Here is a 47,329-nt window from a genome sequence, read left to right as displayed (position 1 = left end):
GTGGAGCAGGGACGAAAGTCGGGCTTAGTGATCCGGTGGTACCTCGTGGGAGGGCCATCGCTCAACGGATAAAAGCTACCTCGGGGATAACAGGCTGATCTCCCCCAAGAGTTCACATCGACGGGGAGGTTTGGCACCTCGATGTCGGCTCGTCGCATCCTGGGGCTGAAGTAGGTCCCAAGGGTTGGGCTGTTCGCCCATTAAAGCGGCACGCGAGCTGGGTTCAGAACGTCGTGAGACAGTTCGGTCCCTATCCGTCGCGGGCGTAGGAAATTTGAGAGGAGCTGTCCTTAGTACGAGAGGACCGGGATGGACTGACCTATGGTGTACCAGTTGTTTCGCCAGAAGCATAGCTGGGTAGCTAAGTCGGGAAGGGATAAACGCTGAAAGCATCTAAGTGTGAAGCCCACCTCAAGATGAGATTTCCCATAGCATAAGCTAGTAAGACCCCTTGAAGACTACAAGGTTGATAGGTCAGAGGTGTAAGTGCGGCAACGTATTTAGCTGACTGATACTAATAGGTCGAGGGCTTGACCAATATAATCAAGTTGTAATACATTAAGAACTATGTGCAATTTTGAAAGAACAAAACTTTCAAAATCTCGTGGTGATGGCATAGAGGTAACACTCCTTCCCATTCCGAACAGGACAGTTAAGGTCTATAGCGCCGATGGTACTGCATGGGAGACTGTGTGGAAGAGTAGGACGTCGCGAGGTAAGCATAAACGATAGTTGTAATAACTATCGTTTTTTATTTTATATATAAATATGTATTGCATTGTTTTTTAATATATTTAATGATTATTAAAATGTAAGAACGTATGTTATTATTAAATGAAATTAAAATTAATTGAGTTTTTTAAATTGTTTTTATAAGGTTCTAATTAATTTTAAAATATTTATTTAAAAATGGGGGGAGCTTATGTATTCTTATGAAATGATGTTGATGATTATATGTCCATTAGTATTTTGTGCAGGATTTGTTGATGCTGCGGCTGGAGGAGGTGGATTAATATCATTACCAGCATATATTTTTGCAGGTATTCCTATACATATTGCTTATGGAACTAATAAGTTTGCTAATTGTATTGGAACATCTATTGCATCTGTTAAGTTTTTTAAAAGTGGAAATATTAAAATAAAACCTGGAATTTTATCTGCAGTTGGGGCACTTATTGGTTCATGGTTTGGAACAAAACTTGTATTGTTCTTAGATGAGAAGTATTTAAGATATTGTTTAATGATAATTTTACCTATAGTAGCTATATTTTTGCTTTTTAATAGAAGGTTTGGATCAGAAGACTATATGAAAGAATTAAAAAATAAAAAGCTTTATTTTATAGCATTTTTTATAGGATTAATCATAGGTGCATATGATGGATTCTTTGGACCAGGAACAGGAACATTTTTAGTATTAGCATTTACATCTTTGTTAGGCTTTAATTTGATTACTGCATCAGGTAATGCTAAATTAGTAAATTTGGCATCTAATCTTTCATCGCTTGTACTATATATATTAAATGGAAAAGTCCTATATTCGGTGGGATTACCAGCAGCGATTTGTGCAGTGTTAGGAAATTATTTAGGTGCATATTTTGCTATTAAAAATGGAGCGAAAGTTATTAAACCGGTTATTTTACTTGTTGTGATTATGTTATTTGGAAAAGTAATCTATAGTTTTTTATAGATATTATGTATGATTTATAGAAGTCAAGAATCAATTATATAATTTACATAATAATAAATATAAAGTATTTACAGTATTTAAAAAAGTATATGTTGTGAATATCAATGCTAATACATATTCATTAATATCTAGACAAAAACATTCACAATTTTTAGCAATAGTGTTTACAAGCAATAGATATAGTAGTATAATTTAAAGTAATTTAATACGGAAACCTGAGGTAGAGGTGCCAGTAATAAATAGTACTTATAATGAGTCGGCAGACAATGACTTATAAGGAAAGGTATTATGGCCGAAGATTTAAATTATGCAAAAATTTATTTCTGGGGATGCATAAAATATATGTATAACTGTCACGAAAGTGGAGAGCTACAAGGAATTGATAAAATTAAAATTAAACTAACTTATTAGATTTATTTTTGATTTCTCTAAAGCTTTATACGATTAACTCTACCCGTCAGAATATTGACGGGTTTTCTTATTTAATTAATTAAATTCGAAGGAGTGTATTAATTAATGAAAGTACAAGGTGTAATAATACCATTACTTACACCATTTAAAGATGGAAAGATAGACTTTAAGTCATATGAAAGAATGGTAAATCACTATATAGATGAAGGTGTTAGTGGAATTATACCACTTGGAACTACTGGAGAATCACCTACTATTTTGTGTGATGAATATGAAGAAGTTTTAAGTAAAACAATGGAATATAATAATAATAGGGTACAAGTATATACAGGATTAGGTGGTAATCATACTAGCGAAGTAGTTAAGAAATTAAAAATTGCAGAGAGGAATAGAGTAAATGGAATATTATCTGTAGCACCATATTATTCAAGACCTAATCAAAGAGGACTTTATGAACATTTTAAAAATATATCTCAATCTACTGATTTAGATATTATAATTTATAATATTCCATATAGAACTGGAACTAATGTAGAAAATGAAACTATATTTAGATTAGCTGAACTTAAAAATATAATTGGAATAAAAGATTGTTCAGGTAATATCAAACAGACAGCGGATCTATTAATCAATAGACCAAAGGATTTTTCAATATTAACAGGAGAAGATGCATATTTTTATACTACACTTACACTTGGTGGAGATGGTGGAATAATGGCTTCGGCTAGCCTTAGAACTAGAGAGTTCATTGAGGTGTACAATTTGGTAAAGGAAAATAATCATCAAGCTGCACTTGAAAAATGGAGAGATTTATATAATATGATACCATTATTGTTTGCAGAACCAAATCCAACACCATTAAAATATTGTTTAAAGAAATTAAATTTAATTGATTCTGATGAAGTTAGATTACCAATGGTTAATATAACAAGTGAATTAGAAAGTAGGCTGGACAATATACTAATATAAAGCAATAAAAAAAGTAAGCAAGTTTAATTAATTAGGTCATTATAAATTGTATTAGCATAAATTATAAATAAATATAATAAAATAATATTATTGTATATAAGTATAAATTTGATTGATACGTGGAAAAATAAAAAAACTATCAGTACAAATTGAAATTATAAATGATATATATTCGATGGGGTTAGCCAATAGCGGTTTTAGCAATAAGCATGGCAATAAATTAAAAATAGGGGAAGTAGAGAAAGTATAGAGTGTTATTAATTCTATATTTTCTCTTTTTTTATTGATGATTTCTTATTAAAACTATATGTACTTGTATAAAAATATATGTTAAAATAACAAGGTTGTGTATAAATACTATATTTTCAATTTATTGTGATTAAATGTTACATTTTTGCAATTAAATATAAGTGTTGTAAAATAATTAAGTTTTTAGTATATTTGTACAAGTATATGTAATAAAATGTAATTAAAACAATAAATTAGAACTTGCGTAAGCATATTCAATGATAATTAAAAAGGGAAGTGATTTAAAATGATGTCCAAGTTCTTTTCTATGATTAAGAACAGGGAAATTACAAAACAACAAGTTGCGAAGGATATCATAGCAGGAATTATTGTTGCAGTAATAGCATTACCATTATCAATAGCTCTTGCGATATCATCAGGTGTTTCACCAGAAAAAGGCCTTATTACAGCAATATTCGCTGGATTTATTATTTCTTTGTTAGGTGGTAGTAAGGTTCAAATAGGTGGCCCGACAGGAGCATTTGTTGTAATAATTTATTCAATAATTCAGGAATATGGATTAAATGGATTGATTACGGCAACTATAATGGCTGGTATTATATTAGTTGTGATGGGATTATTAAGATTTGGATCACTAATTAAGTATATACCAAAGACAATTACAATAGGATTCACGGCAGGTATTGCAATAACATTAATGTCCACACAAATTAAAGATTTTTTTGGATTACATATAGATAATGTGCCGTCAGAGTTTATACAGAAATGGGAGAGTTATTTTGCAAATATTACTTCGCTAAATATATGGTCGTTAATTATCGGATTAGGTTCTATTTTTATTATAGTTCTTTGGCCTAAGGTTAATAAGACAATACCAGGATCGATGATTGCACTAATTATTGCTACATTGGCAGTTAAATTATTCAACTTGCCTGTAGAAACTATAGGCAGTAGATTTGTCGAAATTTCTTCATCTATACCAACACCAATTGCACCAACAATTAATATCTCGACAATAAATAAATTATTTACACCAGCTATAACAATAGCAATATTAGCTGCATTAGAATCATTACTATCAGCAGTTGTGGCAGATGGAATGATTAATGATACACATGATTCTAATATGGAACTTGTAGCACAAGGATTAGCTAATATCGTATCAGGACTATTTGGTGGAATACCAGCTACAGGAGCAATAGCAAGAACTGCTGCAAATGTAAGATCTGGTGGAAAAAGTCCTATATCAGGAATGGTTCATGCTTTAGTGTTATTGGCTACAATGTTAGTTCTAATGCCACTTGCTAAAATGATACCAATGACAGTACTTGCTGCTATATTGATGGTTGTATCATATAACATGGGTGAATGGAAACAATTTAGAGCTTTATTAAGAGCTCCTAAAAGTGATGTTATTGTATTGTTAGTTACCTTTGTATGCACGGTTGTATTTGATTTAGTTGTAGCGATTGGAATAGGAATGCTTATGACTATGGCATTGTTTATGAAGAGAATATCTGAAACAACTGAAATAAGGGATTTAGTAAACGAGAAAGCATTTGATGATGAACTAGCAGCAGTACTGGAAAAGGCAGATGGAAAGATAAATGTATATCAAATTAATGGTCCAATGTTTTTTGGTGTAGTACAAGAATTTATTTTAAAAATGAAAGAGCTAGAAGCGACAACAGAGGTAGTTATTTTAGATATGAGACATACTCATGCAGTTGATGCTTCAGCAATGGATGCATTGAGTACATTACATAAACACTGCAATAGGTTAAATATAAAGCTATATTTAACACATGTTCAAGAACAGCCTATGAAGGTATTGAATAATATGGGATTTGCAGTTAAGATTGGAGAAAGTAACATATACGAAACTAAAACAGAGGCTATAGAAAAAGCTTATGATTATGTGAAAAACTTACAAGTATCGTAATTTAGATAAATAATAGGTATATATCGATTGGCATGTTAAAAATAATATGAATATAAGTTTTGAAGAATTATAAAATAATCATGTCGCTGAATGAAATAAATAGCATATATAAATTTAATTTGCAAATACTATTTATGATAAAGCGATAAGGAGTGATAAAAATGGATATGAATTCAAGTATTAAATGTTCAGTTGATCAATGTAGATATCATGCTCAATCAAAAGCTTACTGTACATTAGAAGCAATTCAAGTAGGTACACATGAAAAAAATCCAACAAAAACTGAATGTACAGATTGTGAATCTTTTTCAGCAAAGTAAATTATTCACTAATGTAAAGTGTAGGTGTTCTAAAGAAAATTCTTTAGAACACCTTTTCTAATTTTGTTTTAAGATATATACTAATTAACTAGAATAAATGTTAACAATTTAAAATTAATATATTTAAAATATATATTAAAGTATGCTGGAGGTAATATTTGTGGAACATAATTGGGAGCGAACACTACCATTTTTGAAACTTGATAATATTAAGATTAATAAATTATTTAAAGGAATATTAGAAGAAAAAGACATTATAAATATAGTACCAGTGGAGGAAGGGTGTAGAACTACAAATTATATTATAAAAACAAAGAATGCAAAATATATTTTAAAAGTATTCTTTAATAAAGAACAAGATTACAAAAAAGATATAAAATTATTAAATATACTTAAAGATGAGATACCAGTTCAAAGAATATATAGAGTTGATACTGATTTAGAGATTGGCAATAGAGAATATGCTATATATGAATACATAGAAGGAAAAACAATTGGTCAATGTTTAAGAGAAGGTTACTTTATGGATGAAAAATTTGTTAAAGAAGTTGCTAGGATATTAGCTAAAATACATAGTTATAAATTTAATAAGGTTGGGTTTTTAGATGCAGATTTACATATAAAAGAAGAATTGGAACCACTTAATTTATGGTATGAGAGAGTTATTGGAGAAAGAGTAAGGAAGCGTTTAGGAAATGACATCGTAAATAAAATTAAACAAGTAGTTAAACAAAACGAGAAAAATTTGTTAGACCTTGATAAGGATTCTAGATTGGTACATGGTGATTTTCAAGGTACGAATATATTAATAAATAAAGGTATAGTGTGTGGAATTTTAGACTGGGAATTTGCAATGGCTGGACATCCATTAGAAGATATAGGACAATTTTTTAGATATGAAGAATATTTTAATAATAATTTAGTACGAGCATTTGAAGAGGAATATACTAAGATGTCAGATTATACACTTAGTGATAATTGGTATAATATAAGTAAGCTTCGAGACTTAGTAAACTTAATTCAATTAATTGGTGAAAGGGATGAAATGCCTACTAAATATGCAAATATAAAGACTATAATAGAGAAAAATTTAAGTAGATTTTAATAAGAATAACACTAAATAGATAAGCATAATATAATATATTATGAATGAAAATAAGATAGTATTTTATTTTTATAAATGTAAAATTTATTTAAAAAATGATTGACAAATTTTTAGACAAGCAATATACTATGAAATAAGAACAACGGTGTTCGAGAAATATACTTACAAAGTATACTTCTCGAACACCGTTTTTTGTTTAAAAAATTACAATATTGTGATGAGTTTAAACAAAAGATTATTTTTAGGTAATGTGCACTTACTTTCAAAATTAATGTTTATTGAAAAAATTATTAGGGAAAAATAATTAACATGATTTATTCTATTTTGATTTTAAGGGGGACTTTTTTATGGAAATTAATTTAGGCGATAGCAGTTTTATATTGATTTGTTCAGCACTTGTATTATTAATGACACCAGGACTTGCGTTTTTTTATGGTGGAATGGTTCGTAGAAAAAATGTTTTAAACACATTAATGTCATCATTCTTTATTTGTGGGCTAGCATCTGTGATGTGGGTTTTAGTAGGATATTCATTATCTTTTGGAAATGATTTTCATGGAATAATAGGTGGACTTAATTTCTTTGGATTTAATGGCGTAGGAGCGGATCCTTCGGCATATGCACCTACTATACCTCAAGAACTTTTCGCAGCATTTCAAATGATGTTTGCAGTAATTACTCCAGCACTTATAACTGGATCTTTAACAGGAAGAATGAGATTTTCAGCATTATTTATATTTATTGCTTTATGGTCACTTTTAGTGTATTATCCAATGGCTCATATGGTATGGGGTGCAGGTGGATTAATTAGTTCATTAGGAGCTGTTGACTTTGCAGGTGGAAATGTAGTTCATATAAGTTCAGGAGTATCTGGGCTTGTAGCTTGTATTGTATTAGGTAAGAGACGTGGATATGGCATGATGTCTTATAAGCCACACAATATTCCATTTGTAGTTCTTGGAGCAGCATTACTTTGGTTTGGATGGTTTGGATTTAACGCAGGTAGTGCATTAGGAGCTGGTCCACTTGCAGTACATGCATTTATGACAACAAATACTGCAGCAGCTGCAGCAATGCTTTCATGGATGTTAATTGAAAAAGTAAAACATGGTAAGCCAACAGTACTTGGAGCAGCAACAGGCGTAGTTGTAGGATTAGTTGCAATTACACCAGCAGCAGGATTTGTTCCACTTTGGAGTTCAATTATAATAGGTGCATTAGTATCTCCAATTTGTTTCTTCTTTATGGGTACAGTAAAATCTAAATTTGGTTATGATGATGCACTTGACGCTTTTGGATGTCATGGAATTGGTGGAGTTTGGGGAGGCATTGCCACAGGATTATTTGGACAGACATCAATTAACTCCGTAGCCCAATGGAATGGTCTTTTCTTTGGAGATGTTAAACTTTTAATTGCTCAAATAGAAGCGATTGCAATAACAATAATATTTGCAGGAGTTATGACATTTATAATTCTTAAGGTTATGAAATTATTTATGGATATCAGAGTTGGAAGCTTAGAAGAAGCTGATGGTCTTGATGTAGTTGAACACGGTGAAACAGCTTATCCAGCATTTACTGGATTAGACTAACACAAAATAAGATAATTGATAATATTTAACGTATAAGTTTATTATAAATAATTTCATCTAAAATAATTTATAATATGGATTTTAATTAGAAAAAATATTAAAATAAGATATAAATCTATAGTGTATATTAAGATAGATGATTAGGAGGAAATATATTATGAAGAGAATAGAAGCAATTATAAGACCTTCAAAACTTGAGGATATCAAAGAGGCATTAAAGGATAACGATATTAATGGAGTAACCATTAGTCAAGTTATGGGATGCGGTCAACAACGTGGATGGACTGAATATCATAGAGGTACAGAAGTAATAACTAATGTATTACCTAAAATAGAAGTTAAAATAGTTGTTGCAGATGAAAAAGTAGAAGATGTCATCGAGTTAATTACATCAATTGCTAGAACTGGAGAAGTCGGCGATGGTAAGATATTTGTTACTGATATTGTTGAATGTGTAAGAATTAGAACTGGTGAAAGAGGAAATAAAGCATTATAAGTTATATATTCTTATAAAGACTAATATTAAAAAAGAATAATATTGAGATTAAATATAGAGAATAATCTGTTATTGAGATTACTAAAATAATTTTTAGTAGTGTGATTTATTAATAGATTATTCTCTATTTTCTTGTACATTTTTATTTAGTTCTATAATGTTACTCTAAATTTATGAGGAATATTAGGGTAAATAATTGATATACTAACAGTGTAAGACATATTAAAAAATAGTAGATAGGAATAATTAATTATTTTGAGTTATATTTTACTGATAACTTATGTTATTAGAGCATAAACAACAATAAGTGTGAGTAGTAAAATACTATGAGTAAAGCTTGTTATATTTTTTGGCATAAAGTAGAGAGAATTCCTTAAGCTATTATTTTAGATAATATGATGGACGTATAATTTTTATTAAATATTGTTAGGAGAATATTATGGACGATAAAGACATTTTTTTAAATATAGAACAACATATATTAAATGATGAGAAACCATCTGATTTTTTTTACAGAGAATTAGATAAAGGAACTTTACACACTTATCCATTTTCAATGATTGAAGAATTGAATGACGTACCTCAAAATCCTAAATTTCATCCAGAAGGAAATGTATTTATTCACACTATGATGGTTGTTGATGAGGGGGCAAAGAACAGAAATAGGAGTAAACATAAACGAGCTTTTATGTGGGCACTTTTGTTACATGATATAGGAAAGAAGCCTACAACTAAGATGAGAAAAGGAAGAATGACTTCTTATAATCACGATGTTGTAGGAGAGCGTATGGCAAGAGAATTTTTAGAGCATTTTAATGAGGAACAGTCCTTTATTGATGAAGTAAGCGCACTTGTAAGGTGGCATATGCAAAGTCTATTTGTAACTAAAGATATGAAGTTTCAGAACATGGAGAGCATGTTAAAAGAAGTTGATATAGATGAAATTGTATTAGTTGCGCTTTGTGATAGACTTGGTAGGGGACGTTTGAGTAAAGGTGAAATCCAAGAAACAAAAGATCAAGTGAATTATTTTGAACAGAAATTGAGAAGCTTTAAAAAGCAACATTAGAAATTATAGATATATATAAATTAAATAGAGGTATTACTAGAGATAAACAAATGTGCATTTAGAATTACGGTGGTGCATAACAGAAATAAATGTGCTCTTATTCCAGTTATTAGAGAAAAGAAGTGTATATTTTTAATAGCATAAACCATTCCTACATGTTCATTAAGCAAGTTAAAATCGTTACAATTTCAGAAATATCAGTGATCTTTAAATTTAATAAGCTTGAATTTCAATGAGAAACTTTATAGTAAAGAAGAAGTGGATAATAGTAAAAAGATTCTTTACAGTAATTGTAAAGAACCTCTTTTTGGGATAGTTTAATTTAATCAGCTTATTTATAATTAACATTAATCCTATCTAATAATATCGATAAAAATAAAGATATGCTTCATATTTATATAAATTACATCTTTTCAATTAATGGGATAATATAAGATTTTGAATCAGAAGCAATTTTTCGTATTTCTAATTCAATGTTTTTATCATTTAGTGATTTGAATGCTTTTACATCTTCAGCATTAACTGAAACAGCATGAGTTAATTGTGTTCTACCTTCTTTGAAACACATTCCACCAATATTAACACTCTTAATATTAATGCCAGCGTCAACTAATCTAAGTACGTCAGTTGGATTAGTGAAAAGTAGTAATACAACATCCTTTTCATATTTAGGATTATTAATAACTCTAATTGCTTTATCTACACTAACTACGTGAGTTTGTATACATAAAGGTGCAACTTGGGTTAATAAAGTCTTTCTAATTTCATCTTTTGCTACGTTATCATTACAAATAATGATTCTTTGGCATTTTGTTTCTTTTGACCAAATTGTAGTTACTTGTCCATGTATTAATCTGTCATCAATTCTTGCTAATGCAATTTTCATTATAAATCGTCCTCATCTAAATCAGCTTCAACATTTTTCATTAATCTCTTTATTGCATCTTTACCTGCATTTTCTGCAATTCCGATTAATTCATCAATGCTTGAGAATTCTCTGCTTCCAAAGACTTCTAATAACATTGGAAGGTTAACACCTGTTACAATTTCCATATTCTCATTTTGCATTGCAATCATACTTGCTGCATTAAATGGGCTTCCTCCAAAAAGGTCTACCATAAATAAAACTCCGTCTTTGCAGTCCAAATTATTTATAAGATTTTGATATTTTTCAACTAAGTTTTCTATACCTTCTCCTGGCTTAAAAGTAATAGTTCCTATATTTTCTTGACATCCAAAAATCATTTCTGATGATTTTAATAATTCTTCTGAAAAAATTCCATGAGTTCCTATAATTATTGCGATCATTGCCCAATCACCCTTTCAAATAACATATGTTATATTTTATTTATATACATAGCAAATGGTGTGCCAACTTAGTGTATTAAAATTAAAAATTATTGCTATAGCCGTGTTTTACTAGTGAAATAAAATTAAATATTTTTAAGTTAATACACTAAAAATATATTTTGATACGTTTTATTACTTGGATGATATGATTTTCATGAATTTTATTTCTAATTGATACGGATATAAGATTAAAGAAAAACTTTAATATTCGTTAAGTAAATCAACCATGTAATATAATTCATCATCAGGTAATGTTATAGATAAAGAATTTTTGAATATCAAATTAGCTTTATTTAATGCAGATAGATTTTTTTTATCCAAAGAATTAGTATCATCTTTATATATTAAGTTATCATGTATAACCGTTCTTTCTAATGCACAAGCAGTATGCAACATTATTCTTAATTTATTAGGGTTTCCGTAAGTTGTATCTAAAGAACTTTCAATACAAGATACAAAGTTATCTAACAATGAGCAGATTTTTTCAGGGTTAAGGAAAGTTAAAATTTCCTTTAAACTTTGTTTACAAAGATTTTTTAATACAATTTGATTTTCACCTTTATTGCTTTCTGGAACACTTTTGCCATCTATAATATTCTTTAAGATTTTTTCACCAGATCCATCTATTAACTCTTCTATAGATATAAATGGAATTCCCATATTAGGATTTGTTATTCCAACAAGGGAGACAATTTTATTACTTTGAGATATATGGTTTATTGATTTTGTTAAATCCTTTATTCCAATTGGAATAATATTAATGTTACGATCCGTAATATTTCGAATAACATCTTCAACTAATTCTTTAAGTTTAATTGCAGCACCTTTGCCTGTAGAGCAAATTGTAACTATAACACCATCATCAATCGATACATCGCTACCTGTGAGTTTATTAGTGTATCCTCTAAAATCTGTAATTAAATATGAATATACTGAATTTAAATCTGTATCACAAAGAGAACATTTTCTAACAGCTTCTAATACTAATGGAGTTGATACCATATCAACACTTTTGGTTAGGATATTAGTTCTTTCTGTAATAACATCTCCAAAGCCATTTAATGATCCCATGTCTACTAGCAGAAGTACCCCTTTTCCTTCATTAACCAATTTAACTTTTTCAACTACTTCTTCTAAAATATCAGAAGGAGTTCTTTCAAGAGGCATATCTACAGCTATTATATTATCAGCGTCAAAAAGCTTTTTAGCTACAGAAACCATACTTGTTGCAGTGCTTGAACCATGTGCAGCTACTACAATTCCAACTCTTTCCTGATGTGATGATTCTTGAATTGAGCTTAAAAGTAATGCAAGATATTCAATTTCTACAGGTGGAATTATTAATTTATAACGTTGTTCTATTAATGAATGAATTTCTTTTGCAACTTGATATTCTTCACTGTTTACAGAGATTGATAAATCTATACGAGAAGAATAAGAAACAGTTTTTTTCTTAATGCGATTAAATAATGCACTAAAATGGAGACTTGTAGCATATATAAATCTTTCATTTAATTTCTTATTTAATTTAGTTTCAGCTAAAATTTTTATTTCCTCAGCAAAGTCAACAATATCACTATCAACAATTTTTAATAAGCCTTCTCTACGATGTATATCATTTTTGAATCTGGCATAAAATTGCCTTAAATGAAGGTTAATATCAGTAGTTATGAAGTTTTTTATATCATTCTCACTCATTCCTTCTTCCTGGAGAGCAGAAGTTTTATCTTCTATTATGTTATAAATATTGAAAGGCGGTTCATAAGCGTCAGTTTCTAAGAATGTTTTATCATCATCAGGTTGAATAGTAATTGTAGTAGGAATCATATTCCATAGATTACCATTATCATCCTTTGATTTGTTAGCAAATGCAACTATCCCATTTTTAATATTAGGGGGAAGAAGGCTTAGGTTTATATCAATACATTCATTTGTATTAATTGAATTTAAGAACCCCTTAGCACAAGCTAATTGAATATTAGATTTAAGCTGTCCAACATTACCATATGAAGTACTTCCTATTAATGCTTTGATGGCATCAGATGAAATTTTAATTGCTTTATTAACTCTTTGAGCTTCTTTTGAAATTAAGAAGTGTATCAATTGAATTTTATCGTCTAAAGATCTTTCATCAAAATTAGGAATAGCTATAGTTATAGGAATTCTTCTGATAAATGTATTAAGTAATGTAGAATTAGGATCTTCGGTAGTGGCACCTATTAATAGAACATTAGCCTTGCGAGTTCTATCTGTTTCACCTAACTTATTAAATGTACCGGTATCCATAAAATAGAAGACCATTTCTTGTCCTTCAGGGGGTAATCGATGTATTTCATCTAAGAAGAGAATACCTCCATTAGCTTTTTCGATAATACCTTCTTTTTCTTTTTCAGCTCCTGTAAAAGCACCTCTAATATGTCCAAAAATATAAGATAAAAGAAGTTGAGGATTGTTAGCATAATCGGCACAATTAAAAACTACAAAAGGAGCATCTTCAGGTAGTTTTTTTATATATTTAGAATACTGATACATTATGTTAGCAAACAAACTCTTACCAACACCTGTACTACCCAGTATTAATGTATGTAAACCATTGGGTGGATACATTAAAGCAGCTTTGGCTTGTTCAATTTGATTTTTTAAGCTTGTGTTAGCACCAATAAGATAATTAAAAGGTGATTGATCATCAGTAGTTAATTTTGTTAAAGATTCAATGTCTTCTATTTCTTCTAGGTTATCAGATAATTTTACAGAGAGTATATTTTTAAAGCAGTCTCTATCAAAATACAAAACAGGTCTGTTTTTAATCTTCAGTATTTTCTTATTTCTGCAAAGAGTATTAAGTTCTTTTGATACATTATTTCTTAATATATTTAAGGCAGCTCCTATTTCCTGAGCACTAAAGCCTTTGGTGTTGAGAAGCTTGTCTTTATCAAAAGCTTTAGAATTTGTGAGAATATAATCATAAATTTTATCAATACGCTTCATAATAGATTCCTCCAATATATATTCAAGGTTGTAAGTGTTTACAATACAATTGTAAGTGTTTACACTGGAAAATTCAATAGTGTATTGATACAGTTAACATAATTGTAAAATTGTGTTTGACCAAATTATAGATTACTAGAGAAATAAAAATCTGAAATTTAATTATATTATTAACAATTTGAACTGGTATTAAATATTATATAAATATTAGCAGGTATGGTATGTAGGAGGTCAATATGTTTAAGATTTTTCCTTTTGGTTTTGGAAGTATTTTTAATTCAAGTGATTTAAATGAAATAGGTGGAATGTTTAAATCATTTTTATATAATGTCAATATAAATCAAATCATAGAACAATGTGAAGAAATTCTTTCTAATATAGATGAAGATAGTTATAAGGATAAAACAGATGAGTTTATCAAACTAGATCAATATGATGATATGTATTTGTTGAGGATAAATTTAAGAGGAATAGATTTAAGGGAATTAAGTATAAGATATGAATTTGGACAGATTAATATAAAGTTGAATAGAGTTGAGACAGAGAGAACTGGTATTACGATTTTTTCTAGTAATACGTTTGTTAAGAGGAAATATAATAAAGAGTTTAAAGGTATTGAAGATATAGATATAAATCGGGTTATGAAGAACATAGATAATGGAATACTTAGTATAAGAATGCCAAAGAAATATGTAATTAATAGTTCATCCAATATAATTGATGTGGATAATTATGAGGTAGAGACAAAGGTTTTAAGACGTGATGTAGATAAGTAGATATTATATGTGGATAATTTTTAAATTAATGTGGGCAATTTTATGAAAACTTTTAAAAGATAAGGACTATGTAAGACACATTAAAAAAACAAATTATGAAAAATAAAATAATTAAATTAAAAAAGGGAGGATTAAGCTTTAGGATTTACCTAAAATAAATCTTCCCTTAAGTAAGAGCCTTAATTGAAGTAGGAATTCAATATATTGAATTAACCAACTTCCTTTAGCGCATATGCATAGGAGTCTAGTTTACTTTAACATCGGCTCTATTACATTTAGTTTTTAACAAACATATTATCTCTTACGTTTATTTGCAACTTCAACATTAACTTTCTTTTTGTTGATTTTTCCACCTGGGCATTTATCTAAAATCTTTTTAGATATGCTTTCATCGACACTTACAAATGAGAAGTTTTCCATAAGATCTATTTGGCCTATAGTTGAAGCATTAACTCTAGTTCTGTCTTTAATATAATTAATTAATACTTTTGGTGTTAATCCATCTCTTTTTCCAACAGAGAAGAATAAACGAACATCTTCTTTTTTTGGTGCATCTAATTTGTTAGCGCTATAATCGAATACACTTTCATTATCAAATTTAATCTTCATTAAACCAGCAATGATTGAGATTGGATCATGATTTTCAGCTAATTCCATTGCACTTGGAATAAACTTAGTAAGTTCTCCAGCCTTAATAGCTTCTTCAACTTCTGAAACCATATCTTTAAATTTCTTGTTTTTGATTTCTTCCGCAGTTGGAACTGGTTTTTGTGTTATTGAACTTTTAGTAACATTTTGAATTTGCTTAAGCATTGCAAAATCTTTTGGTGTTACTAATGAATAAGCAGTACCTTCTCTATTAGCTCTACCAGTTCTACCGATTCTATGTACATATGATTCAACATCTTGTGGTAAATCATAGTTGAATACGTGAGTAACTCCATCAACATCTATTCCTCTAGCTGCAACATCTGTAGCTATTAATAAACTAAGAGTACCTTCTTTAAATTTGTTCAAAGTAGTTAATCTATGAGCTTGTGTCATATCACCGTGCATTCCTTCAACCATATATCCCTTAGATTGCAACTCTTGAACTAATTCATCAACACCTCTTTTTGTTTTACAGAAAATTATAGCAGAATTTGGGTTATCTAAGTCTAATAATCTGCAAAGTGCTTCTAATCTATGCTTGTTGTTGATCATGAAATAACTTTGTTCAATCTTAGATACTGTTAATGAACTTCTTTTAATGCTAACAAGTTTAGCGTCTGGTTTCATATATCTCTTAGCAAGCTTAGCTATTGGATCTGGCATTGTTGCTGAGAATAATAAAGTTTGTCTTTCAGCTGGTGTATGGCTTAGGATTGATTCTATATCGTCAATAAATCCCATGTTAAGCATTTCGTCAGCTTCATCTAATACTAGAAACTCTACAGAATCTAAATGAAGACACTTTCTCTTAATAAGGTCTAACATTCTTCCTGGAGTACCAACAACAATATCTACACCTCTTCTAAGTGCTTTGATTTGTCTGTCAATTGAATCTCCACCGTAAACAGATAATACTTCTAAATTTTCATATTTAGAAAGTCTTTGGATTTCGTCATTAACTTGAACGGCAAGCTCTCTAGTTGGAGCTAATATAAGAGCTTTAATACCCTTTTTATCACTCATCTTAGTGATTATTGGTAAGCTGTAAGCAGCTGTTTTACCTGTACCAGTTTGCGCTTGACCTATAAGATCTGCACCACTTAATGTTACAGGAATACTTTGTTCTTGAATTTGAGATGGTTTAGTAAAACCTAGGTCTGATATTGCTTTCACAACACTCTCTTTAAGACCTAAAGTAGAAAATTGATTATCACTCATTAAATATCCTCGTTTCTTTATTTTAAAATTAATTGTTACTTAAATAGTATATATTTAAAAATTTTATTTTTCTTAAATTTTTTCTATAAGCCAAATAAAATGATTATAACAGAAAATGGGGAGCTATGTCAAAGAATTTTAATATCTGAAAAAATTAGTGCACTATAATTATTATAAATTAATTAACTCATTTAGTAACTAGGTGATTCAACCCAAATTTAAATGGAGTTTACAAAATAGAGATTACTTTATAATGTTAATAGATCACCTTTCAATATAAAAAGAACTGCCTTAAGTAATTTTAAAGACAGTTCTTTTTGTACATATTTCTAATTATTTTTATAGCTGCTGTTTACAATTGAATAAACAGTTTCAGGTAATACTTCTAATTCATCTTTGTTTAATGAAGAAACATATATTGGAGGATGAATTACGAGCTCAATACTTGCGCCCTTAACTCTATTATTATTTCCCTCTAATAGTTTATATGTACCGTTTATAGTTAGTGGGATAATTGGACATTTTGACTTTGTGGCAAGTTTAAAGCTTCCTGCTTTGAATTCTTCAACTGGTTTTCCTTTACTTCTAGTTCCTTCAGGAAATATGACCATTGAATATCCACCTTTTAATAAGTTAATGCCTTCAACTATTGATTGGGCAGATTTTCTTAAATTATCTCTGTCCATAAATATACAATTTAAATATTTCATCCACGTACTAATGATAGGCCATTTTTCAAGTTCCTTTTTGGCAATAAATCCCTTAGGAATATCAATAGCACCCATTAATAATGGAATATCAAAATTACTTTGGTGATTTGAAACAAATAATACAGTTTGATTTTTAGGTATATTCTCTAATCCCACAATATTGACTTTTGCACCAGCTATTTTTAATACAAATCTAGCCCAAACAGAAGTTACTTTATGTATATAGTTTGTTCTTTCTTGCTTATCAGTTATAAATTTTATTTTAACTTTAAAAATAGAAACCATAATAAGGCTTATCACAATACATGGATAAAAAAATATAGTTCTTAACATATTAATATACACATCCTTAATATTTAATTCCTGACATAAATCAGTATATTATAAAAATTAATGTTTTAAAAGATTAATAAAGTTATATATAGCAAAAATTATACTAATGTTAATAAATTTAACATAAAATTTATCTTTGGAGAATAATAGTATTACTGGTAATGATGCTGTTATTTATTAGATTAATAAAGATAAATAGTATAATAATATTTAATTTTATTAATAAATGAAATTTTTTTATAAATATATGTACCTTATTTTAATAAAGCAATTATGGTTTAAGTGAAATAATTTTATAATTTATTGGATTTATTTTCATGTACATTATTTCCTTTCATGTGCCTAATTCTGCAATTTATGTTTAATTCCCTTTTTGGTTTAAACATTTACAATAATTATATCTTGTAAATTCATTAAATTATTGATATTCTGTATATGCACTTAATTATCCTAGTTTTTTGTCTATTAGCATTTAATGGATGTAGGATTTTTGGTGCTTTTTTAGCTTAAAACAATGAACAGATTGTTCTCGAATATGTATCAATCCTTACTTTACCTTAGTTAAAATTTAAAGAAATATATAATTTTTTGTTCTAAAATTAACTTTAAATTAAGAAAATATATAAGGAAAAAATGTGTTAGAAACAGTATAATATAGTTATTAAGTTAGAAAATAGTTGTATTACAATAAGTTAAATATACAATATAAGAAAGGAAAAAATATTACATTGATTGAAAAGACAGGTGGATAATTGATGAATTTAAATAATGTAGTAAATAAAGAAAATAATAATGAGCTTATTAGAGGATTAACTACTGATGAAGTGAATCAACGAGTTAAAGAGGGAAAGGTAAACTACATTCCTAAGGCACCATCAAGAACACTATGGCAGATAATAAGGGCAAATCTATTTACCAGCTTTAATGCAATAAACTTTGCACTTGCAATAATAATAATTTTAGCAGGTTCGCCTAAAAATGCTATCTTTGTTGGAGTTATAATAGTTAATACTTTAATTGGAGTTGCCCAGGAAATAAGGGCCAAAGATATATTAGAAAAGCTATCTGTTATAAGTATGGCGCATGCAAAAGTTGTTAGAAATGGTGTCATTCAGCAAATACAGGTAGAAGAAATTGTTCTAGATGATGTACTTTATTTGGAGACTGGATTGCAAGTTCTAGCTGATGCAAAGTTTTTACAAGGAAATGGATTAGAAGTAGATGAATCTATGTTAACAGGTGAATCTGATGCTATTGTTAAGTATCCTAAAGAACAATTATTATCAGGAAGTTTTGTTGTAGCAGGTGAAGGATATGGTGTTGTAACAAAGGTTGGAAAAGAAACATATTCTTCTACATTAGCAGAAGAAGCTAAGCAATTTAAGATAATAAATTCAGAGTTACAAGCAGCAATAAATAAAATTTTTAAAGTTATAATTTGGATTGTGTTACCACTTACTGCTTTATTAACATTAACACAACTAAGAATTCCAGGTTCAAGCTGGCAGGATGCTGCTATAGGAACTGTATCAGGAATTATTGGTATGATTCCAGAAGGTTTAGTACTTTTAACAAGTGCTACATTTATAGTTTCCATTATAAAATTATCAAAATATGATACATTAGTTCAAGAACTATCAGCAACTGAGGTTTTAGCGAGAGTAGATGTTCTTTGCTTGGATAAGACTGGAACTTTAACACAAGGTGAATTAAGATTATCAGAAGTTAAAAATATAGGAAATAGAGATTCTAATGAAATAGATCAAGTATTATCATCATTAGTTCATAACTTACCTAGTAATAACCAAACTCAGAAAGCTATATTAGCTAAATATAAGGATTATAAAGACAATGATAAATGTTTAGATAAAATTGTATTCTCATCTAAAAGAAAATGGTGTGGAGCTTCATTTCAAGAGCTTGGAACATGGATTCTTGGAGCACCAGAGATTATATTAAATAAAGAATATCATTTTATAGCTAATTTAGTTGAGGAAGAAGCGAAAAAAGGAAAAAGAGTTTTATTATTAGCTAATGTTAAAAATAATAAATTAAGTAGTACTTTAACTGGAAACATAGAAAGTGTTGCTTTAATATTAATAGAAGATATTATAAGAGAAGCAGCGCCAGACGTATTAAAGTATTTTGATAAACAAGGTGTTAATGTAAAAATAATATCAGGAGATAGTCCAATTACAGTAGCAGAGGTTGCTAGAAGAGCTGGAGTTAAAAATTCAGAAAATTATATTGATGCCAGAAATTTGCCAGAAGATGAAGAAGAATTTAAAAAATTAGTGTCTACCACAACCGTATTTGGAAGAGTAACTCCGCATCAAAAGAAAAGAATAGTTATGGCACTCCAAGAAAAAGGTCATACAGTTGCGATGACCGGTGATGGAGTAAATGATGTACTTGCATTAAAGGCTTCAGATTGTGGAATAGCGATGGCTAATGGTTCAGATGCTACTAAAGCAGTAGCTCAATTAGTATTGATGAAATCAGATTTTACTGCACTACCTAAAGTTGTTGAAGAGGGAAGAAAACAAATTAATAACTTGGAAAGAGTTTCAGAATTGTTTTTATCAAAAACTGTATATTCAATAGCTTTAGCATTTATATGTTCAATATTGTTTTTACAATTTCCTATATTGCCAATACAACTATCTTTAGTAGGAAGTTGTGCAATAGGAATACCTTCATTCTTTTTAGCATTGTTACCTAGCACAGGCGGAGTTAAAAAAGGATTTTTGCCAAGAGTAGTTGCAGTTAGTATTCCAAACGGATTATTGTTAGCTTTGTTTACAATAATAACTTTTGTAGCAGCACTTCACATGGGAGAACCAATGGAATATAGTAGAACATTAGCATTATTGATGTTTGCTGGTATAAGCATGGTTGTTTTATTTAGAGTAGCAAGACCATTAACAAAATTTAAAACAATAATGTGTTTATCTATGTTTGGGATAATAGTAATTGCATTCCTAACACCAATAGGAAGAATTATATTTAGCTTAAGTACAATACATTTAAGAGATTGGATAATATCATTAGTTGTAATTGTGTTATCAGGTCCATTAATAACTAAGATAGTTGATATATTTAGAGTTAGAATAAATAGAAAATTCAAGGTTGAAACAATTTAAAGATATCTATGCTTAGCTTACAGCTAGGCATTAACTTAGAAAAAACAAGAAAAATGCTTTTGCTTTGTTTTCCAAGGAAATACTATGCAAAAGCATTTTCTTTTTTTGCAATTTGAATTATATAGGACAAGGAAAATTTGACAATATCAAATAATTATAATAAAATTTATTAGTAAGAATAAAACAAATATTTTAATTATGCTTTCATAGTTTAATGGATAGAACAATCCCCTCCTAAGGGATAGATGTGGGTTCGATTCCCGCTGGGAGTACCAAGTTATAAATAAGTAGGGGCTGTTGCAAAACTAACAGAGTTTAGTTTTGTAACGGCTCATTTTTTAGATATAAAAAAATGTGAATTCCGAAGAACTCACATTGATTGTATAATTAAATTATGCAACTAACTAAATCATACATAGCGCCTGCGGTATAATCCTAAAGCTCTTTTTCAATTATAATTACACCACATTAGGAAATCTTTCTTGATTTTTTCATCAGTGGATCCAGCTTTAGCATCTTTTAAAAGGGGAGAATATTTAAGAGAATTTGCTCCATAGTTATATGCAAATGAAACAAGAGAATCAAAATTTTCACCTGAAGTTATAACATGGCCATAACCTATAGTTTGATTTTTAGAATCATTTTCAAATAAAGCTTGTCTTGCTTCAACGTCAACAATACCATCAACAGTTAAATTGTTAGCTTCCTGAAATTCTTTTACTGCAGTTACTGTATTTTCTCCAGACACATAATCAATTCCTTGTGGATCATAGCTTAGCATTTTTGAATTATTTGAGCCAAATTTGTATAACATATTCATTCCTCCTAATTTTTTACCTATAATATATAAGAATATATAAACAACATTAAAGGAATTTAATGTGATTTGTAGTATGTTACGTATTAAAGTCAAAGGACAAGAAGTACAAGCCATGCAAATTTTTTTGTATTCATTAAAATAAGTGAACACAAAATTGAATAGTTTGTATAGCTTGCACTTCTTTTTGATTGCATAGCCTGCGGTAGCAAGGAAATGCATGGACAATTGACAATATATTTGTTCGAGCTAACGCTCCAATCTATTTGGTTTTATTACAATGCAAAAGCTTAATTGGATAAGAGTAATTTAGAACTTCAAAAGAAGGAGTTGAAGATGTAGAAGTTACTGAATGAGATCGATAATTTAAAGAGGCAACTTACAATAAAAAATAACTAAAAGATATAGATGTATGAATATAAAATAACTTAAATGATTGAATTTTAGTAATAAGTGATAAGATAGATAAGAAATGTAAGCATATAGAATATTTATTTATTTGTTTATTATTAAATTTTCTAATATTAATTTTGAAAATGTAAAATTATAAATATAAATAGAAATATACAAGCGTTTTATAGTTAGAAAATAATGTTGAAATGAGAGATTCTATAAGTTTTATTAAAGTATCTTTCTGTAAACAGAGGAGTAAACCTATAAAGCATTTAACAGAGAAAGGATGTGTTTTTTATGTCATCAACTTATTTACTCATTGCTGCTATTGTTTGTGCTACAGTAGCTTTTTCGGCTACAGTAGATAAAAATAAAAAAAAAAAATAGATATCGATATAAAAATAGAGTAAAATGCCATATGCTTTAATCAAGTATATGGCATTTTTTGATGATAATTAAAAAAAGAAGAAATTTAATATGAGAGTTGTAATAGTATTTTATTATTGCAACTCTTTATTTTATTTGGAATTTTAATACATTAATAAAAACATGGATATAATAAACTTAAATTTTGACTAATATTATTTGAAACCTTTTTATATAGACTAAGAATAAATATAAAAAAGTACAAGCGATAAAATTTTAGTACTAAATGCTATGAAAAAATAAGAATAAAATCAAATATAGTGTGAATTTGTTGATTTATTATTAATTCTAATATTATATCTTTACAGAATGTAAAATAATACTTGTAAGCAAGAAAATACAAAGCTTGTTAATAATAATTAAATGCAAGAATATGAAATAAAAGGAGAATGAAATTATGACAAAATCAAATTTATTAAAGGATCCAGTATTAAAAAATAAAATTAACTCAAAGGTAAACAATCCAGCAGGAGATATTTCAAATGAAATCAAAGAACAAGATTTAAATGGACAAGCAGGTGGATCAACACCAGCATGTGTTAGTGCAGCTACTGCTGTAACAGCTCTTTCAGCATGGGCAAATGACAAAATCACTCAAAAATATCATTGTGGATCTTTAGCTACAGTTTCAGCTGAATGCAGAAGTAGCCATAAAGCTTGTTAGTAATAATTAAATGCAAGAATATGAAATAAAAGGAGAATGAAATTATGACAAAATCAAATTTATTAAAGGATCCAGTATTAAAAAATAAAATTAACTCAAAGGTAAACAATCCAGCAGGAGATATTTCAAATGAAATCAAAGAACAAGATTTAAATGGACAAGCAGGTGGATCAACACCAGCATGTGTTAGTGCAGCTACTGCTGTAACAGCTCTTTCAGCATGGGCAAATGACAAAATCACTCAAAAATATCATTGTGGGTCTTTAGCTACAGTTTCAGCTGAATGCAGAAGTAGCCATAAAGCTTGTTAATAATAATTAAATGCAAGAATATGAAATAAAAGGAGAATGAAATTATGACAAAATCAAATTTATTAAAGGATCCAGTATTAAAAAATAAAATTAACTCAAAGGTAAACAATCCAGCAGGAGATATTTCAAATGAAATCAAAGAACAAGATTTAAATGGACAAGCAGGTGGATCAACACCAGCATGTGTTAGTGCAGCTACTGCTGTAACAGCTCTTTCAGCATGGGCAAATGACAAAATCACTCAAAAATATCATTGTGGGTCTTTAGCTACAGTTTCAGCTGAATGCAGAAGTAGTCATAAAGCGTGTTAATATGTGCAGCGAAGAAAAAAAGAGACCTTGTATTAATCTGAGACCTATGTCAATGACAATATAAAAAAGAGTGTTAAGCACATAAAAGATGATTTCTGTATTGAATAGGAGTCATCTTTTTTAAACTCCATTTATATCTATAATTGTTGTAATATATTATACTTATATCAAAATAGTCCTTGTTTAAGAAAGGTGTTTTTGTAATCTGCAATTTTGGGTGTCTGACGATTTTAACCCGTCTCAAATTAATTAGACTGTACTCATCCGTCTTAAAAAGCCATCTTTTCCAACCTTTTTCATGCCAGTATTTATTTAATCTCCACCATTTGTTCTTGTTGGGGTGTCTATGTTTTGTCCATTGCTGTAATAAGTGATAAAGGATGTTGTTAATATTTGAAAAGGCTTTGCTAGCAACCACGTGTTTGTGGTAATTTGTCCAACCTCTTATGATTTGATTAAGCCTTCTTATTAAGTCAGATTGAGTGCTAGCTTTCCCCTCTTTAAGAATTATTGTGGAGCATCTCCTAATTATGTTTTTAATAGAACTTTTAGATGGTTTCACTATTAATTTCCCATTGTATTTCTTAAATGTCCAGCCAAGAAAGTCAAACCCTTTATCGATATGCGTAATTACAGTCTTTTCTTCTGATAGTGTGAGTCCTATTGATTGGAGGAATTCACTAACAGTAGTTTTAAGTTCTTCAGCAACTTCTTTTGAGTTTGCAGTAATAACAAAGTCATCAGCATACCGAATCAAGTTCACTTTAGTTTTGGATCTGTAGTGATTTTCTATTTTACCTTTTGAATTTCTATAGTATTTATCTTGAATCACTTTTTCGAGTCCATCTAATGTCATATTTGCGTATATACTTGAGATTGCTCCGCCTTGTGGCGAGCCTATTTCTGTTGGAAATAGCTTTTCTTTGTATACATATCCTGATTTTAGAAACTGTTTCATAATTCTTTTATCCATTGGTATATTGCTTTGTAACCATTCATGGTTAATGTTATCAAAGCAACCTTTGATATCACCTTCAAGTATCCATGTTGGGGAGCACTTTCTGGCTAATACACAAAATATCTGCTCACAGGCATCTTTTGCACTTCGTCCTCGGCGGAATCCAAAGGAGATAGAATCACCTTTTGTTTCTGCGATTGGCTCAAGCGCTAACGCATGTAAGGTTTGCATTGCTCTATCATACATCGTTGGTATACCTAATGGACGTTTCTGATTTTTATCTTTCTTTTCAATGTATACTCGTCTTAAAGGTTTTGCTTTATAGTTTTTGTCAGTGAGTGAAAGCACAGCTTTCATCTTAGAAGCAGAGGTAGACCATAGTTTTTTATCTACTCCTGACGTATTCTTTCCTTTATTTGTTGTTACTTTTCTCACAGCATAAGCCTTAGCTGAAAAAGAGTGGGTTAATAAGTATTGTAATCTTTTGGCTTTATTGTTGTCTCCTTTTACTGTTGCCTTAGCGATTCGGGTTTGTAGTCTATTAACATCGTATTCAACTTGCTTCCAGTCAATCGTTTTCCATTGAAAGGCAAGTGATTTTGTGTCTTTTAGTCTCTCGGTTTTATCCGTCGTTGAATTACTAAAATTCATAAATATATAATCCTTTCCTGCTAAGAAATACCATAGGATAAGTCTGCACCCTTTCAGGTTAGGGCAAAGTTTGAACCCTTATCTGCTTTCATTACAAAATCAGCCTTCGCTTTTTATCCTTTTCTTCTGCCCTCTATGTTGTTTCGCTCCTTACGGTTAGATACCTCTCAATAGAGGAACATATAGGGTTTACCAAGTTCCACGTAATACATAATTATAAATGCCTTAGGAGTCATCTTTAAACCGGGAGTTCTTTATCCATTCGCATTGGTTTAACAGTTGGCCTTTGCTCGACTCCGTACCATTTTGGTCAAAGCGCTTCAGTCTATTTCGCTTTCTCCAGCGTAACGATTCCTACAATGATTCATTTTACATTCTCCATAGCATTCTTACTCTAGCAGTTGTCCCAGTTTAGGCTACTCGAACTTCCACATTGTCTCGTGAGCTTTCTAACCCAAACGTTACCATTTACGCTAGTCACGATAGGGTTACGCCGAATGGATGGGGCAGTCTTACGACAATGTATTACGCGACTTCTTGTCGCACATGGCATCCCTGATCGGAATGGATGGAAGCATCTTGATGTAATTTGACCCTTCGTTGCTTTGTTAATTTAGAAATTGTTTCAGTTGCTATATCAATAGTAATTCTCTTAGACATGTGATGAGCTAGTATTTCACCAGTTGATGCATCTAGAATGGTCGATAAATAAGCCATATCACTTCCGTTATATGGTAAGTATGTAATATCCGTTAATAATATTTTTCCAGGCATATCTTGTTTAAAGTTTCTTTCCAAAATATTTGGAACAGTCCTATGCTCTTTAGTAGCTTTAGCCATCTGTTTATATGGGTTTGCCTTTCTATGTGGACAAACAATATTATACTTCCTCATTATTCTTTGTATTTTCTTAAGGCTATAAACGATATTAAATTCATTCTCTAGAATCATTTTTATTGAACGAGAACCTTTCTTGTATCCACGCCGATTAAATGCTTTTAAAATCATATTTTTAGCTTCTAAATCCTTATTTTCACGAGCTATTCTATTTTCTTTTGAATTAATATAATTGTAGTATCCGGATCGTGAAACATCTAATAACTCACAAAAATATCTTGTTAAATTTTTGAACTCATGTTCCTTTATTGTGTCGTTTATTAATTTAAATATATCAGTAGTTTTTAGATTTTTACTTTTGTTTATCAACAACCTTTCTGTCACATCTAATTTTTTTAATAGTTCTACCTGTGATTCAAGTAACCTTATTTTAGCTTCTTGTCTTTCAATTATTTCTTCTTTGCTTAATTCTCTTGAACGTGGACGCCCGTTCAATGTCGTCAACTTAAAGAAATATATAAAATTAATAAAAAAAACACTTGACAATAATTAGAAAAAATGAAGCCTCGTTATAGATATTAAATTTATAGCGAGGTTTGATTTTATGAAAAATATTAAATTATTATCCCAAATTTTAAAGAAAACAAATAAATTAATTATTTCCAATGAGTTTAAAGAAGCGTATAGCTTAGGTAATTCATTTTCAAGAAAAAGAAAATTATCTTTTTCTAATGCAGTACATTTTATTTGCTCCGCATTACGAAAATCTATGGCTACAGAAATAAGTAATTTCATTGAAGAGCATACATATTTAGATTTTCCTTGTATATCAAAACAAGCATTTTCTAGAGCAAGACAAAATATTTCCCCTGAAGCATTTAAAGAATTATGCAGATTATTTGTTGATTCTTTTTATAGCTCAACAAACAATTTAAAAAAGTGGAATGGATTTAATGTTCTTGCTGTCGATGGAACCTCTTTGCAAGTTCCTGATACAATTGAATGTGGTGAATATTTTGGATTAAGTAAAAATCAAAATAAAGTACAAACTGCTATTGCGTCGGCGTCAGCCTTATATGATGTATTAAATGATATAATAATTGATGCGTCTGTAACTAAATTTAGAACTAGCGAAAGAGAAATGGCCAAACAACATATAAATACACTTAATAATGAAAAATTACTCAATAATAGCATTGTAATTTTTGATAGGGGCTATCCTTCTTATGATATGTTTGATTATTTAAACGATAGAAATTTATTTTTCTTAATGAGAATATCATCTTCATTTAAGATAATACAATCTATTTCTTCTGAAGATTGTATTTTTGAATATAAATCAAAAGGAGAATTGAAAAAAGTAAGAGTTATAAAAATAAAACTTTCTGCTGACACCACAGAAATATTAGTAACTAATATATTTGATGAAATTATTACTCCTAATCAATTTAAAGAATTGTATTTTCTTAGATGGGGAGTTGAATGCAAATATAAAGAACTTAAAAGTAGTATTGAAATAGAAGAATTTTCTGGAACTAAGCCAATTGCAATTGAACAAGATTTTTATGCATCTATTTATATATCTATGGTTGCAGCACTTATAAAGAAAGATGCCGACGCTGCAATAGCAAATAAAAATAAAGATAAAAATTTAAAATCAGAATATCAAGCAAATAGAAATTTTATATTATGTGACGTTTTGAAGAAGATAATAGTTATGATGGTAAAGCCTATTTCAGGAAAAAGAATATTAGAACATATATTAGAAAAAGCTAAAAAAATACGCTCACAAATACGTCCAAACCGTAATTGTGAGCGAAAAAACAAGCACCCAAGGAAAAAGCATCATTCTCAAAGGAAATCTTGCATATAAGTTTGTAAAAACTAAATATTTCCAAAATTCTACTTTTGCCAGTAGGTTTATTAATTATACCATTTTTTAAGAAATATAGCATACGCTATTCGAAATTTGTAGTAATTTTTTCATTACTATTTTACTAAGTTGACGACATTGGACGCCCGCTAGCGCATTTTCGGCTATCATCCAGTCCTAGAATTCCATCTTTATCATACAAAAACTTCCATTTATAAGCTGATTGTTCAATTCTTTTTAAACCTATTACATTAATATCAAAGCCATTTTCAGCAAATATTTCTCTTGGTAGTTTACCAGACATATATTCTTCAATAAAGAGTCTTTTGAATTCATCTGTATATGTTATTGATCGTTCACTAACTCTAAGAATATTTATATTTTTTTCTAAATTTATAATGTCTTCTTTAGTAAATAAAATTTTACTCATTCTCATCCTCCATTGCTATTTCTATTATATAAAAAAATACCTACAGACTAAACACTTTTTTTCATGTGTCCAATCTATAGGTATCATTTTATATAGGGCTCTTTTTTTGTTTGTAATATATTGCATGATTTTCAAAGCAACAATTTCACAATGATTTAGAGATTAGAAGAATTTGTACTTAAGTGTATTGAAAAGTAAAAATAAAAAATGCATTGATGTTTCTCATAAATGCGCCAATTTATGAGCTTAAAAGCAGATGTTATAACAATGGATTGATTTATTATAATGTTAAGTTTTATCAAGCTTTAAAGTATAAAATAAGATACATAATTAATGAAATATATATAACTTTGTTTAAATTATACAAATAAACAGTTAAGTGGAGGATAGCAATAATGCGATTATTAAATTTAATAAAGAACCCAGTATTAAGAAATAAAACTAATTATAAAGTTAGTAACCCAGTAGGAGACATTGTAGAAGAAATTAGAGAACAAGATATTGTTGGATTAGTAGGTGGTAACTTTGAAAGAATTAGTGCAATAACAGAAGTTACAGCTTGGGGAGCAGTGGAGAATGAAAAACTTACTCAAAGATATAACTGTGGAGCTATTATAACAGTTTCAGCTAAGTGTCAATTAAATACTAGTGGACCTTGTTAAAAAAGATATAGATGAGTGAAAAAGTGATTTATAACTTTAATAAATAGTAAAAATACCTTTAAAAAGAGCAGATATTATAAAAATATAGCAATTTATTATTATATTAAATTTTATAATTACTTAAGTTATAAAATTATACTTAATAAATAATAAAGAGATACATTAGTAATGATTTATAGAATTATATTTATGAATTAAAAATGAAAAATAATAGCATTTTATAAATTAGGGTAAAAAAGGAGAAATTTAAATGGATAAGAGTAAAGAAGTATATAGTGAAGAAAGTTTAGAAGAAAATATTGATATTACGTTTGATGATGTAGTTAATTTTTGGATGACACTATTTCCAGAAGTAAAAAGTGTAGAGGATTTTAAAAAGTTATTACAAAATTCATCTAAAACAGAACTTAGTAATTTAGAAAAAGCTTATTACAAAAATAGTAATGCAGATAACACTTATAAATTATTTGATAATGCTTTTAATAGAGAAAGTAACCTAGAGTTTATGTTTGATAAAATACAAAAGCAATATCAATGGACTTATTTTTTCAGACCAGTTATTGAATATTATTCAGAAGATTTATATGAATTTATTCAAAAAAGTTTAATCATAGAAGATAAAGAAGAATTGTTTTTCGGAATACTTTCAACAACAGTAAAAAATTTATATGAATTAGCATTTAAAGTCCTTATTTTAGAAACTAATGTTGCAAGAATGGAAAATAGATTAGTTGGCGATACACCAAAGCAAAAAGCAGGATATTTTATAAAAGTATTGCTTAGAGATAAGGACTATTTAATGAATTTATACAGTGAGTATTCTGAATTAACTCGTTTAATGGATTTGACAGTTAGAAATACTTTTAGTTATGTGAAGGAGATTATTGAAAGTACTGGAAATGAAATGAAATCATTAGAAGAAAACTTTGGTCAAGGTAAGGTTATTGGAAAAATAGCTAATATAAGCTTGGGTGAAGGAGATACACATAACAGGGGTAAAACTGTAGGAGTTATAACATTTAGTTCAGGCATTAAGCTTATTTATAAGCCTAGACTATTGGATTTAGAAAATAGATTTTGTGAGTTTGTAGATTGGATTAATAAGCAGAAAATACCAGGATTTAAGGAGTTAAAGGCTTGTAAATTACATACAGTTAATGGTGTCGGTTGGATGGAGTGCATAGAAAATATAGAATGTAGCACTGAAGAGCAAGTAAAGAATTTTTATATTAGAACTGGTCAATTATTAAATATATTATATATGTTTAACGCTAAAGACTTCCATTATGAAAATTTAATTGCACAAGGTGAATATCCAATATTAATTGATTTAGAAACATTATTACACCCAGATATGTTTAATGGTAATGTAGAAGAACTTTCAGCAGATGCAAAGGCAATGAAGCTTATAAGCAATTCGGTAAAAGGGATAGCATTATTACCAACTCAAATTATAAATAATAAGACAGATAAGGTTTTAGAAGTTGGAGGATTATGTGGTGAAAGTAATCAGGAAGCTCCTTTTAAGAGTATTTTCATTAAAGACCATGATACAGATGAAATCTGTGTAGAAGAAGGATATGGAATCATAGAAGCAAAGATGAACAATCCTATTATAAATGGAAGTAAAGTAGCTTCAGATCTTTTTATAAAAGAAATAAAAGAAGGATTTGAAAATTTATATAGATGGATACTTAGAAATAAAAAGGTGTACGCTGATAAAATAAAAGAATTATTTGAAGATTGTATATGTAGGGTGATTTTTAGACCTACTAATGTATACTGTCAACTATTAAGCACAAGCTATCATCCTGATTTATTAAGAAATCAAACAGATAGAGATGTATATCTTCATAGAATTGGAGTGATTGGAACAGGAAAAGAAATTATTGAATCTGAGCTTAATGATATGTTTATTGGAGATGTTCCTTATTTTAGTACCTATGTAAATAGAAATATAGTACTAAATAGCAGAAAAGAAGAAATAGAGTTCAGGTATAAAAAGACAACGCTAGACTCTATACTTGAAAAAATTGAGATAGTTACTGAAGAGGATTTAGATCGACAAATGGCTCTTATAGATATTAGCTTCATTGATAAATCAGAAAATAAAGGAAGAATATTTACTAAAGTAAACTTTCAAGAAGAAAAAGTTAACTTAAAATTGAACAAACTCCAACTACTAAACACAGCAAATTTAATTGGTGATTATATAATAGAAAAAAGTATTGTTGGAGGAAAAGATGGAGTTATAGATAGAACTTGGATTGGATCAATAGAAATTGGAGAAAAGGCATCTTTTATTACACCAGTAGGAATGGACCTTTATGCTGGAAATAGTGGCATCGCTTTATTTTTAGCATATTTAGGATCAACTACAGGAGAAGAAAAGTATAAGAAAGCTGCCATTGAAGCGATAGAACCAATAATAAGGTATTTAGATGAACTTAAGGATATTACTAATGAAAAAATAGGGGCCTTTTCTGGAATAAGTGGATGGCTTTATTCAATATTCCATATAGGCCATACTCTAAAAAATCAGAAATTATTAGACTATGTACAAAAAGGAATTTCAATTATGAAAGAACTTACTGGAAAGACTCAATGTCATGATATTATTTCTGGATATGCTGGTGCACTAGGTGTAATGTTATCAATTTATGAAAAAACAGAAAATAAGGAATTAAAAATGGAACTTATAAGTCTTTGCAATACTATATTTAAAGAGCTTAAAGATAGTATTGTAGTATTGAAGAATCAAAAAGGAATTACATGGGGAGAAGAAGGCTATGTTGGATATTCTCATGGCAATGCAGGAATAGAAGCACAGCTTATGAGATTATATAGCATTACAAAAGAAGATTCAATTTTACAAATAGTAAAAGATTCTCTTTCTTATGAAAGATCTATGTTTGATGAAAAGAGCAATAACTGGAAGAAACAATTAACTAAGGATGAAATATCTTATGCGTGGTGTCATGGAGCTCCGGGAATTCTATTAAGCAGACTTATGATGGTTGAAGCAGGATATGATGATGAGAAAATTAGAAAAGAAATTTCAATTGCTATGGAAACAACTAAAAGAGAATGCTTTGGAATGGATTACTGTTTATGCCATGGGGATATAGGTAATCTTCGCATATTACATTATGCTGCAAATGTATTAAATGATAGTACATTAAAATTACAATGTGAAACTACATTGGATGTATTTATAAATGAATATTTCATAGAAAGTTTTAAGCAAGGGAATTTTAAACAAACAGAAAATGTAAGTCTTATGCTAGGTCCAACAGGAATTGGATATGGTTTATTGCAATTTTATAAGCCAGATATAATGCCAGAAATATTGAGATTAGGATAGAAGTTTTAATAACTTTTTGTAAAGGAGAAATAAATGAAAAATATATTTGTATATATTGGAAGTCAAGGTGGAGAGTCATCTAATACCTTAAGATTTACAAATTTGATTTTAGACAGGGTATTAGAGCTTACAGGTAAAAATGTAAATATTAACATGTATCATCCTCAAAATAGTCATATAAAAAGATGTCTAGGATGTACATCTTGTTTTAATACAGGTAAATGTCATTTGGAAGGAGAAGATGATTTAAATAAAATAAAAGAAAAAATGTTAGCATCAGATTTTATAATTCTTGGTACTCCTATTTATGGTGCCAATATAAGTGGAGATATGAAAATATTTTTTGACCGTATTACCTATTGGATGCATTTAATGAGGCTTGCTGGAAAACCAGCCATGGCTTTAACGACATCTACAGGAAATGGTGTTCAATTTACTTTAAATTATTTAAATACAGCAATGAGCTTTTTAGGACTAAAAACTGTAGAGAAATTTAACGCTAATATTTTTTCACCTAGACAACTAGATGATGATGATTTTATGAAAGAGGAGATAGATAAGTATTCTCAAATAATTTTTGAATATTTAACAGGAAAAAAAGAGGTAAAAAGTGATGATTCTCTTGAATTGATTTTTTCTAGTATGAAAAAGAACATTAAAATGTATGAATCTTGCCCAAATTATGAATTTGAATTTTGGAAAGACAATGAATTATTTAATAAGAGTACATTTCAACATTTAATAGAATCTATTCCAAAACAATAAAATTATAATATAGATAGGTTGGTGAAATAAACATGGAAGATAATAATATTTTAGAAGTTAAAAAAATAAGAAAAGAATATAAAAATCAGGTTGTTTTAGATAATGTGAATTTTTCTATAAGAAAAGGAGAAATTATTGGATTGGTTGGGCCAAATGGAGCAGGAAAAACTACAATTATGAGCATTATAGTAGGTCTTATAAATAACTATGAAGGAAATGTATTAATTGATGGACAAGATATAAAAATGAATAAAAAAGTATACAAAAAGCAGGTAGGATGTGTTATAGAAGCGCCAGGATTATATCCAAATCTTACAGGGTATGAGAACTTAATGTATTTTTCAGAAGTATTTGGAGGGATTTCCAAGGAGGAGGTAGATGAGATTGTTAAACTTCTTGGTCTTAAGGATTATGTACATAAGAAGACTAAAAAATATTCTTTAGGTATGAAACAAAGATTAGGAATTGCACAAGCAGTTCTTGGATATCCAAAACTATTAATTTTGGATGAGCCTACAAATGGATTAGATCCTAATGTAATTCCTCACATTAGACAGTTTATTAAGTATGTTACAGAGGAAAAGAATATTAGTGTACTTATATCAAGCCATATACTTACTGAAATTGAAGCAATTTGTGATAGAGTTCTCTTTATAAAGAATGGGAAGATAATTGAAGAAGTAAATATGCATGAAAGCATAGATGCAAATAATGAAGCCTTTATTTTTGAAACAGATAAGACAGGAGAACTAGTTGAGTTTTTTAGTTCAAAGTCTATTGATGCAGTAATTATAGATGAAAGAAAAGTACATGTGAAAATAACAGACAAACAAGCAGAATCCTTTTTACCTCAGCTTATTCAAGTTGGGATAGTTGTTAAAGGAATGTACAAACAAAAGGTGAGCTTAGAAGAAAAATTTATTAAGAGTATGGGGGAGAATGTAATTGAGTAATGTCATAAGGCTTGCAAACAGAGATTTTAGAAACATTATTAAAACCAAAGGTTTTTGGATTAGCGTTTTAGTAGCACTTTTTTATGTACTACTTTGGATTCATCGTAAACCGAAGTCCTTTTTACCAGAAAATTATCAGTTTGAATTTTTTAGAGTTGTACTTTTCATTATTATATATTATTCAAGTGTAATGCTCTCTAAGGAGTTTAAGTTTGGAACAGCTAAGATTTTGTTTACTGGAATATTTACAAGAGTTGAAATTTTAAGTGAAAAATTACTTGTCATTATGCAGCTTGGGTTGTTTCTTGGAATAATTAGTCGTCTATTAAATATAGTCATAATATATAATTTGACAGGTACTATTAGTATGTCTGATATATTTAATGAAAATACAATTTATGCATTAATTATTTACTTAATAATCAGTTTAGTTATTGGCTCATTTGGTTTACTAATAACTTTAATCACAAAGAGCCAGAACTCTACTTTAGTTTATAATTTCCTTTTCTTTGCAGTATTTCAATATTTCATGCCATTATTTATAATGCTAAATTCAAAAAAAAGTCTAAGTATTATTGATGAGATAATTACTAAACTACCTAATTATCTTATATATACTTGGGTTGAAATGTGGCAGTTTACGAATGTGGAATTGATAGCTATGCTAGCATACGGAAGTATATTTTTAATACCATCAATTTTTATTATTTCCAAGAAAAGTCTTGGATAAAGTTTGGGAGGGATTTAAGTTGTCTATAGTATTCAAGTTACCTTATTTGGAATTAAAAAAAATGTTATTTAATAAAGTTAATATAATATGTATAGCATTTTTACTAGTTTTGTTATATTTAGTTCCTCCTTATCACATGGAGGTAGATAAAACAAAGGGAGTGATGATGAGTCTCATTCCAATGCTTATGATAATATACTTTTCGCATGTATTAACAAATGATTTTGAAAATAAAACCTATAAAACAATTTTTACAGGGGGAATTACAAGAGTGCAGGTCCTAATTTCTAAATATATAACTTTATTAGCAATTAGTATATTGCTTTGTTTTATATATAAAATATTTTTATGTATAGCACAAGTTATAGAAATAGGGTCATTTAATTTAGATTTAAAAAGTTCCATCCCCATTTTTATTTTATATGCTACCTCAATAGGATCCTTTGCAATGTTAATTATGTCTGTAACATTAAACTTTAAATTTACATTTATGATTACATTTGTATTATTTAATGATTTTGTATCAAACTTTATAAATATTATTGCTAAAGAGCTAAAGGTTGGAGTTATACAAAGGATTGTAGAGAATGTTCCATTTAAATTAGCAACTAACGGTTTTCAAATGCAATCTTACTCAACCAATGAAATTTACGCTATATTAGTCAGCAGTATTATATTTTTTAGTGTTGCTTCTTTTATAATAGCTAAAAGAGATCTTAGATAAAAATTAATAATTCTGAATAAGGAGGAATTATATATATGAAAGTAAAAACTAAAAGAAAAGTACCGTATATAGAGCCACTTCAACAAACAGAATGTGGGGTTTGCTGTATTGGAATGATATTAAGGTATTACAAAAGTTATCAAACAATGCAGGAACTTAGAGAACATTTAGACGTAGGAAGAGATGGAAGTACGTTGCTGCAATTAAAACAACTTATGGATAAATTAAATTTTGATACTAAGGTATATAAAAGCTCTGCTGAAGGATTAAAAGATATAAAATTGCCAGCTATTCTTTTTTGGGATAATAATCATTTTGTTGTATTGGAGAAAATTAGTGAAAAATATGCTGTTATTTTAGATCCTGGATATGGAAGAAGAAAAATAAGCTTTAAGGAGCTTAAAGAAACTTATTCACAATATGCTCTATCTGGGCAGCCCAATGAAAAGTTCATGCCTAAAAAGAAGGGAAAAAGCATATGGTTTGATTTTATACCAATAATATCAAGTAAAAAATCTCTTTATATAAAGATAGCAATATTTTCAATAATATCGTACTTCTTAACGCTTGGTATGCCAATATTTATTCAAAACTTATTAGATAGTGTAATGTTAAAAAAGGATATAAATTATGTTAGAGATTCTACTATATTTTTAGGGCTATTTTGTGTAGTGTATGTATTATTTAATTATATAAAGAATACTAATTTAATAAAATTAAAAGTTCATATAGATAAGAATGTTAATAGTACGGTTTTTGGCCATCTATTAAGAGTACCGTATAAGTTCTTTGATATTAGGAATAAATCAGATGTACTGTTCTCTGCGAATAGCTGTTTTGTAATAAGAGAAACCTTTGCAAACCAGATGATTAATGGATTAATTGATTGCGGAGCTGTACTATTTATAAGCTACTATATGTATAAGCAATCAGTATTATTAGCATTAATAGCATTTTTAATATTTGGTGTTAATTTAGTTTTAGTTGCATTAACTCAGCCAATGATGTTTGAATTTAGTAAATATCTTCTATCAGAACAAAGCAAAGTTCAAGGTGTACAAGTAGAATCAATCTTTTCTATTCTTGGGATTAAAATGTCTGCAATAGAAGATGATATTTTTGAAAATTGGAGTAAAAAGTATGGTTCTTATTTAAGCAAATATAATACTAAAGAAAGAGTAAATAATTATGTAAATACATTGATTTCATTTATTCAAGTTGTATCTCCAGTAATTATTTTATGTGTAAGTATATCTATATACATAAAAGGTTATGTAACTATTGGTCAAGTAATGGCATTTTATTCTTTAAGTAGTACATTTTTTTCACTAGCTCATTCAGTGTTTAACACTTGGACCAGTTTTGTTAACAGCAGTGTGTATTTAGAAAGACTGGGAGATATAATAAATACAGAAAAAGAAGATGATTCAAAGTCACTTATAAAAAAAGATATTACTGGTGATCTTAAATTGGAAAATGTTTCGTTTGCATATTCATCTAAATCTGAGAAGGTTATTAAAAATGTAAGTTTAAATATTGAAAGGGGACAAAAAGTTGCCATCGTTGGCAAATCCGGTTCAGGAAAGAGCACTTTAGCAAAACTTTTAGTGGGCCTTTATTCGCCAACAGGAGGAGATATTCTATTTGATAAGATTCCATTAAATAAGTTGGATAAGAAATATTTAAGAAGACAATTAGGTATTGTGCCACAGGATGTTTCTTTGTTTAATAAATCTATATATGAGAATATATCCATGGGCAGGAATGATATAGATATGGATAAAATAAAAAAGGCATGTGAAATAACTCAAATTGCAGAAGAAATTGAAAGTATGCCAATGGGTTACCACACTATAATTTCTGAAATGGGAATGAACTTATCTGGGGGTCAAAGGCAGAGAATAGTTCTTGCTAGAGCTATTTTAAATGAACCCAAAATATTAATATTAGATGAAGCTACAAGCTCTTTGGACTATATTAATGAAAAGCAAGTATCAGATTATTTCAAAAATATTGGCTGTACAAGAATAGTCATAGCACATAGATTATCTACAATTATAGATTCAGATATGATTATTGTTTTAGACAATGGAGAAATATTAGACTATGGTTCTCATATGGAGTTGTTAAAAAGAAAAGGTCAATACTTCAAGTTATATCAAGCCAATTTTAATAATGAAAAAGAGGTTCATGAATCTGTAGCAGTCTAGAATTAGACAATGCCAAGAGAAATTCAGGTACATTATAGAAAATAATAAGTTAATATGATAGCTTAAATGATAGTATTGATTTATTATTTTCTTTCATATGTACTAATAAAAAATAGAGTAGGAGGTATATATTAGCATGAGAGAAACCTTATTAGTAGTTTTAATGCTTCTTTTTGTAATTTTAGCAGCTGCGATGATTTTTCCAATGCCTCCAATAATATATGGAGCTATTATGAGTTTAATTATTCTTTGCATTATAATTATAATTTCTATATATATTTTAATTATTAAAAAAAATCATTAATTACAAAAATATGCACATTTATTACTTTAAAATAAAAATACAATTCATTTAGTATTCCATTTTATAAAATATATTATGTATACGAAATATTTTACTAATAAGTGTTAAAATATATTTGGGTGATGGATATGAAGAATAAAACTAAAGTTCAAATAAGTCTTATGGAAAAAATAGCTGAAATCATTACAAATAATATAAATTCTTATTTGCACAAAGAAGGATTAGAACTACAAAAAATGAAATTAGGTCTTGAAATATTGCTTATTAATATATCAAAGTTTATTGTAATATTTACCGTAGCAGCAGGATTTAATTTATTAAAAGAATCTATATTTATGTCATTAATTTTTGCAAGTATAAGAAGAAATGCATTTGGGCTTCATGCAAAAAATAGCCTTATATGTACATTAGTTTCACTAAGTATATTTGTACTTGGATCTTACTTAAGTTATTATTTAAAATTTAACAATTTTACAGTTTTTATTATCTTTACAATAGTAAATATATTGTTATATAAATATGCTCCTGCAGATACAGAAAATCATCCACTAATTGGAGCTAATTTAAGAAAGAAGCGAAAAAAAGAAGCTATAACAATAGGAATAGTTTTAATGATAATAGCACTATTAATTCCAAGCAATGTAATAAAAACCTTAATGAGTTTATCTGCAATTTCTGCAGTTATAGTAATTTTACCAATAACATATAGTTTAATGAAAAGGGGATATAGAAATTATGAAAAGTATGAAAGAGAATTTATTTAACAAAATAGCTGAAAAGATGGCATGTTCTTTAGGAGAGGCTTCAATAAAACTAAGTGAAAATGCAATGGAAAAGTGTTGCTTTGGGGGAATATATGAAACAAAAATCCCAATCCAATTATTGAAGCAAAATGTTAATAAATAAAAACCAGAAGATTGTAATTAGGTTTAGTTACAGTCTTCTGGTTTTTATTGTAAAGATTTTTATGGTACAATTTTATTAATAAAAGGTTTGAAAAGGAAAAATGTTATGGAAAATTTTATTGGTGCTTTAGTTACAATTGTATTTATATACATATCAATAGTAAATTTAGCAGATTTCAAAATTACTAAAAAAGAACTTTTAATAATGATTGGAATAACTCAAGTGGCAACAATCCCTATTTATGTGTATTGGCGTTTTTTATCGTTTATACCAATTAATATTATAGCTATAATTTTTTTATATAGAAAAAATAAGAAGCCAGTTATTGGTGCAATAGTATCTTTACTTTCTACGTTAGTAGCTGTAATTTCAGATTATATAGTAAGCTTTATTAGAATGTTTATTATTGGTATGAATTTCAATATAGATTTTCAAAATCATATCATGTATATAATATTTTTTCTAGCAGATTGTATAATGATATTTATTATAAGCAAATTGATAGGAATCTTAATAAATAAAAAAATACAATTATCAAGAGTTGAGTTTAAGAGGAAGTTTGGAATTTTAATTATAGTAAGTTTACTATTAACTCTTATAATATTTTATACAAACATTATTTTGGGAAGTAATAATGGTTTTACCACTGAAATTATAGAACTGAATGGCACCTTATTTTTTATTTATTTTATATTGTTACTTGTAATAATGTACATATTAATTCGTAATATTACTAAAGAACTTGAACTGAAAAATAAACAAAATGAATTTGAAAGTTTACAGGAATATACAATTAATTTAGAAAAACTTTACACAGAAATGAGAGTATTTAGGCACGATTATATCAATATTCTTTCATCTATGTTGGGGTATATAGAAAATAGGGATATTGATGGGCTTGAATCATATTTTAAGAATAAGATTATTCCACTAGGTAAAGGAATTGAATCAAATAACTTTAAAATAGGTCTTTTAAAAAATGTAAAAATTCTAGAGTTAAAAGGAATTTTGTCTTCTAAACTAATAAGAGCACAGGAACTTGGAATCGATGTATTTATAGATGTTATGGAATCTATTGAAATGATAGATATGGAGATAATTGATCTTTGTAGAGTTATTGGTATATTAATTGACAATGCAGTAGATGCAGCTTTAACATGTACTAACCCTTCTTTAAAAGTGGCTCTTGTAAACAAAAATAAATCCATAGTAATAGCAATTATAAATAGCTGCCCCGAAGACACACCTCCTATATATAAATTATTTCAAAGTGGATTTTCCACTAAAGGAAAAAATCGTGGATTGGGTCTTAGTAACCTAAAGGAATTAATTAATAATTATACTAATATTTCTTTAGATACTTTAATAGAAAATGGTGAATTTATTCAAAACTTAGAAATAGCACATGTATACAAAGAAAGGAATGTATTATGATTAATGTATTTGTTTGTGAAGATAATAAAGAACAAAGAGAAAAATTTACAAAAGCAATTGAAGATATTATTATGATAGAAAATTTTGATATGGAAATGACTTTGTCTACAGAGAATCCTAAGGGTGTTATAGATTATTTAAAAAATAATGATGTATCTGGCTTGTATTTTTTAGATGTAGATTTAAAGTCTGATATTAATGGTATAAAATTAGCAGAAATAATTAGAGAATATGATCCAAGAGGCTTTATTGTATTTGTAACTACTCATGCTGAAATGAGTTATCTTACCTTTATATATAAGGTGGAAGCCATGGATTATATTATAAAAGATAACTATAATAATGTAAGAGAAAGAATACATCAATGCATTGTAAATGCAAATAAAAAATATTCGTCTAAAGCTACAGATTTACAGAAAAATTTTACTCTAAAAGCAGACGATAAAATTATAAACATTGAATACAATAAAATCTTATTTTTTGAAACTTCAACTACTATACATAAAGTTGTTTTGCATGCCATTGATAGACAAGTAGAATTTTATGCAAAAATGAAGCAAGTTGAAGATAAATTAGATGAGAGATTTTATAGATGTCACAGATCTTTTTTGGTTAATAAACATCTTATAAAAGAAATAGACATGCATAATAGAATTATAAAAATGATAAATGGTGAAGAATGCTTAGTATCTACAAGGTTAGTAAAAAACTTAATAAAAAACTAGTTAACATATTAATAAAAGAGTTATTAATGTGGGGGTTGTAATCAGTATTTTAAATAATAAGGGTGAGTAGACCAATCTACTTCAACATACAACTTAGGTTATGAATTAAGTATACTATATAGAAATTAAATTGGTTATTTTAAATTTGTTAAGGGGCTGTTGCAAAACTAACATAGTTTAGTTTTGTAGCGGCTCACTTTTTAGATATAAAAAAATGTAAATTCTGAAGAACTCACATTGATTGTATAATTAAATTATGCAACTAACTAAATCATACATTAAAAATTATAATGAGTTTAATGATAATTTTTAACTTATATTACCATTAGGTTTAGAAAACTTAATACCTGAAGATGATTCTGTACGCTTGCTAAGCCACGTGTTGGAGGGATTAGATTACAGAAATTATATAAGGCGTACTTTTCCGTTGGAAGAAAACCGGCAGTGGAACCTAAAGTAATGTTTAAAATAATATCTTATGCTTATTCTCAAAATATTTATTCAAGCAGAAAAATAAAAAAAGCATGTAAAAGAGATATAAATTTTAGTGATTACTTCAAGGCTATAAAGCACCTGATCATACTACGGTTAGTAGATTTAGTAAAAACTATCTTTCAAATGAAGTGGTTGAAGATTTATTTTATCAACAAGTTAAATATCTAGCAACTCAAAAAGAAATATTATTTGAAAATGTATTTGTTGATGGTACTAAAATCGAGGCGAATGCCAATTGTTATACATTTGTCTGGAAGAAAGTTATTTAAAAAAATGAAGCAAAAATGTTTCAGAAGACTTTTGCTCTTTTTGAAATTATCAACCTTGAAGAATTATAAGATGTTATATTTTTAGAATCTAACAAACAAATTCCATACATAAAACCACAAACTTATGAAAAGTGGAAAAAAAGAAGTTTTAAAAATGATATAAGTAAACGCGAAAATATGAAATACGATGCTCAATCTGATCTTTATATTTGCAATAATCATAGAAAATTGATACCGACTGCTATTATTTACAGAAAATCCGCAAGTGGATACAAGTCCGAAGTTACTGTGTATGAATGTGAAACTTGTGATAAATGTACTTATAAAGTAAAGTGTACAAAAGCAAAAGGGAATAGAAAAATGCAGGTTCCAAAAACTTTTGTGAAAAAACGTGAAATATCCTATAAAAATATTACAACTGAATTTGGGACTAAATTGAGAATGAATAGATCTATTAAGGTCGAAGGGGCATTTGGAGTTCTAAAAAGTGATTATGAATTCAATAGATTTTTAACACGTGGAAAAAATAGTGTCAAGACTGAATTTATTTTGCTTTGTTTTCGCTACAACATTAACAAATTACATTCTAAAATACAAAATGAAGGAACTCATAAGCATCTTCATGAATTAAAACCTGCTGTCTAATTATGGAATAAAGTGACTAGGCTAAGTGCGCTTAAAAGTCAGAAATCTTTAAATAATTGATGTGGAATTTTAAATGTTTGGAAATTAACTAATTTAAATCGAAAAAGGGCATCGCTCCTGATTAGAATTTAATCATTTTGCGACACTCTTTTATTTTGTGAAAAAATAAAAAATGTGAATTAAAAAATGATTCAATGTATATAAAAAATCTTTTATATACTCTTATATATGAACTGTTGGTTCAAGCACTGTTAATGTATTGTTATAAGTGTTGAGGTTAGCTTGAGCACCTATAGGTATAGCCATTTTGTATTTGCCATGCCCTGATGCTAAATTTGTCATTAGAGGTTTATTTAGTGGTACCATAACTTCATCAATTAAGTCGTCATATGACTTATCATATGCAGTTACACACTGTGAGCATTCTCCCATAATAATACCTGCACAATCTTTAAATTTACCAGCTAATATTAGGTGGTTAATATATCTGTAGATTGTATTAACAGGTTCATGAACATCCTCGATTAAGATTATCTTTCCTTTTGTATCGACTTCAAATGGAGTACCAAGGTTATCTACAAAGGATGTAAGGTTACCGCCTACTATAGGACCTGTTACATTTCCAGGAACTCTACTTATTAGAGGGATTTCAGGAGGGTTTTCGAGTTGCCTTGGTGAGGTGAGTGTAGCTGTTGCAGTAAAGAATTGGTTAAAGTTGTATTCAGGTGTGGTTGCCTCAAAATCTATTAAAAGAAGACTATGAAAAGTAATTAAATCAGCTAATGTATACAAAGCATTTAGTAAAATTGTTATATCACTATATCCTGTAACAATTTTAGGATTTTGTGCGATAACAGAAAAATCAAGATACGGTATAATGCCTGCAACACCAACTCCACCTCTTGAAGGAATAATCGCCTTTACATCAGGATTTTTAAACATATCCATTAAATCTGAAGCTCTTTGTTGTTCTGTGGCTGCAAGATATCCATTATAAGAATATACGTATTTCCCTAAAACTACTTTAAGACCAAAATTCTGAAGAGTTTGTATACGAGCATTAATAACATTCTCATATAATGGACTTCCTAAAGTAACTATTCCCACTGTATCCCCTGGACGTAAAATTTGTGGTTTTGTTGCCATATTAATTCACCTTCTAAATAACGTATAATATATGTTCTTGTAATTTTGTAAAAACTACTCCTTCCTATAATTAATATTTATCATTCAGCTGCTAACAGAAGCTGAAATTATTAAAAACTTTTTTCATTATTACTAAAATATTATATGAAGCTACTCAAATATTTGATAATTAATTTATTGGAAATATTAATAATATGAAATGTTATTTTTATAAATCATATCATTACAAGACAGTACATATATATGGTAAAAAGGGATAATCAGGGGGGAAAGACATGGATAGAGAAATATCAAATGAAGTTGCAAAAGAGAAAGCGGCAGAAAAAGTTATAAAAGAGATTGATGTACTATATTCTGCAATAGCCAGCCAAATAAATAGTTTGAAAATAAAGATAGCTGAAGCTGAGCTAAAAGATAAAATTAATTATGGGGATCCTGTTGATGTGAAAAAGATAGTTAATGAATCTAATGAGAAGATAAAGAAAAGAAGAATGAAATTAAAAGAATTGCAAAAATATATTGATGAGATTAAATCTGTATAAAATTATATAGAATATGTTAAAAGAAATACTATTTAGACTGGATATAATATCTAGTGTTTTTTTATATAAACAATTCGTAATTTAAATTTGGGATGTAACTCCCCAAAGAAACGGCTTCTTTGGGGAAAGTGACATACTTCAAATAACATATTCAGATAAGGATAATCAAACTATTTCAAACATTAATGTTAGACAAGCTACAAATCAAAATGAACAAACAGGAAACAAATAATAAGTCATATAAAAGAAAATAACAAGTCCAAAATGCCATGATTATTTTCATAAAAGGGAGCAGCGTAATCTCATAGCTAGTCTAGTAAGTCAATCTGTTGAGGCAGAATGGTGGAAAATAGGACTCTAGATCAGATTGATTTATTATTTTTTGAATTTGCATAACATAATAAATTTAAAAGTAGATTATATAAAAATTAGAATTATAGGAGGTATCTAAGCAGATACTTCTTATTTTTTGCAAATCAAAATATTTCTAGAAGTACTACAATTAAATGATAAACAATAAAATAATACGAAACAAGTCGAGTGATTCTTTAATATGCATTCCATATTTTTACAAAAACTTCGGACTAGTTGTGCTAATGTATATATTGTAAATACAATATATACATTATATACATTATGTAGACTAGGAGGTACATGATGAAAGATGCAACGATCATGCTTAGAGTTACGACAGAGCAGAAGATGGCCATAAAAAGAATGGCACGGAAACAAGGGATGACAATTACCGAATTCATGCTTTTTAACTTAATGAAAACAATTAATAAATCTGAATTAAGTGAAGAAATTGATTTAGGTTTAGATAAGTTAAAAGAATAGAGATATTGTTTTATATATTATGTATAGGCAATTAATACAATATATACGTGCATTAATATTCATAAGGTGATAGAGGTATAAATACCATATGAAGAATATACAAGAGAATAAAAAAATATACATTTAATTTAGATGAGTTATATATAAGAAAACAGTGGTATAAATGCCATACAAAAGTATTCTAATAGGATATTTAAATGAAAAAGGGGGATTAAAAAATGAGAATTAGTGCAGATATAGGTTACAATACAACAAACTTTATCGCACAAAGCATGGAGGGATCTTTTTCGTCTACAGTAAAAGAAAAGATTCATGAGTTAGAAACGGCTAAATATACAGTAGAGTATAATAATAAAGTATATTTGATTGGTAATGATGATGGTTTTACTAGTACTGAACAATCTAGAGATAAAGATGGAATTTTTCATATTTGTTTATATACAGCTATAGCCGCTACTATGAATTCTACAATAGACAATAATATTAGAATTATAACTGGACTTCCTGCTCAGTTTTTCGCTGAGCAAAAAAGCTCATTAATAAAAGCTCTTGAAAATAGAAGAGTATTTATGAAGCTTAATGGAGAAAATAGATGTTTTACTATTACTAAAGTTATTGTATTTCCTCAATCAGCAGGATTGTTTTTATATGATAAATCTTTGGTGGAAAGAGATACATTAGTAGTAGATATAGGCGGAGGTACATTAGACATAGCATATATGAGTAATGGCCAATTTAAAGAGGGTAGGACCTATCCGTTAGGTGTAAATGCTACTTATGATGTTCTGCTTCAAGAATTGTCCAAGTATGGTGTAAATTATTCCAATCGAATGAAGGCTGAACAGATAATTGCAGATAAAACTATATTTGTAGAAGGTAAGGATGTGAATGTAGCAGAAGACATAGATAATGTTTTAAGCATTCGAGCAGGAGAGATAATAAATGCTGTAAAGCAGGCGTTCCCAGAACAATCAAAATATTCAAGATTTGTTTTTATAGGTGGAGGAGCTTTATTACTTAGGGATTATTTAAGTGATTATAAAGTGTTGGATGATGCCCAAATGGTTAATGTTAAAACATACGACATAATAGGCAAGAGTAAGAATGTGTAAAAAAATAAAGACTACAATTACGTTAGCACCTCATATTAAAGAGTTTGCCTCAAAAGAAGCAAAGTCTCTTGGGTTAGATTTTTCAGCATACATAACGATATTGATAGCTGAGAAAATGAGATCAACCATAATTACATCACCTGTAAAAAATATTACGAATGACACATCTAATGAAATAGCTGCTGAAGAAAACAAGGATACTATAACAATAGATAGTGAACAGGAAAATGAAATAGATAGATTGTTACAATGGTAATATGTATATAATGTTTCAGCATTTTATATATTACGTATAGACAAGTAGTACAATATATACATGAATATAATTGAGAATAAGTCTATAGTAGGATGATGCCATATAATCTATATACAAAAGAATAAAAAAATATATATTTAACTGGATAAGTCAATTTATAAGGTAATGTTAGTATAAACACCATATAAAATAATTTTTGTGAAATATCAGGCACATGAAAACAAATAATAAGTCCAATTTGACATGGATATTTTTTATCAGGCAAGGAGGTAAATTGTCCTCATAGTGGGTCTATTAGGTCAATTTGCTGACGCAGTATGATGGAAAATAGGTTGGTAAATGGACTTAATATTTATGTGAATGTGCCTTATAATAATATTATGTAAAAGTTACAGTCTAGAGAAATAATGGCTGTAGCTTTTTTATTTTTTAGAAAATTATAATGCAGTCAAATATATAGATAACTTTTAGAAATAGACGAAACTCACAGTCTGCGAAGCAGATTTTCTTGTTCAAGATTAGATTATTACTGTAATTCATAAGTGAAATATTATAATCAATAAAATATGT

At 28.5% G+C, this 47,329-nt stretch carries 40 protein-coding genes, 1 tRNA gene, 2 rRNA genes, 1 pseudogene and 1 riboswitch (1 of these 45 cut by a window edge); of the genes and pseudogenes, 34 read left to right on the top strand and 10 right to left on the bottom strand.

Going from position 1 to position 47,329, the window contains the following annotated elements; genetic code table 11:
• The 10 genes from CLSA_RS21530 to CLSA_RS21485 all read left to right on the top strand — a co-directional run.
• Window positions 1-538: ribosomal RNA gene (locus CLSA_RS21530) — 23S ribosomal RNA — on the top strand (it extends 2,372 nt beyond the left edge of the window).
• A gap of 62 nt (window positions 539-600) precedes the next feature.
• Window positions 601-717: ribosomal RNA gene (rrf, locus tag CLSA_RS21525) — 5S ribosomal RNA — on the top strand.
• A gap of 205 nt (window positions 718-922) precedes the next feature.
• Window positions 923-1,687, top strand: a complete 765-nt coding sequence (locus tag CLSA_RS21520; protein WP_022750752.1) for a sulfite exporter TauE/SafE family protein — start codon at window positions 923-925, stop codon at window positions 1,685-1,687.
• Window positions 1,688-1,900: 213 nt separating this feature from the next.
• Window positions 1,901-2,067: riboswitch (Lysine riboswitch) on the top strand.
• Window positions 2,068-2,203: 136 nt separating this feature from the next.
• A complete protein-coding gene (dapA, locus tag CLSA_RS21510) occupies window positions 2,204-3,067 on the top strand; it encodes a 4-hydroxy-tetrahydrodipicolinate synthase (protein ID WP_022750750.1) in 864 nt (287 codons plus the stop codon).
• Between the two features lie 535 nt (window positions 3,068-3,602).
• Window positions 3,603-5,258 carry a SulP family inorganic anion transporter gene (locus CLSA_RS21505; protein WP_022750748.1) on the top strand — a complete coding sequence of 552 codons (1,656 nt, stop codon included), beginning with the start codon at window positions 3,603-3,605 and terminating at the stop codon, window positions 5,256-5,258.
• Window positions 5,259-5,419: 161 nt separating this feature from the next.
• Window positions 5,420-5,578: a DUF1540 domain-containing protein gene (locus CLSA_RS22730; RefSeq protein ID WP_022750747.1), complete on the top strand. Its 159-nt coding sequence runs from the start codon at window positions 5,420-5,422 to the stop codon at window positions 5,576-5,578.
• Window positions 5,579-5,738: 160 nt separating this feature from the next.
• Window positions 5,739-6,683: an aminoglycoside phosphotransferase family protein gene (locus CLSA_RS21500; RefSeq protein WP_022750746.1), complete on the top strand. Its 945-nt coding sequence runs from the start codon at window positions 5,739-5,741 to the stop codon at window positions 6,681-6,683.
• 347 nt (window positions 6,684-7,030) lie between these two features.
• A complete protein-coding gene (locus CLSA_RS21495) occupies window positions 7,031-8,275 on the top strand; it encodes an ammonium transporter (protein ID WP_022750745.1) in 1,245 nt (414 codons plus the stop codon).
• A gap of 157 nt (window positions 8,276-8,432) precedes the next feature.
• Window positions 8,433-8,771 (top strand): P-II family nitrogen regulator, encoded by a 339-nt coding sequence (locus tag CLSA_RS21490; RefSeq protein ID WP_022750744.1) that lies wholly within the window; start codon window positions 8,433-8,435, stop codon window positions 8,769-8,771.
• Window positions 8,772-9,210: 439 nt separating this feature from the next.
• A complete protein-coding gene (locus tag CLSA_RS21485; protein WP_022750743.1) occupies window positions 9,211-9,840 on the top strand; it encodes an HDIG domain-containing metalloprotein in 630 nt (209 codons plus the stop codon).
• A 403-nt stretch (window positions 9,841-10,243) separates the two neighbouring features.
• Here the strand turns inward: CLSA_RS21485 and CLSA_RS21480 are convergent, their stop codons facing one another.
• From CLSA_RS21480 to CLSA_RS21470, 3 genes are all read right to left on the bottom strand, one after another.
• On the bottom strand, window positions 10,244-10,726 hold the full coding sequence (locus tag CLSA_RS21480) for a mannose/fructose/sorbose PTS transporter subunit IIB (RefSeq protein WP_022750742.1): 483 nt from the start codon (window positions 10,724-10,726) through the stop codon (window positions 10,244-10,246).
• Entirely contained in the window at window positions 10,726-11,148 is a 423-nt protein-coding gene (locus CLSA_RS21475) for a mannose/fructose/sorbose PTS transporter subunit IIA (protein ID WP_022750741.1), read from the bottom strand. The genes CLSA_RS21480 and CLSA_RS21475 overlap by 1 nt, the downstream gene beginning before the upstream one ends.
• A 243-nt stretch (window positions 11,149-11,391) precedes the next feature.
• Window positions 11,392-14,178 carry a sigma-54-dependent transcriptional regulator gene (locus CLSA_RS21470; protein ID WP_022750740.1) on the bottom strand — a complete coding sequence of 929 codons (2,787 nt, stop codon included), beginning with the start codon at window positions 14,176-14,178 and terminating at the stop codon, window positions 11,392-11,394.
• A 236-nt stretch (window positions 14,179-14,414) separates the two neighbouring features.
• Between CLSA_RS21470 and CLSA_RS21465 the strand changes: the two genes are divergently transcribed.
• The gene (locus CLSA_RS21465) at window positions 14,415-14,954 is read left to right on the top strand and encodes an Hsp20/alpha crystallin family protein (protein ID WP_022750739.1); all 540 of its coding nucleotides are present in this window, start codon (window positions 14,415-14,417) and stop codon (window positions 14,952-14,954) included.
• 294 nt (window positions 14,955-15,248) lie between these two features.
• Here the strand turns inward: CLSA_RS21465 and CLSA_RS21460 are convergent, their stop codons facing one another.
• Both CLSA_RS21460 and CLSA_RS21455 read right to left on the bottom strand, forming a co-directional pair.
• A complete protein-coding gene (locus tag CLSA_RS21460) occupies window positions 15,249-16,823 on the bottom strand; it encodes a DEAD/DEAH box helicase (protein WP_022750738.1) in 1,575 nt (524 codons plus the stop codon).
• 329 nt (window positions 16,824-17,152) lie between these two features.
• Window positions 17,153-17,866, bottom strand: a complete 714-nt coding sequence (locus tag CLSA_RS21455; RefSeq protein WP_041716412.1) for a lysophospholipid acyltransferase family protein — start codon at window positions 17,864-17,866, stop codon at window positions 17,153-17,155.
• A 755-nt stretch (window positions 17,867-18,621) separates the two neighbouring features.
• Between CLSA_RS21455 and CLSA_RS21450 the strand changes: the two genes are divergently transcribed.
• Window positions 18,622-21,009 (top strand): cation-translocating P-type ATPase, encoded by a 2,388-nt coding sequence (locus tag CLSA_RS21450; protein WP_022750736.1) that lies wholly within the window; start codon window positions 18,622-18,624, stop codon window positions 21,007-21,009.
• Between the two features lie 200 nt (window positions 21,010-21,209).
• A tRNA-Arg gene (locus CLSA_RS21445) sits at window positions 21,210-21,284 on the top strand.
• A gap of 173 nt (window positions 21,285-21,457) precedes the next feature.
• Here CLSA_RS21445 and CLSA_RS23675 read toward each other — a convergent pair.
• Entirely contained in the window at window positions 21,458-21,823 is a 366-nt protein-coding gene (locus CLSA_RS23675) for a peptidoglycan-binding protein (protein WP_022750735.1), read from the bottom strand.
• A gap of 1,219 nt (window positions 21,824-23,042) precedes the next feature.
• Between CLSA_RS23675 and CLSA_RS21435 the strand changes: the two genes are divergently transcribed.
• From CLSA_RS21435 to CLSA_RS21425, 3 genes are read left to right on the top strand one after another with little or no spacing between them, the layout of a single operon-like run.
• Window positions 23,043-23,309, top strand: coding sequence for a plantaricin C family lantibiotic (locus CLSA_RS21435; protein ID WP_022750734.1), 267 nt, complete (start codon window positions 23,043-23,045; stop codon window positions 23,307-23,309).
• A gap of 44 nt (window positions 23,310-23,353) precedes the next feature.
• Window positions 23,354-23,620, top strand: coding sequence for a plantaricin C family lantibiotic (locus tag CLSA_RS21430; protein WP_022750734.1), 267 nt, complete (start codon window positions 23,354-23,356; stop codon window positions 23,618-23,620).
• A gap of 44 nt (window positions 23,621-23,664) precedes the next feature.
• A complete protein-coding gene (locus tag CLSA_RS21425) occupies window positions 23,665-23,931 on the top strand; it encodes a plantaricin C family lantibiotic (protein ID WP_022750734.1) in 267 nt (88 codons plus the stop codon).
• A 73-nt stretch (window positions 23,932-24,004) separates the two neighbouring features.
• Here the strand turns inward: CLSA_RS21425 and ltrA are convergent, their stop codons facing one another.
• Complete coding sequence (gene ltrA, locus CLSA_RS21420; protein ID WP_022750733.1) at window positions 24,005-25,540, bottom strand: group II intron reverse transcriptase/maturase; 1,536 nt, start codon at window positions 25,538-25,540, stop codon at window positions 24,005-24,007.
• A gap of 525 nt (window positions 25,541-26,065) precedes the next feature.
• Entirely contained in the window at window positions 26,066-26,881 is an 816-nt protein-coding gene (locus CLSA_RS21415) for an IS3 family transposase (protein ID WP_158380597.1), read from the bottom strand.
• Window positions 26,882-26,981: 100 nt separating this feature from the next.
• Between CLSA_RS21415 and CLSA_RS21410 the strand changes: the two genes are divergently transcribed.
• Window positions 26,982-28,250: an IS4 family transposase gene (locus CLSA_RS21410; RefSeq protein ID WP_022750731.1), complete on the top strand. Its 1,269-nt coding sequence runs from the start codon at window positions 26,982-26,984 to the stop codon at window positions 28,248-28,250.
• Window positions 28,251-28,374: 124 nt separating this feature from the next.
• On the opposite strand, the gene CLSA_RS21405 is transcribed toward CLSA_RS21410, so the two are convergent.
• The gene (locus CLSA_RS21405) at window positions 28,375-28,680 is read right to left on the bottom strand and encodes an HTH domain-containing protein (RefSeq protein WP_022750730.1); all 306 of its coding nucleotides are present in this window, start codon (window positions 28,678-28,680) and stop codon (window positions 28,375-28,377) included.
• 395 nt (window positions 28,681-29,075) lie between these two features.
• Here CLSA_RS21405 and CLSA_RS21400 point away from each other — a divergent pair, with 395 nt between their 5' ends.
• The 13 genes and pseudogenes from CLSA_RS21400 to CLSA_RS23010 all read left to right on the top strand — a co-directional run bounded on the left by CLSA_RS21400 (window position 29,076) and on the right by CLSA_RS23010 (window position 42,866).
• The gene (locus tag CLSA_RS21400; RefSeq protein ID WP_022750729.1) at window positions 29,076-29,342 is read left to right on the top strand and encodes a plantaricin C family lantibiotic; all 267 of its coding nucleotides are present in this window, start codon (window positions 29,076-29,078) and stop codon (window positions 29,340-29,342) included.
• Window positions 29,343-29,592: 250 nt separating this feature from the next.
• Window positions 29,593-32,706: a type 2 lanthipeptide synthetase LanM family protein gene (locus CLSA_RS21395; protein WP_022750728.1), complete on the top strand. Its 3,114-nt coding sequence runs from the start codon at window positions 29,593-29,595 to the stop codon at window positions 32,704-32,706.
• 33 nt (window positions 32,707-32,739) lie between these two features.
• Window positions 32,740-33,471 (top strand): flavodoxin family protein, encoded by a 732-nt coding sequence (locus tag CLSA_RS21390; protein WP_022750727.1) that lies wholly within the window; start codon window positions 32,740-32,742, stop codon window positions 33,469-33,471.
• Between the two features lie 32 nt (window positions 33,472-33,503).
• Entirely contained in the window at window positions 33,504-34,424 is a 921-nt protein-coding gene (locus tag CLSA_RS21385) for an ABC transporter ATP-binding protein (protein WP_022750726.1), read from the top strand.
• Complete coding sequence (locus tag CLSA_RS21380; protein ID WP_022750725.1) at window positions 34,417-35,154, top strand: ABC-2 family transporter protein; 738 nt, start codon at window positions 34,417-34,419, stop codon at window positions 35,152-35,154. Before CLSA_RS21385 ends, CLSA_RS21380 begins: the two co-directional genes overlap by 8 nt.
• 19 nt (window positions 35,155-35,173) lie before the next feature.
• On the top strand, window positions 35,174-35,878 hold the full coding sequence (locus CLSA_RS21375) for an ABC transporter permease (protein WP_041716411.1): 705 nt from the start codon (window positions 35,174-35,176) through the stop codon (window positions 35,876-35,878).
• Between the two features lie 35 nt (window positions 35,879-35,913).
• Window positions 35,914-38,088: a peptidase domain-containing ABC transporter gene (locus CLSA_RS21370; protein WP_022750723.1), complete on the top strand. Its 2,175-nt coding sequence runs from the start codon at window positions 35,914-35,916 to the stop codon at window positions 38,086-38,088.
• Window positions 38,089-38,224: 136 nt separating this feature from the next.
• On the top strand, window positions 38,225-38,392 hold the full coding sequence (locus CLSA_RS23550; RefSeq protein WP_022750722.1) for a hypothetical protein: 168 nt from the start codon (window positions 38,225-38,227) through the stop codon (window positions 38,390-38,392).
• Window positions 38,393-38,520: 128 nt separating this feature from the next.
• Window positions 38,521-39,156, top strand: a complete 636-nt coding sequence (locus CLSA_RS21365) for an accessory gene regulator B family protein (RefSeq protein ID WP_022750721.1) — start codon at window positions 38,521-38,523, stop codon at window positions 39,154-39,156.
• A complete protein-coding gene (locus CLSA_RS23015; RefSeq protein WP_140395213.1) occupies window positions 39,128-39,298 on the top strand; it encodes a cyclic lactone autoinducer peptide in 171 nt (56 codons plus the stop codon). Before CLSA_RS21365 ends, CLSA_RS23015 begins: the two co-directional genes overlap by 29 nt.
• 105 nt (window positions 39,299-39,403) lie before the next feature.
• Window positions 39,404-40,732 carry a sensor histidine kinase gene (locus tag CLSA_RS21360; protein ID WP_022750719.1) on the top strand — a complete coding sequence of 443 codons (1,329 nt, stop codon included), beginning with the start codon at window positions 39,404-39,406 and terminating at the stop codon, window positions 40,730-40,732.
• Window positions 40,729-41,457 (top strand): LytR/AlgR family response regulator transcription factor, encoded by a 729-nt coding sequence (locus CLSA_RS21355; RefSeq protein ID WP_022750718.1) that lies wholly within the window; start codon window positions 40,729-40,731, stop codon window positions 41,455-41,457. The genes CLSA_RS21360 and CLSA_RS21355 overlap by 4 nt, the downstream gene beginning before the upstream one ends.
• 316 nt (window positions 41,458-41,773) lie before the next feature.
• Window positions 41,774-42,866, top strand: a pseudogene (locus tag CLSA_RS23010) (transposase).
• Between the two features lie 222 nt (window positions 42,867-43,088).
• Here CLSA_RS23010 and CLSA_RS21345 read toward each other — a convergent pair.
• Entirely contained in the window at window positions 43,089-44,012 is a 924-nt protein-coding gene (locus CLSA_RS21345) for a S66 peptidase family protein (protein ID WP_022750715.1), read from the bottom strand.
• Between the two features lie 275 nt (window positions 44,013-44,287).
• Here CLSA_RS21345 and CLSA_RS21340 point away from each other — a divergent pair, with 275 nt between their 5' ends.
• The 4 genes from CLSA_RS21340 to CLSA_RS21325 all read left to right on the top strand — a co-directional run bounded on the left by CLSA_RS21340 (window position 44,288) and on the right by CLSA_RS21325 (window position 46,759).
• Window positions 44,288-44,554 (top strand): hypothetical protein, encoded by a 267-nt coding sequence (locus CLSA_RS21340; RefSeq protein WP_022750714.1) that lies wholly within the window; start codon window positions 44,288-44,290, stop codon window positions 44,552-44,554.
• Between the two features lie 657 nt (window positions 44,555-45,211).
• The gene (locus tag CLSA_RS21335; RefSeq protein ID WP_022750713.1) at window positions 45,212-45,391 is read left to right on the top strand and encodes a type II toxin -antitoxin system TacA 1-like antitoxin; all 180 of its coding nucleotides are present in this window, start codon (window positions 45,212-45,214) and stop codon (window positions 45,389-45,391) included.
• Between the two features lie 218 nt (window positions 45,392-45,609).
• On the top strand, window positions 45,610-46,503 hold the full coding sequence (locus CLSA_RS21330; protein WP_022750712.1) for a ParM/StbA family protein: 894 nt from the start codon (window positions 45,610-45,612) through the stop codon (window positions 46,501-46,503).
• The gene (locus CLSA_RS21325; RefSeq protein WP_022750711.1) at window positions 46,496-46,759 is read left to right on the top strand and encodes a hypothetical protein; all 264 of its coding nucleotides are present in this window, start codon (window positions 46,496-46,498) and stop codon (window positions 46,757-46,759) included. The genes CLSA_RS21330 and CLSA_RS21325 overlap by 8 nt, the downstream gene beginning before the upstream one ends.
• Window positions 46,760-47,329: the final 570 nt, after the last annotated feature.

The organism is Clostridium saccharobutylicum DSM 13864 (assembly GCF_000473995.1).
Lineage (GTDB): Bacteria > Bacillota > Clostridia > Clostridiales > Clostridiaceae > Clostridium > Clostridium saccharobutylicum.
The sequence above is the reverse complement of the archived record's forward strand: the minus strand, read 5'-3'. Positions and strand labels throughout refer to the sequence as shown.

Excerpts from the sequence above, each read along its gene's own strand:
- CLSA_RS21520 (WP_022750752.1), top strand. The coding sequence starts at position 923 with ATGTATTCTTATGAAATGATGTTGATGATTATATGTCCATTAGTATTT.
- dapA (WP_022750750.1), top strand. The coding sequence starts at position 2,204 with ATGAAAGTACAAGGTGTAATAATACCATTACTTACACCATTTAAAGAT.
- CLSA_RS21505 (WP_022750748.1), top strand. The coding sequence starts at position 3,603 with ATGATGTCCAAGTTCTTTTCTATGATTAAGAACAGGGAAATTACAAAA.
- CLSA_RS22730 (WP_022750747.1), top strand. The coding sequence starts at position 5,420 with ATGGATATGAATTCAAGTATTAAATGTTCAGTTGATCAATGTAGATAT.
- CLSA_RS21495 (WP_022750745.1), top strand. The coding sequence starts at position 7,031 with ATGGAAATTAATTTAGGCGATAGCAGTTTTATATTGATTTGTTCAGCA.
- CLSA_RS21490 (WP_022750744.1), top strand. The coding sequence starts at position 8,433 with ATGAAGAGAATAGAAGCAATTATAAGACCTTCAAAACTTGAGGATATC.
- CLSA_RS21485 (WP_022750743.1), top strand. The coding sequence starts at position 9,211 with ATGGACGATAAAGACATTTTTTTAAATATAGAACAACATATATTAAAT.
- CLSA_RS21480 (WP_022750742.1), bottom strand. The coding sequence starts at position 10,726 with ATGAAAATTGCATTAGCAAGAATTGATGACAGATTAATACATGGACAA.
- CLSA_RS21475 (WP_022750741.1), bottom strand. The coding sequence starts at position 11,148 with ATGATCGCAATAATTATAGGAACTCATGGAATTTTTTCAGAAGAATTA.
- CLSA_RS21470 (WP_022750740.1), bottom strand. The coding sequence starts at position 14,178 with ATGAAGCGTATTGATAAAATTTATGATTATATTCTCACAAATTCTAAA.
- CLSA_RS21465 (WP_022750739.1), top strand. The coding sequence starts at position 14,415 with ATGTTTAAGATTTTTCCTTTTGGTTTTGGAAGTATTTTTAATTCAAGT.
- CLSA_RS21460 (WP_022750738.1), bottom strand. The coding sequence starts at position 16,823 with ATGAGTGATAATCAATTTTCTACTTTAGGTCTTAAAGAGAGTGTTGTG.
- CLSA_RS21455 (WP_041716412.1), bottom strand. The coding sequence starts at position 17,866 with ATGTTAAGAACTATATTTTTTTATCCATGTATTGTGATAAGCCTTATT.
- CLSA_RS21450 (WP_022750736.1), top strand. The coding sequence starts at position 18,622 with ATGAATTTAAATAATGTAGTAAATAAAGAAAATAATAATGAGCTTATT.
- CLSA_RS23675 (WP_022750735.1), bottom strand. The coding sequence starts at position 21,823 with ATGTTATACAAATTTGGCTCAAATAATTCAAAAATGCTAAGCTATGAT.
- CLSA_RS21435 (WP_022750734.1), top strand. The coding sequence starts at position 23,043 with ATGACAAAATCAAATTTATTAAAGGATCCAGTATTAAAAAATAAAATT.
- CLSA_RS21430 (WP_022750734.1), top strand. The coding sequence starts at position 23,354 with ATGACAAAATCAAATTTATTAAAGGATCCAGTATTAAAAAATAAAATT.
- CLSA_RS21425 (WP_022750734.1), top strand. The coding sequence starts at position 23,665 with ATGACAAAATCAAATTTATTAAAGGATCCAGTATTAAAAAATAAAATT.
- ltrA (WP_022750733.1), bottom strand. The coding sequence starts at position 25,540 with ATGAATTTTAGTAATTCAACGACGGATAAAACCGAGAGACTAAAAGAC.
- CLSA_RS21410 (WP_022750731.1), top strand. The coding sequence starts at position 26,982 with ATGAAAAATATTAAATTATTATCCCAAATTTTAAAGAAAACAAATAAA.
- CLSA_RS21405 (WP_022750730.1), bottom strand. The coding sequence starts at position 28,680 with ATGAGTAAAATTTTATTTACTAAAGAAGACATTATAAATTTAGAAAAA.
- CLSA_RS21400 (WP_022750729.1), top strand. The coding sequence starts at position 29,076 with ATGCGATTATTAAATTTAATAAAGAACCCAGTATTAAGAAATAAAACT.
- CLSA_RS21395 (WP_022750728.1), top strand. The coding sequence starts at position 29,593 with ATGGATAAGAGTAAAGAAGTATATAGTGAAGAAAGTTTAGAAGAAAAT.
- CLSA_RS21390 (WP_022750727.1), top strand. The coding sequence starts at position 32,740 with ATGAAAAATATATTTGTATATATTGGAAGTCAAGGTGGAGAGTCATCT.
- CLSA_RS21385 (WP_022750726.1), top strand. The coding sequence starts at position 33,504 with ATGGAAGATAATAATATTTTAGAAGTTAAAAAAATAAGAAAAGAATAT.
- CLSA_RS21370 (WP_022750723.1), top strand. The coding sequence starts at position 35,914 with ATGAAAGTAAAAACTAAAAGAAAAGTACCGTATATAGAGCCACTTCAA.
- CLSA_RS23550 (WP_022750722.1), top strand. The coding sequence starts at position 38,225 with ATGAGAGAAACCTTATTAGTAGTTTTAATGCTTCTTTTTGTAATTTTA.
- CLSA_RS21365 (WP_022750721.1), top strand. The coding sequence starts at position 38,521 with ATGAAGAATAAAACTAAAGTTCAAATAAGTCTTATGGAAAAAATAGCT.
- CLSA_RS23015 (WP_140395213.1), top strand. The coding sequence starts at position 39,128 with ATGAAAAGTATGAAAGAGAATTTATTTAACAAAATAGCTGAAAAGATG.
- CLSA_RS21360 (WP_022750719.1), top strand. The coding sequence starts at position 39,404 with ATGGAAAATTTTATTGGTGCTTTAGTTACAATTGTATTTATATACATA.
- CLSA_RS21355 (WP_022750718.1), top strand. The coding sequence starts at position 40,729 with ATGATTAATGTATTTGTTTGTGAAGATAATAAAGAACAAAGAGAAAAA.
- CLSA_RS21345 (WP_022750715.1), bottom strand. The coding sequence starts at position 44,012 with ATGGCAACAAAACCACAAATTTTACGTCCAGGGGATACAGTGGGAATA.
- CLSA_RS21340 (WP_022750714.1), top strand. The coding sequence starts at position 44,288 with ATGGATAGAGAAATATCAAATGAAGTTGCAAAAGAGAAAGCGGCAGAA.
- CLSA_RS21335 (WP_022750713.1), top strand. The coding sequence starts at position 45,212 with ATGAAAGATGCAACGATCATGCTTAGAGTTACGACAGAGCAGAAGATG.
- CLSA_RS21330 (WP_022750712.1), top strand. The coding sequence starts at position 45,610 with ATGAGAATTAGTGCAGATATAGGTTACAATACAACAAACTTTATCGCA.
- CLSA_RS21325 (WP_022750711.1), top strand. The coding sequence starts at position 46,496 with ATGTGTAAAAAAATAAAGACTACAATTACGTTAGCACCTCATATTAAA.